Consider the following 56683-nt stretch of genomic DNA (forward strand, 5'->3'; position numbering starts at 1 on the left):
GCATGAAGAAGCCTTCGCCCTGTAACTCCACTGTGTCGAGGCCCAGGTGGAGCAACAGTTCTGCGCCATTGTCGGCGCGCAGGGTCACGGCATGGCCGGTACGGGCCACATGCACCACCACGCCGGCGCAGGGCGCATGAAGGGTGTCGTTCAACGGATCGATGGCAATCCCGTCGCCCATGGCGCCGCTGGCGAACACCGCGTCCGGGACTTTGGCGAGCGTGAGCACCGGGCCGCTGAGCGGGGCGCTGAGGGTCAGCTCTTTATTGTTGTTGTGCATGGCTCGGTCTCATCAATAAAAACTACGGTTCGGATCATCGACTCGCCCCTTTCGGACCAACTCGCTCCCTTGTAGGGGGGGATTCGCTTGCCATTCGAATTAGTGGGTGCGGGTGACTTTGCTCAGGTGCCGCGGCTGGTCCGGGTCCATGCCTCGGGCGAGCGCCAGACCGGCGGCCATGACATAGAAGCTCTGGATTGCCAGTATCGGGTCGAGGGCTGGATGTTCGGCGCGGGTCAGGGTGAGGTCGCGTTCGGTGACATCCTCCGGGGCCGCCAGCAAGACCCGGGCGCCGCGCTGGCGCATGTCGGCAGCGAAACTCAATAACCCGGCCTGCTCGGCACCGCGTGGGGCGAATACCAGTAGCGGATAGTGCTCATCGATCAAGGCCATCGGGCCGTGACGGACTTCGGCGCTGCTGAAGGCTTCGGCCTGGATCGCCGAGGTTTCCTTGAATTTCAGTGCCGCTTCCTGGGCGATGGCGAAACCGGCGCCACGGCCGATCACCATCAGGCGCTGGCAATCGCGCAAGGCTTCGATAGCCAGGCTCCAGTCCTGTTGTGCCGCATCGCGCAGGCCTTCCGGCAGGGCCAGGCCGGCTTTCAGCAGTTCCACGTCTTGTTTCCAGTGCGCGACCAGTCGGGCGCTGGCGCTGAGGGTGGCAATGAAGCTCTTGGTCGCGGCGACGCTGCTTTCGGTACCGGCGCACAGTGGCAGGTTGAATTCGCAGGCCGCTTCCAGTGGCGAACTCTCGGCGTTGACCATCGAAATGCTCAGGGCACCGCGCTTGCGCAGCAGGCGCAGGCTGTTCACCAGATCCGGACTTTGCCCGGACTGCGAGAAAGCAAAGGCTACCTGGCCGCTGACCTTCAACGGTGCCTGCTGCATGGTCACCACCGACATCGGCAATGACGCTACCGGAATGCCCAGTTGCTGCATGGTCAGGTAGGCGAAGTAGCTGGCGGCGTGGTCGGAACTGCCGCGGGCGACCGTCATCGCCACTTGCGGTGGCTGACGACGCAGGCGTCCGGCGATCTCGATCATCTGCGGGTCGAGTTGCTGCAATTGGGCTTGCACGGCCTTGAACGAGGACAGCGCCTCTTCAAGCATTTTTGAAGTCAATGTCTTCTCCTTCGACCATGACGGCGGTCAGTGTGAGTGAGCGATCGAGCCGCACGCAGTCGGCCCAGCTGCCAGGTGCCAGGCGGCCGCGCTCTTGAAGGCCGAGGTAGTCGGCGGGAAATTGCGAAAGACGTTGCGAGGCTTCGGCGATCGGCAGGCCGATCTTCACCAGGTTGCGCAGGGCCTGATCCATGGTCAGGGTGCTGCCGGCCAGGGTCCCGTCAGGCAGACGCACACCGCCCAGGCATTTGGTGACGGTGTGGCTGCCGAGCTTGTATTCACCGTCGGGCATGCCGGCGGCGGCGGTGGAATCGGTGACGCAATACAGGCACGGGATCGAACGCAGGGCCACGCGGATGGCGCCGGGGTGAACGTGCAGCAAGTCGGGAATCAGCTCGGCATATTTCGCATGAGCCAGCGCCGCACCGACGATGCCCGGCTCGCGGTGATGCAGCGGGCTCATGGCGTTGTACAGGTGGGTGAAACTGGTCGCGCCGGCTTCCAGCGCGGCCACGCCTTCCTCGTAACTGCCGAGGGTGTGGCCGATTTGCATGCGCACACCGCGACTGCTGAGGGTGCGGATCAAGGCGTCGTGACCGGCAATTTCCGGGGCGATGGTGATGACGCGGATCGGTGCCAGCGCCAGGTATTCTTCGACTTCGGCCATCAACGCAGTGTGGGCAAAATTCGGTTGGGCACCGAGTTTACCGGGGTTGATGTACGGACCTTCCAGGTGCACGCCGAGGACTCGGGCGCTGCCTTTGGGCCGCTGCTCGCAAAACTCGCCGACTTCCTTGAGTACACGGGAAATCTCTTCACTCGGTGCCGTCATGGTGGTGGCCAGCAGCGACGTGGTGCCGAAACGCACATGGGTCTTGGTGATGGTCTCGAAGGCGGTTGCACCTTCCATGATGTCTTTGCCGCCGCCGCCGTGAACGTGCAGGTCGATGAAGCCCGGCAGCAGGTAAGGCAAGTCATTGTCCGCCGGATCGCAGGGCTGGCCTTCGATGGACACGACCTTGCCGTGTTGATGAATCAGCCGGCCGCGAACCCAGCCGTGGGCGGTGAGGATGTTGTCTTCGGACATGATCGGTTCCCGGTTGCTTGTCTTGCGGCGAAGCTCTTTGTCGACGGAGCTCTTTTGCGGAGCTCTTTATCTGCGAAGCTCTGCGACAAAATCGTAGTAGTCGTTGCGGCAGTAGGTGTCGGTGACTTCGATCGGCGTGTTGTCTTCCAGGTAGCCGACCCGGGTCATCAGCAGCATCGCGGTGCCGGGGGCGATACCCACCAGCGCGGCAAATTCGTCCGAGGCGTTGATCGCCTGGATGTGCTGCAAGGCGCGGACCACCGGTTTGCCGATGCCGTCGAGGTATTCGTAGAGGGAATCGCCCACCGCTTGCGGCTTGGGAATGACCGTGGCGGGCAGGGTGCTCATTTCGATCGCCATCACCGTGTCATCGGCTTTGCGCAGGCGTTTGAGCCGCGCGACCTTATCGTTGGGCGAGAGTCCCAGACGGATCAGTTCTTCGTGGGTCGGCGGCGTGATTTCCCGCTCCAGCCATTGCGAGCCGGGGACAAAGCCCTTGAGCCGCAACATCTCGCTGAAGCCTGAAAGGCGCGACAGCGGCTGCTCCAGACGCGGGGTGATGAACGTGCCGGAACCTTGGTTGCGCCGGATCAGCCCTTGTTCGAACAGCACCTCCAGCGCCTTGCGTGCCGTGACGCGGGAAATGCCCAGCGTTTCGCTGAGATTGCGCTCCGACGGCATGGCCTGTTCGGCTTTCCACTGGCCGGCATGGATCGCCGCTTCCAGATTGCGCGCCAGTTGCAGGTACAACGGCGTGGGCTGGGTATCGTCAGGGCGTAGGGCCTGGAGATCATTCATGTAGGTTTGGTCCGATGCGGATGTAGGATTGTTGTCGCCCGGTAATGCAGCGAAAACTAATACCACTTGAATACCATGTCAATGAGACCACTTTGCTTAAGGCGCAGGAAAACCTGGCTTGTCGAGAGTGATCATCAGGCGCTGGCTTTAAGTGGTATTAGTGATGGGGGTTTTACAAGCAAAGATCGCAGCGTGCGGCAGCTCCTACGGGTGCGAGTGGTATCAAGCCGGTAGGAGCTGCCGCAGGTTGCGATCTTTTGATTTTATTTTTCGAAGGCGACCGAAGGTAGCCCTATCGATCGTTCCCACGCTCTGCGTGGGAATGCCTCAACGGACGCTCTGCGTTCGGCTCCGGATGGGACGCGGAGCGTCCCGGGCTGCATTCCCACGCAGAGCGTGGGAACGATCAGACAGAGCGGGGGAACGATCATCGAAGGGGAGTTACGGACGAATCTCGATCATCGTGCCATCCGGCACCAGTCCCCAGACCTCGCGCATGTCCATGTTGCGCATGGCGATGCAACCGTCGGTCCAGTCCAGGGTGTGGAACAGATCTTCGGGATTGTCCTCTGTGTCCGGGGTGCCGTGGATCATGATCATGCCGCCGGGCTCGACGCCTTCGCGCCGGGCGCGGGCGGAGTCGCTGATGTTCGGGTAGGAAATGTGCATCGACAGGTTGAAACGGTCGCTGGTCTTGCGCCAGTCCAGCCAGTAAAAGCCTTCAGGCGTGCGTTTGTCGCCTTCCATGAGTTTCGGGCCGACAGGTCTTTTTCCCAATGAAATGCGATAGGTCCTGAGCGGCTTGCCGTCGTTGATCAATTGCAGTTGATGGGCAGACTTGAGCACCAGGACTTTTTCGATGACTTTGCCATCCAGGGTTTCCGCCGTGGAGGCCTGGGAAATAGCGACGAACGACATGCAAAACACGGCAAGCAACCAGCGCATTGAAACGATATCCCTGAATGGTGTCGCGACTATTTTATTTATAGAAGGTTTTTTAACGGATGGCAGGTTGAACCAGCGGCGGGATCGATTCGGACCGCACGGGGTAGATCTCGGTCTGCCGGTCTGCGAAGTAGCATTCTAGGGTACGGCCTACCGTACGGAAAGCCAGCTCGGACCAAGGGATGTCGGCCTCTTCGAACAGTGCCACTTCCAGGCTTTCGGGGCCGGCGGAAAAATCCAGGTCCACCAGCTCCGCACGAAAGAACACATGCACCTGACTGATGTGCGGCACGTCAATCAAGGTATAGATGCAGAGGTCTCGCACCCGGGCGCAGGCTTCCTCGGCGGTCTCGCGAATCGCCGCCTGCTCGATGGTTTCGCCGTTCTCCATGAAGCCTGCGGGCAGGGTCCAGTAACCGAGCCGAGGCTCGATGGCGCGTCGGCACAGCAACACCTTCGAGCCCCAGACCGGCACGCAACCGGCGACGATATTGGGGTTCTGGTAATGAATCGCGTGACAGCTATCGCAGACATAACGCAGGCGCGAATCGCCTTCTGGAATGCGCTGGGTCACCGGGTTGCCGCACTGACTGCAAAATTTCATGCTTGGGTTCCTGAATGCTGTGCCTATCTTGGCGTGCGGCGGTGTCAGTCGGCAAGTTGTCGTTTAGCGACATGCTGTGGTTATGGGGTTGGGCGGCCGGTTCGATTGGTGCATGATGCAAGGTAGAGAATAAGTCGAGAAGTCTCATGCTGGACGAGCTACTGCATCGAGTAAGCAACCACATCCCACGCACACTGGAAACCGATAAGCGTTTTCCCGAGGCCGCGGTCCTGGTGCCCATCACTCGCAATGATGAACCGGAACTGGTTCTGACCCTGCGCGCCAGCGGGCTCTCGACCCATGGCGGTGAAGTCGCTTTCCCCGGCGGTCGCCGCGACCCCGAAGATCCGGACCTTGTTTTCACCGCCCTGCGCGAAGCCGAAGAAGAAATCGGCCTGCCACCGGGGCTGGTCGAAGTGATCGGCCCGCTGAGTCCGCTGATCTCTCTGCATGGCATCAAGGTCACGCCCTATGTCGGCGTGATTCCGGACTTCGTCGACTATCAGGCCAACGATGCCGAGATTGCCGCGGTGTTCAGCGTACCCCTGGAGTTCTTCCGCAAGGATCCTCGGGAACATACCCATCGCATTGATTACCAGGGCCGCAGTTGGTACGTGCCGAGTTATCGTTATGGCGAATACAAGATCTGGGGCCTGACCGCGATCATGATCGTCGAGTTGATCAACCTGCTTTATGACGCCAAAATCAGTCTGCACCAACCGCCCAAGCGTTTTACCAACACCTGAAGCCATCGTTCGAAATGGCCGAACCTTTTTTGCAAGTGAGCCTGCCTGAGTCTCGAGGGAACAAAGATGAAATATCGCTTGGGCGACGCCCGCGTCGAAACCCATCCACAGAGCTGGGTCGCCCCTAACGCCGTGCTGGTCGGCAAGGTCAGGCTGGAAGAGGGCGCCAACGTCTGGTTCAACGCCGTGCTGCGTGGCGACAACGAATTGATCCTGATCGGCAAGAACAGCAACGTGCAGGACGGCACAGTGATGCACACCGACATGGGCTACCCGCTGACCCTTGGCACCGGTGTGACCATTGGCCACAACGCCATGCTCCACGGTTGCACAGTCGGTGACTACAGCCTGATCGGGATTAACGCAGTGATTCTCAACGGCGCGAAAATCGGCAAGCACTGCATCATCGGCGCCAACTCGCTGATCGGCGAAGGCAAGGAAATTCCGGACGGCTCGCTGGTCATGGGGTCGCCCGGCAAGGTGGTGCGCGAGTTGACCGAAGCGCAGAAGCAGATGCTGGAGGCCAGTGCCGCCCACTATGTGCATAACGCCCAGCGTTATGCCCGCGATCTGGCTGAGCAGGAACAATGAACACCCCTGAACGCCCGGTCCAATCGCCCTGTGTGAATATATGTGCGCTGGACGAGGACGATGTTTGCACCGGGTGCCAGCGCACGGTGGAAGAGATCACGCGCTGGAGCCGGATGGACAACGAGGAGCGGCGCAGGGTGCTGGGGTTGTGTCATGAGCGGGCTAAATCCAGCGGGTTGCTCTGGATGCTGGGTAAAACCCCCGGTCAGTAGCCGAAGGTGCTGATCAACTACGCGGGGCCATGTGGTTGATCACGGCCTGGCGCTTGCGCAAACAGGCCATCGCCAGCTGAAGCCAAACCCTCTGGTTCATGTAAAATGCCGCGCTTTCTCCCCATGGGAAGCGCGCAGGCTCTTATAGGTCAATCACGCCGCAACCCTCGATGATCCGCTCCATAGAGGACCTGAGATGACCCGTATCGGAACTCCATTGTCGCCAACCGCGACCCGCGTCTTGCTGTGTGGCTGTGGTGAGTTGGGCAAGGAAGTGGTGATCGAGCTGCAACGCCTGGGCGTTGAAGTGATTGCCGTGGATCGCTATGCCAACGCGCCGGCCATGCAGGTTGCGCATCGCAGCCACGTGATCAACATGCTCGACGGCGCCGCCCTGCGTGCCGTGATCGAGGCCGAGAAGCCGCACTTCATCGTGCCGGAAATCGAAGCCATCGCCACCGCGACCCTGGTCGAGCTTGAAGCGCAAGGTTTCACCGTGATCCCGACCGCGCGCGCCACGCAGTTGACCATGAACCGCGAAGGCATCCGTCGCCTGGCCGCCGAAGAGCTGGACCTGCCGACCTCGCCGTACCACTTCGCCGACACCTTCGAAGATTACAGCAAGGCCATCGAAGACTTGGGTTTCCCCTGTGTGGTCAAGCCGGTCATGAGTTCCTCGGGCAAGGGCCAGAGCCTGCTGCGCAGCACCGATGACGTGAAAACCGCGTGGGATTACGCTCAAGAAGGCGGCCGCGCCGGTAAAGGTCGGGTGATCATCGAAGGCTTCATCGACTTCGACTACGAAATCACCCTGTTGACCGTGCGTCACGTCGGCGGCACGACGTTCTGCGCGCCCGTCGGCCATCGCCAGGAGAAGGGCGACTATCAGGAATCCTGGCAACCACAGGCCATGAGCCCGGTTGCCCTGGCGGAATCCGAGCGCGTGGCCAAGGCGGTTACTGAAGCCTTGGGTGGCCGTGGTCTGTTTGGCGTCGAGCTGTTCATCAAGGGTGATCAGGTGTGGTTCAGCGAAGTGTCGCCGCGTCCGCATGACACCGGTCTGGTGACCCTGATTTCCCAGGACCTGTCGCAGTTCGCCCTGCATGCGCGGGCGATCCTGGGCCTGCCGATTCCGTTGATCCGTCAGTTCGGGCCTTCGGCTTCGGCGGTGATTCTGGTGGAAGGGCAATCGACCCAGACCGCTTTCGCCAACCTGGGTGCTGCGTTGAGCGAGCCGGATACGGCGTTGCGCCTGTTCGGCAAGCCTGAGGTTAATGGTCAGCGTCGGATGGGGGTGGCGTTGGCGCGGGATGAGTCGATTGAAGCGGCTCGTGCTAAAGCGACCCGCGCTTCTCAAGCTGTTGTAGTAGAGCTCTAAACCGAGGCGCGGCTATCGCGAGCAAGCTCGCTCCCACAGGGTTCTTGGTTGGCCACAGATTGTGTGTACACCCCAATTCCCCTGTGGGAGCGAGCTTGCTCCGGGCGGCGATCCGACGATGGCGGCCTATCAGGCCACCCGATTCAGATCGTTGTGACGCGTCTCCTTCAGGCACAGCACCGCAATCAAGCTCAACACCGCCGCCCCCGACACATACCCGCCGACATAACTCAACCCCCCCATCGCCACCAGTTTCTGCGCGAAGAACGGCGCCGCCGAGGCCCCGACGATCCCGCCGAGGTTGTAGGCTGCCGACGCCCCGGTATAACGCACGTGAGTCGGAAACAGCTCCGGCAGCATCGCCCCCATCGGCGCGAAGGTCACGCCCATCAGAAACAACTCGATGCACAGGAACAGCGCCACGCTCCAGGTTGATCCTTGGGTCAGCAACGGCTCCATCAGGAATCCGGACAGAATCGCCAGCACCCCACCGATGATCAGCACCGGTTTGCGCCCGTAACGGTCGCTGGCCCAGGCCGACAATGGCGTAGCTGCGGCCATGAACAGGACAGCGAAGCACAACAGCGCGAGGAAGGTTTCGCGGGTGTAGCCGAGTGTCGACACGCCATAGCTCAACGAAAACACCGTCGAGATGTAGAACAGCGCGTAGCACACCACCATCGACCCGGCACCCAACAGCATGGGCGCCCAGTATTGGCTGAACAGCTCCACCAGCGGAATCTTCACCCGTTCCTGGCGAGCCATGGCATTGGCAAACACCGGCGTTTCGTGGAGCTTGAGGCGTACATACAGGCCGACCATCACCAGCGCGGCACTGAGCAGGAACGGAATCCGCCAGCCCCACGAGCGAAACTGTTCGTCGTCCAGGGTCATGGCGAGGGTCAGGAACAGTCCGTTGGCCGCGAGAAAGCCGATCGAAGGGCCGAGCTGCGGGAACATGCCGAACCAGGCGCGCTTGCCTTTGGGCGCGTTCTCCGTCGCCAGCAGCGCTGCGCCGCCCCATTCACCGCCCAGCCCCAGGCCTTGGCCGAAGCGCAACACGCAAAGCAGGATCGGCGCCCAGGCCCCGATGCTGTCATAACCTGGCAGTACGCCGATCAGCGTGGTGCATACGCCCATCAGCAGCAGGGAGGCCACCAGGGTCGATTTGCGCCCGATGCGGTCACCGAAGTGGCCGAACAGCGCCGAACCCAGCGGTCGGGCAAGGAAGGCGATACCGAAGGTCAGGAACGCCGACAGCATCTGCGCGGTGCCGGAGGTCTGCGGAAAGAACACCGGGCCGATCACCAGCGCTGCCGCAGTGGCATAGACGTAGAAATCGTAGAATTCGATGGCGGTGCCGATGAAGCTCGCGGTGGCCACCCGGGTGGCGGAGTTCGTCGGTTGTGCGGGCGTGCTGTCGTTATAAGTCGTGCTGGTTGTCATGCGGTAATCCCTGACAGTCATGTGCTCCAGTGGAGCGAATTATTATGGTCGAACACCCAGGGATGTGGGTTTAACGCAGAGTGCGGGTAGCACAGGGGTAGGGCGGGGCTTGGGTAAGCGGCTCGATTATAGGAAGGCTGCTAATGGTTCAACAAGAGCAAAAAAATCGCAGCCTCGGCAGCTCCTACAGGGGAACTCATTCCAAATGTAGAAGCCGCCGAAGGCTGCGATCTTTTTGGATCTAGCGGATGGGCAAAACCGCCGGTGTCGAACTGGTATGCCAGATCAACACGCGAGTGACACGGTTGTCTTCGGTTTCCAGGATTTCCAGCCGATACCGTCCGATCTTCAGGCACACCGCGCTCTCGGGAATCGTCTCCAGCGCTTCGGTGACCAACCCGTTCAGGGTTTTCGGCCCGTCACTGGGCAGGTGCCATCCCAGGCTCTTGTTCAGGTCGCGAATCGATGCCGCGCCATCGATCACCAGTCGCCCGTCGGCCTGGGGATGGATATGCGGGTTATCCAGGCTGTGCTGGCTTTCGAACTCGCCGACGATTTCTTCGAGAATGTCTTCCAGGGTCACGATGCCGAGCACTTCGCCGTACTCGTCGACCACCATGCCCAGGCGCCGCTGCTGTTTGTGGAAATTGAGCAGTTGCAGTTGCAGCGGTGTGCTTTCAGGCACGAAGTACGGCTCGTGACTGGCCGCCAACAGCAATTCCAGGGTCAGGCTGCCGTCGGACAGCAAGTGGCGGATCTGCCGGGTATTGAGCACCGCTTCGACCTGGTTGATATCGCTGTGGAATACCGGCAGGCGCGTGCGTTTGTTGTGGCGCAGTTGTTCGATGATGTCCGAGAGGGGGTCGTCGAGGTTGATCCCGTCGACGTCACTGCGCGGAACCAGAATGTCGTTGACCGTGATGTTGTCCAGCGCGTGGATACCCGAGAGCGGATGTGGGCGGCAAACGGCGTGTTCGTGATCGTCGTGTCTATCGTTCGGCGCTTCATCTTCGCTCTGTTGCACCACTTTGGCTTTGCGGGCGAACGGCCGCATCAGCAACTGGCTGATGCCATTGAGCAGCCAGGCGGCCGGGTAGATGATTTTCAGCGGTGCGCGCAGCAAGGTGTTGCCCAAAGCCAGGACCACGTCCGGATAGCGGACGGCGAGGGTGCGCGGCAGGTAGTCGGCGAACACCAGCAGGAGGGCGCCGGCCCCGACGCAAGCGGCCCATGGACCATTTTCACCCCAGGTGAAAATCGCCAGCAACGTGCTAATGACCACCACCAGCGCGCGGCACAGGGTGTTGCAGAGGATCAGGCTGTTCAGCGGAAAACTCAGTTTCGCCACGGGTTTGTCACCGGAGCGGGAGGCGGTGCGCTGGGCCAGCAAGTGTTGTTGTGCCGCTTCGATGGCGGTAAACAGCCCCGACCATAAAATCAGCAGGGCCATTACGGCAAGCATCGGCCCTAGGGGCAATTCGTCCATTAATGCGGCCCGTCAGATGTGCAGGATGTATTCGCGGACCAGTTTGCTGCCGAAGTACGCCAGCATCAGCAGGCAGAAACCGGCGAGGGTCCAGCGAATGGCCTTGTGTCCGCGCCAGCCCAGGCGGTTGCGCCCCCAGAGCAGCACGCTGAAGACGATCCAGGCCAGGCACGCGAGCAAGGTCTTGTGCACCAGGTGCTGGGCGAACAGGTTGTCGACGAACAGCCAGCCGGAGATCAGCGACAACGACAACAGGGTCCAGCCAGCCCAGAGGAAGCCGAACAGCAGGCTTTCCATGGTTTGTAGCGGTGGGAAGTTCTTGATCAGCCCGGACGGGTGTTTGTGCTTGAGTTGATGGTCCTGAACCAACAACAGCAACGCCTGGAACACTGCAATGGTAAACATGCCGTAGGCGAGGATCGACAGCAGGATGTGGGCAAGGATGCCTGGCTCCTCGTCGATGATCTGCACCGTGCCGGCGGGGGCGAACTGCGCGAGCAACACGGTCGCCAGGCCCAACGGGAACAGCAATATCAACAGGTTCTCCACCGGAATCCGCGAGCAGGCCAGCAGGGTCAGGGCAATGACTGCCGCGGCGATCAGGCTGGCGGCGCTGAAAAAATCCAGGCCCAGGCCGATCGGCGTCAACAGATGGGTGAACAGGCTGGCGCCATGGGCCAGCACGGCCAGCACGCCGAGCGTGACCAGCAGGCGCTTGTTGGCCTTGGCGCCGGTGGCCAGACGAGTGCCCTGATAGAGGGTCGCAGCGGCATACAAGCAGGCGGCGGCGAGGGTGATAAGCAAGCTGGGTGACAAGGGGAGCATAAATCCTGTTAGGCAAGCCCGAAAGGCGCTGAGTTTGGCATAGAACCCACACGGCACGAAAGTGCGAGGTGTCCGCCAGACGCAGTCTTCGCTATAATCCGCGACCTGCCCACGCCGCAGGCTCGCCGAGCACATGTTTATTCCGGTCTGGGCCGCCATTATCCCGGTCTACACAGGGCCTGAAAGGATCGCGCAATGTTTGAAAACTTAACCGACCGTCTCTCGCAGACGCTGCGCCATGTCACCGGCAAGGCTAAGCTGACCGAGGACAACATCAAAGACACCCTGCGTGAAGTGCGCATGGCGTTGCTCGAAGCCGACGTCGCCTTGCCGGTGGTCAAAGACTTCGTCAACTCGGTCAAGGAACGCGCTGTCGGCACCGAGGTGTCGCGCAGCCTGACGCCGGGCCAGGCCTTCGTGAAGATTGTCCAGGCCGAACTCGAAAGCCTGATGGGCGCGGCCAACGAAGATTTGAACCTGAGCGCCGTGCCGCCTGCCGTCGTGCTGATGGCCGGTTTGCAGGGGGCGGGTAAAACCACTACCGCCGGCAAGCTCGCGCGCTTCCTTAAAGAGCGCAAGAAGAAGTCGGTCATGGTCGTGTCCGCGGACGTTTACCGTCCGGCGGCGATCAAGCAGCTGGAAATGCTCGCCGGTGAAGTCGGCGTGACCTTCTTCCCGTCCGACCTGAGCCAGAAGCCGGTCGAGATCGCGCAAGCGGCTATTAAAGAAGCCAAACTGAAGTTCATCGACGTGGTCATCGTCGATACCGCCGGTCGCCTGCACATCGACGAAGAGATGATGGGCGAGATCAAGGCACTGCACGCCGCGATCAACCCGGTCGAAACGCTGTTCGTGGTCGACGCCATGACCGGCCAGGATGCCGCCAACACGGCCAAGGCCTTTGGCGACGCGCTGCCGCTGACCGGTGTGATCCTTACCAAGGTCGACGGCGACGCCCGTGGCGGTGCCGCCCTGTCGGTGCGTGCCATCACCGGCAAGCCGATCAAGTTCATCGGTATGGGCGAGAAGAGCGAAGCGCTCGAACCGTTCCACCCTGAGCGTATCGCGTCGCGCATCCTCGGCATGGGCGACGTGCTCAGCCTGATCGAGCAGGCCGAACAGACCCTCGACAAGGACAAGGCCGACAAGCTGGCCAAGAAGCTGAAGAAGGGCAAGGGCTTCGACCTCGAAGACTTCCGCGATCAGCTGCAACAGATGAAAAACATGGGCGGCCTCGGCGGCCTCATGGACAAGCTGCCGAACATCGGCGGCGTGAACCTGGCGCAGATGGGCAACGCCCAGGGCGCGGCAGAGAAGCAGTTCAAGCAGATGGAAGCCATCATCAACTCCATGACCCCGGCCGAGCGCCGCGACCCTGAACTGATCAGCGGTTCGCGCAAACGCCGGATCGCCATGGGTTCCGGCACCCAGGTGCAGGACATCGGTCGCTTGATCAAGCAGCACAAGCAGATGCAGAAGATGATGAAGAAGTTCTCCGCGAAAGGCGGAATGGCCAAAATGATGCGCGGCATGGGCGGTATGTTGCCCGGCGGCGGCATGCCCAAAATATAGTGTCCAGTCACGCCAATACTGCTCAATTTTGGCGGCGCCTGTTGACCTCATGCTACGTTGCCGCTCCTCGCCATAGCCAGCTATGACTCGTCGCGGCGCCTTGCCTGAGATCAACAGTCACTCGCCAAAATATGAGCATTATTGGCGAGACTGGACACAAAGAATCCGCGCAAGGGCTTGCTCTTGCGCAGCCCACACGGAAGTGGGATCTCCAGCAAACCCGCACTTGGCGGGAGCTGACTGGCCGTTTTCAACGACGGCTCTATAGCAAATCTGGATGGCGACCGGAAGGCCGCCGGAAAAAGACATTTGCAAAAGTCCGGATATTCCTTAGAATATGCGGCCTTTCGGGCACCTATGCCCGCTGTGCCTTTAGATTTGCAGCACCGACTACAGGAACGATGTTCACATGCTAACAATCCGTCTTGCCCTTGGCGGCTCCAAAAAGCGCCCGTTTTACCACTTGACCGTAACCGACAGCCGCAACCCGCGCGACGGTTCGCACAAGGAACAGGTTGGTTTCTTCAACCCTGTTGCCCGTGGTCAGGAAGTTCGTCTGTCTGTGAACCAAGAGCGCGTAGCCTACTGGCTGAGCGTTGGTGCACAACCTTCTGAGCGCGTTGCTCAGTTGTTGAAGGAATCTGCTAAGGCTGCGGCCTGAGCAATATGAACGCGACGCCAGCTGTTGCCGATGATTTGATCGTTATTGGCAAAATTTATTCGGTTCATGGCGTTCGCGGCGAAGTGAAGGTGTATTCCTTTACTGATCCGACTGAAAACCTGTTGCAGTACAAAACCTGGACGCTCAAGCGCGAAGGCAATGTGAAACAGGTCGAGCTGGTCAGCGGACGTGGGAACGACAAGTTCCTGGTCGCGAAGCTCAAGGGTCTCGATGATCGTGAAGAAGCACGTCTTCTGGCCGGTTATGAGATCTGTGTGCCGCGCAACCTGTTCCCTGAATTGACCGACGGCGAGTACTACTGGTACCAGCTGGAAGGTCTGAAGGTTATTGATCAACTCGGGCAATTGCTCGGGAAAATCGATCATCTTCTGGAAACCGGCGCCAATGATGTAATGGTGGTCAAGCCTTGCGCTGGCAGCCTGGATGATCGCGAACGCCTGTTGCCCTATACGGAGCAATGCGTGTTGGCTGTCGACCTGGCCGCGGGCGAGATGAAGGTGGATTGGGACGCGGATTTCTAAGCGTGGCTAACTTGCGCGTAGAAGTGATCAGTTTGTTTCCCGAAATGTTCTCCGCCATCAGCGAGTACGGCATCACCAGTCGTGCGGTGAAACAGGGGCTGTTGCAGCTCACCTGTTGGAATCCGCGAGACTACACGACGGATCGACATCACACTGTGGACGATCGCCCATTTGGCGGTGGCCCGGGCATGGTGATGAAGATCAAGCCCCTGGAAGATGCTCTGGTTCAGGCCAAGGCAGCAGCCGGGGAGGCGGCGAAGGTGATTTACCTGTCCCCCCAAGGCCGTCAGCTGACTCAGTCGGCGGTACGCGAGTTGGCGAATCTGGATGCATTGATCCTGATTGCCGGCCGCTATGAAGGCATTGACGAGCGTTTTATTGAAGCTCATGTCGATGAAGAGTGGTCGATTGGCGACTATGTACTGTCTGGCGGCGAGCTGCCGGCGATGGTCCTGATCGATGCGGTTACACGACTGCTGCCTGGAGCTTTAGGGCATGCGGACTCCGCCGAGGAAGATTCCTTTACGGATGGTTTGCTGGATTGCCCGCACTACACCCGACCGGAGGTGTATGCGGATCAGCGTGTTCCCGACGTATTGCTAAGTGGCAATCACGCGCACATCCGGCGTTGGCGTTTACAGCAGTCCCTTGGTCGGACCTTTGAACGACGCGCCGATCTTCTGGAAAGCCGCTCGCTTTCTGGAGAAGAGAAGAAGCTGCTCGAGGAATACATCCGCGAGCGGGACGATAGTTAACAACGTATCGATGGTAGATCCGACGATTTACCTTAGGAGCACAGCATGACTAACAAAATCATCCTTGCACTCGAAGCAGAGCAGATGACCAAAGAGATCCCTACCTTTGCCCCGGGCGACACCATTGTCGTTCAGGTGAAAGTGAAGGAAGGCGACCGTTCGCGTCTGCAAGCGTTCGAAGGTGTTGTTATCGCCAAGCGTAACCGCGGCGTAAACAGTGCTTTCACCGTGCGTAAAATCTCCAACGGTGTTGGCGTAGAGCGTACTTTCCAGACCTACAGCCCGCAAATCGACAGCATGGCCGTCAAGCGTCGCGGTGACGTACGTAAAGCCAAGCTGTACTACCTGCGTGACCTGTCCGGTAAAGCAGCTCGCATCAAGGAAAAACTGTCTTAAGTACAGCTTCCGATGCAGAAAAAAGCAGCCTACGGGCTGCTTTTTTGTTGCCCGCGATTTATCCCGCATAAACCTGTGGGAGCGAGCCTGCTCGCGAATCGATCTATCAGGCACCACAATGACAACGGGTCCTATAAAGCCACAGCAGGCTATGAAAGACTTGCCGTCAGTTTTCCTGTTATCTGAGCCTTTATGCCCGCCATCGATCACCCACTGATAGACCAGTTCCTCGACGCCCTGTGGCTGGAGAAGGGTCTTTCCGATAACACCCGCGACGCCTATCGCAGTGACTTGGCCTTATTCAATGGCTGGCTGCAGGAGAGAGGTCTGGAGCTGATCAACGCCGGACGCGAGCTGATCCTCGATCACCTTGCCTGGCGCCTGGAGCACAACTATAAACCCCGTTCCACCGCACGATTTCTCTCCGGTGTGCGTGGTTTCTATCGTTATCTGCTGCGAGAAAAGCTGATCGCCGTCGATCCGACCCTGCGCATCGATATGCCTCAGCTCGGCAGGCCGTTGCCCAAATCCTTGTCGGAAGCGGACGTGGAAGCCTTGTTAAAGGCACCGGACCTGAGCGAAGCCATCGGCCAGCGCGACCGCGCCATGCTCGAAGTGCTTTACGCCTGCGGCTTGCGGGTGACGGAGCTGATCAGCCTGACCCTGGAGCAGGTCAACCTGCGCCAGGGCGTGCTGCGGGTGATGGGCAAGGGCAGCAAGGAGCGACTGGTGCCGATGGGCGAGGAGGCGATCGTCTGGGTCGAGCGCTATATGCGCGATGCCCGCCATGAACTGCTGGGGGGGCGCCCCAGTGATGTGCTGTTCCCGAGTCAGCGCGGCGAGCAGATGACCCGCCAAACCTTCTGGCACCGCATCAAGCACCAGGCCAAGGTCGCCGGGATCGGCAAGTCGCTGTCGCCACATACGCTGCGTCACGCCTTCGCCACGCACCTGCTCAACCACGGCGCTGACCTGCGAGTGGTGCAAATGCTGCTCGGCCACAGCGATCTGTCGACCACGCAGATTTACACCCACGTCGCCCGGGCGCGCCTGCAGGACCTGCACGCCAAACACCACCCGCGCGGCTGAGCTGCCTGCGATCTGCTTTTTGTGGGAGCGAGCTTGCTCGCGATTGCGATCTGACCTTCACCTTGTATTGGCAGGACCGCTGCCATCGCGAGCAAGCTCGCTCCCACAGGAAAGCGGTCTTCGGTGCCTTGCATCACCGGGAGTCGGCCACAGGGGCCTTATGTGGTAGGCTTTGCCGGTTTGCACGATGGGCGATTATGACCCGGTGTTTCGGCACGGGCGTTCTGATCGTCCCATTTGTCCGCCTTCAGGAGTTCTCATGCGTCTGACCCAGATTTTCGCTGCCGCAGCCATTGCGTTGGTCAGCACCTTTGCCGTCGCCGATGACGCGGCCGACAAAGCCATTCGTAAAAGCCTGGAAAACCTCCAGCTCGAAGTTCCAGTTGAAACCATCACCGCCAGTCCTTTGCCCGGCCTCTACGAAGTCAGGCTCAAAGGCAGCCGCGTACTCTACGCCAGTGCCGACGGCCAATACGTGGTTCAGGGCTACATGTTCCAGCTCAAGGACGGCAAGCCGGTCAACCTGACCGAGAAGACCGAACGCCTGGGCGTTTCCAAGCTGGTCAACGCGATTCCGGTAGCGGAAACCGTGGTTTACCCGGCGATCGGCGAAACCAAATCGCACATCACCGTGTTCACCGACACCACTTGCCCGTACTGCCACAAGCTGCACGCCGAAGTGCCTGAGCTGAACAAACGCGGCATCGAAGTGCGCTACGTGGCGTTCCCGCGCCAGGGCCTGGGCTCGCCGGGTGACGAACAGCTGCAAGCGGTCTGGTGCTCGAAAGACAAGAAGGCCGCCATGGACAAAATGGTCGATGGCTCGGAAATCAAGGCCGCCAAGTGCGATAACCCGGTTTCCAGACAGTTCGCCCTCGGTCAGTCGATCGGCGTGAACGGCACACCGGCCATCGTTTTGGCTGATGGTCAGGTCATTCCGGGCTACCAGCCAGCGCCACAAGTCGCCAAACTGGCGCTGGGTGCGAAATAAAGTTCGTATCGTCACGGTCAGCCTTTGACGATCATGGTCGGGCGGTTACCCGCCTGACCATTAATAGAGAACCGCCAGTATGCGGTTGTTTTCACGGCCGGCCTCGAGTCGGCCGTTTTATGGGGAGTTCACAGTGAAACCGGTCAAAGTAGGCATCTGTGGGTTAGGGACCGTCGGTGGCGGTACCTTCAACGTACTTCAGCGCAACGCCGAGGAAATTGCTCGTCGTGCCGGGCGTGGAATCGAAGTGGCACAAATTGCCATGCGCACGCCAAAGCCTCAGTTCCAGACGACCGGTATTGCGATTACCAACGATGTCTTCGAAGTGGCCACGAACCCTGAGATCGACATCGTCATAGAGCTGATGGGCGGCTATACCGTTGCCCGCGAGCTGGTACTCAAAGCGATCGAGAACGGAAAACACGTGGTGACCGCGAACAAGGCGCTGATTGCCGTTCACGGTAATGAAATTTTCGCCAAGGCCCGCGAGAAGGGCGTGATCGTGGCGTTCGAAGCGGCGGTGGCCGGTGGCATTCCGGTGATCAAGGCGATCCGCGAAGGCCTGTCCGCCAACCGCATCAACTGGGTTGCCGGGATCATCAACGGCACCGGTAACTTCATCCTCACTGAAATGCGCGAAAAGGGCCGCAACTTCGAAGACGTTCTTGCCGAGGCGCAAGCCCTGGGTTATGCCGAAGCCGATCCGACCTTCGACGTTGAAGGCATCGATGCCGCCCACAAGCTGACGATCCTGGCCTCCATCGCATTCGGCATTCCGCTGCAATTCGACAAGGCCTACACCGAAGGCATTACCAAGCTGACCACCGCCGACGTGAACTACGCCGAAGCGCTGGGCTATCGCATCAAGCACCTGGGCGTGGCGCGCAGCACGGCCGCCGGTATCGAATTGCGTGTACACCCGACACTGATCCCTGCCGATCGCCTGATCGCCAACGTCAATGGCGTGATGAATGCGGTAATGGTCAACGGCGACGCCGCCGGTTCGACCCTGTTCTACGGCGCGGGCGCCGGTATGGAGCCGACCGCTTCGTCGGTGATCGCCGACCTGGTGGACGTGGTTCGCGCCATGACCTCCGACCCGGAAAACCGCGTGCCGCACCTGGCCTTCCAGCCGGATTCGCTGTCGGCCCACCCGATCCTGCCGATCGAATCCTGCGAAAGTGCCTACTACCTGCGCATCCAGGCCAAGGATCATCCGGGTGTGTTGGCCCAGGTGGCGAGTATCCTGTCGGAGCGCGGCATCAACATCGAATCGATCATGCAGAAGGAAGTCGAAGAACACGACGGCCTGGTGCCGATGATCCTGCTGACGCACCGTGTGCTGGAGCGGAACATGAACGACGCGATTGCCGCCCTGGAAGCCCTGGCGGGCGTGGTGGGTCCGGTCGTACGGATCCGCGTCGAACACCTGAATTAACACAGCGGCAAGCGGCAAGTTCCAAGCGGCAAGTCAAAAGCAGTCCGGCTTTTACTTGCAGCTTGCAGCTTGAAGCTTGCAGCCCAAACCAAAGGTTTGCCCTTATGCGTTATATCAGTACCCGCGGCCAGGCACCGGCCCTGAATTTCGAAGACGTCCTGCTGGCCGGCCTTGCCACCGACGGCGGCCTGTACGTGCCGGAAAACCTGCCACGTTTCACCCAGGAAGAAATCGCTTCCTGGGCCGGCCTGCCGTATCACGAGCTGGCTTTCCGGGTGATGCGCCCGTTTGTGACCGGCAGCATCCCCGATGCCGATTTCAAAAAGATTCTTGAAGAGACTTACGGCGTGTTCTCGCACAACGCCGTCGCGCCGCTGCGTCAGTTGAACGGCAACGAATGGGTGCTGGAGCTGTTCCACGGCCCGACCCTGGCGTTCAAGGACTTCGCCCTGCAACTGCTCGGTCGTCTGCTCGACTACGTGCTGGAAAAGCGCGGCGAGCGTGTGGTGATCGTCGGCGCCACCTCCGGTGATACCGGTTCGGCTGCCATCGAAGGCTGCAAGCACTGCGAAAACGTCGACATCTTCATCCTGCACCCGCACAACCGCGTGTCCGAAGTGCAGCGTCGGCAGATGACCACCATTTTTGGCGAGAACATCCACAACATCGCCATCGAAGGCAACTTCGATGACTGCCAGGAAATGGTCAAGGCCAGCTTCGCCGACCAGAGTTTCCTCAAGGGCACGCGCCTGGTAGCGGTGAACTCGATCAACTGGGCGCGGATCATGGCCCAGATCGTTTACTACTTCCACGCGGCCCTGCAGTTGGGCGGCCCGGCGCGCTCGGTATCGTTCTCGGTGCCGACCGGCAACTTCGGCGACATCTTCGCCGGTTACCTGGCACGCAACATGGGCCTGCCAATCAACCAGTTGATCGTCGCCACCAACCGCAACGACATCCTGCACCGCTTCATGAGTGGTAACCAGTACGTCAAGGACACCCTGCACGCCACGCTATCGCCGTCCATGGACATCATGGTGTCGTCGAACTTCGAGCGTCTGTTGTTCGACCTGCACGGTCGCAACGGCGAGGCGATTGCCGGCCTGATGGACACCTTCAAGCAAGGGGGCGGTTTCAGCGTCGAGCAGGAACGCTGGACCGAGGCCCGCAAGCTGTTCGACTCCCTGGCCGTGGATGACGCGCAAACCTGCGAAACCATCGCCGAAGTCTACGAGCAGACCGGTGAGCTGCTGGATCCGCACACGGCCATTGGCGTCAAGGCCGCGCGCGAATGCCGTCGCAGCCTGGATATTCCGATGGTGATCCTGGGCACGGCCCACCCGGTCAAATTCCCGGACGCCGTGGAAAAAGCCGGTGTAGGAAAAGCGCTTGAACTGCCTGTACATCTTTCTGATTTGTTTGAGCGAGATGAGCGCTGCACCGTTTTGCCGAATGACCTGAAAGCCGTGCAAGCCTTTGTCAGTCAGCATGGCAACCGCGGCAAGCCCCTGTAACCGGCATAAGCTGTCACATATTGAAGCCCGTCTCCTGACGGGCTTTCTCGTTTTCGGGTGTCACACTTGTCGTGTTTCTACATGAAGAATCGCCCATCAAGGACAGGCGATTCGACGACCAAGGAAGGGGCAATGCTATTTTTCAGAGGATTGAAACCAGTCGTGTGCTGGATGTTTTTGCTCAGCGCCATCGGCGTTGCTCATTGGGTGATGGCGATGCATCTGGCGACACCTGATCCCAAGGGCGCAGTCGCAGGCGCGACGATCGGACTGAATGCTCAGGAGCGGCAATGGGTCGCCGAGCACCCGCGAATCATTGTCGCGTCGAAGCACTTCCCGCTGTATCTGTTCAAGGACGAGTACGGTCAGTGGAGCGGGTTGTACAACGATGTGCTCAATCGCATCAGCGCCATGACCGGGCTGCAATTTGTGTATGAAGAGACGTTTTCCACCGAGCAGATGCTGGAGCAACTGGAAAGCGGCGCGGCGAATATGAGTGCGACGCTGTCGATGAATGACGAGCGCAAGGCGTTTCTGGATTTCAGCCACGCGTTCGGTGGCGCAGGTTGGGTATTGGTCGGGCGGGCAGGGGGTGCACCAGTAGAGTCTCTGCAGCAACTGTCAAAGCAAGTGTTGGTGCTGCCGGCCAGGCATGCGCTCGAATCCATGATTCGCCGTGACTATCCGGCCATCGAATTGCGTTCGGTCAAGACCTACGCCGAGGCTCGGGCGTTGGTCGTAAGTGGTGAGGCTTATGCCACCATTGAAAATGAAATCGCGGCGCAGTTTTACCCGTCGGGACAGCTCGAGGTCGGGCAAGCGGTGGAGGGACTCTGGACCGGCGATTATCTGTCGGTAGGCAAAGGCCAGCCGCAGTTGTTGAGTATCCTCAACAAGGCGCTTGCAGCGTTTCCGCCTGCGGAGTTACGTGCCATTCGCCTGAAATGGTCCAGTGGAAGTGCTCCGGTACAAGCGCCCACTACCTGGCAGCGGCTCACGAAGTGGGGCTGGTGGGGCGTGTTGGCGGTCGGCGTATTCGCACTGTCGATACTTTGGAGTCGTCGGCGCAGGACCTTGATCCAGCAGCGTCTGGGGGCCGAGACAGACCTTCGTGATCAGTTGGCTTTTCAGCGTGCGTTGATGGACGCCATGCCCGATCCGATGTTCGTTCGTGATCTGGAAGGACGGTTGATCATGTGCAACAAAAGTTATGAAGAAAGCTTGTCGACTCGTTTCGACCAGGTCAAGGGACGGCAATTGATCGAACTCGATACCTTGCCCAGGGAGACTGCCGAACGGCTGCATGCCGAGTTGATGGCGCAACTGGTGACTCGCAAGACGAGCTTCAGTCTGTGTCAGTTGTTGTTCAAGAGTGGGCCGAGGGATATTTACCAGTGGACGGTGCCGTTTTACGGTGCAGACGGAAAGTTGCGCGGTCTGTTGGGTGGATGGAGCGATATCGGCAAATGCAAGAAGCAGGCGTGAGGCGGCTCCCTGTAGGAGCTGTCGAGCGAAGCGAGGCTGCGATCTTTTGATCTTGCCGTTGTTTTGCTTTGGTTATGGATCTGCCACCTCTGTTTTGTCTTTGTCATCTTCGCCGTGCATGCTCCATCAACCAGAGACGCCGATGCATCTGCAATCGGCATCCAGAACTTTCCTCCAGGGCCAGCGGTCATTTACAGTGGACACGCCCCAGGCACTTTGTTTTCGGACTATTGAGTGGTGATCGAGATGGAAAGTATCAGTCTATTGCTCAGTGAGGCTCTGAGCCCGTATCAGGTGACGTTGACCCCATCGGGACCCCAGGGCAAATGCCTGGTGACCCTGAAAAATTCGACTGGCGCCATTGTGGTCGAACGGGAATTCAACCAGGCACAGTTGACCGATAAGCGTCTGCTGACGGATGTGGTCGACGGATTGCATCGCGATGTGCTGATTGCCGAAGGGCGTCTGGAACCCTGCGTTATCGCAGCGTTACGCAACGCTGCCCAGGGCAAGCCCCTGGCCAGCCGAAAATGAATTGTCTTTGTGTGGGAACCTTCCTGCTCCAAGGTCGGTCAGATCATGTAACAGCAGGATCAAGCATTGTGCTCCGGTGCTTGTAGCTTGCTGTTACTGGTCTTTATGTAGGCCACGTTTAACCCCGAGTCGTCTCCCCACTTCTCGGGGTTTCTTTTTGTCCGCGATTTGTCATTGCCCGGCCTGCTCCTTGAAAAATGCCTTGCTGGCTTCCAGGTAGTCGCTGCGACTGTCCGGGTCCAACCAGGCTGCATAGGCCTCGCTCAAGCGCTCGTGGGGCAGGTCGCGCAACAGTTGGTTGATCTCGATGATGGCCTGCCGGCCCTGAGGGGTGTCAGTACAGCCGATGTAACCGGACAGGTATTGGCCTGTGCCGCGGATCGGGTAGAACTGCAATTCATCTTCCGCAATCCCTTGCTGCCGGGCCTGGTAGCGGATCTCCGAGCGGTACCCCAACAGCAGCCGCAAGCGTCCCAGGCGTTGCATCTGCAACAGGCTGCCCAACGCATCGTTGCCGTAGTGGAGCGCCAGTGCATGGGCGGGTGCTTGTTTGAGCAGTGCATCGAGATACTCGCCGTAGTTGCGCTCGGCGATGATTCCCAGCTTTTCGCTGCCGCTGGCCAGAAGGGCCGCCAGGTCCACTTCGCCATCCTTGATAAAGGGCGTCAGCAGCTCCCGATCAACGCGCCGCACTGCCAGGCCATTGCTTATGGCCCGAAAGACCGGGATGGAAAACGCCATCCAGCTGGCGCGTTCCCTGCTCCAGTTCAGCGCCGCATCGCACGTGAGGGTGGGCTCGTGGAGCATTTGCAAGCCGCGAGCGCGATTGACCCGCATCAGGGTGTGTTCGTATTGCGGCATGCGAGCGATCAGCAACGGCAGCAGTTGATCGATGACGCCCTGGCCCTTTTCCGGTCCTTCGAAAATCATCAGCGGTGGAAGATCGCGCAACAGCCAGACCAGGGTTTCCTTGGGCTGCGCCCACGTCGACTGAGCCTGACTGGCGAGCAAGATGAAAACCGCCCCTGCGCGCAACGCTCGTGCGCCGCACGCCAGGCAGTGGTTGATGAGCCGCGCAGACAGGCGTTGCAGCTTAGATGGCGCCGTCTTCACGCAGCTTTGCGATCTGTTCCTTGTCGTAACCAAGGTCGTCCAGTACCTGCGCATTGTGTTCACCCAACTGCGGGCCGACCCATTCCGATGTGCCAGGTGTCTCTGAGAGTTTCGGCACGATCCCCGGCATCTTGAAATCCTTGCCATCCGGCAGCTTGGCCTTGAGAAACATTTCCCTGGCCAGGTACTGCGGATCGCTGAACATGTCTTCGGCACTGAAGATCCGACTGGCCGGTACGTCAGCCTGATTCAACTGTTCGATGATGGCGTCCAGTGGCAGCGAGTTGACCCAGCGATCAATCACCCCATAAATCTCGTCGCGACGGCTATCGCGCCCATCGTTGCTGGCCAATAGCGGGTCGTTGGCCAGGTCTTCCCGGCCAATGATCAGCATGAAGCGTTTGAAAATGGCATCGCCATTGGCACCGATCTGCACATGTTTGCCGTCGGCGCTGGTGTGGATCGAAGAGGGCGTGATGCCGGGCATGATGTTACCGGTGCGTTCGCGGATGAAACCGAACACGTCGAACTCCGGGACCATGCTTTCCATCATGGCGAAGATCGCTTCATACAGCGCCACATCGACCACTTGGCCCAGGCCACCGTTGACTTCGCGATGACGCAGGGCCATCAGCGCACCAATCACACCCCAAAGTGCGGCAATCGAATCGCCGATGGAGATTCCGGTGCGCACCGGTGGTCGGTCTTCGAAACCGGTGATGTAGCGCAGGCCGCCCATGGATTCACCGACGGCGCCAAACCCTGGTTGATCCTTCATCGGTCCGGTCTGACCGAATCCCGATAGACGCACCATCACCAGTTTCGGGTTCAGTGCGTGCAGTACTTCCCAGCCCAGGCCGAGTTTTTCCAGGACTCCCGGGCGAAAATTCTCGATCAGAATGTCCGCTTCGCCGAGCAGCTTTTTCAGAATCGCCAGGCCTTCCGGATGCTTGAGGTTCAGCGTCAGGGACTTCTTGTTGCGTGCCTGAACGAACCACCACAGCGAGGTGCCTTCGTATAACTTGCGCCATTTGCGCAAGGGGTCACCGCCGTCCGGGGATTCAATCTTGATCACTTCGGCACCGAATTCACCACAAATGCGCGAGGCAAACGGCCCGGCGATCAATGTGCCCAATTCGATGACTTTCAGGCCTGAGAGCGGTTTGGCGGTGAACGGCATGCTGGATCCTGTAGGACAGAGGCTTAACGGGTAGAGCGTTTTAGCATAGCCCGGCGTCAGCCGCCCAAGGTTGATTCGCCTTCAATTCGTTGATTGCCTGTTGCATCGGTTAGACTTGCCGCCTTTCCACGTATCAAGAAGCCCGTTCATGGCCCAGCCGTCCACGACCTACAAGTTTGAACTGAACCTCACCGACCTCGACCGCAGCATCTACGAGAGCGTGAAGCAGACCATCGCCCGTCACCCTTCGGAAACCGAAGAGCGCATGACCGTGCGGCTGCTGGCCTACGCCTTCTGGTACAACGAGCAGCTGTCGTTTGGTCGCGGTCTGTCAGACGTCGATGAACCAGCCCTGTGGGAAAAGAGCCTGGACGACCGTGTCCTGCACTGGATCGAAGTCGGCCAGCCGGACGCCGATCGCCTGACCTGGTGCTCGCGCCGCACCGAGCGCACCAGCCTGCTGGCCTACGGCAGCCTGCGCGTCTGGGAAAGCAAAGTGATCCCCGCGATCAAGAACCTGAAAAACGTGCACATCGCCGCGGTACCTCAGGACGTCCTGGAGACCCTGGCCAAAGACATGCCACGCGTGATCAAGTGGGATGTGATGATCAGCGAAGGGACGATTTTCGTCACCGACGACCGTGGTCAGCACGAAGTGCAGCTGCAGTGGCTGAGTGGCGAACGCGGCTGATAAATCTGCGCGGTACCGCATCACCCGGTTTTGTCCCCCTATCCAAGAGAAGCACCTGTCACCCCATGCGCATCGAACCTCGCCTGTTGCCCGACACCCTGCCATTCCTCGGTGATTTGCCGCCGCTGCTGACCCGTCTGTACGCGGCGCGGGGCGTGCAGTGCGAAGCCGAGCTGGACAAAAGCCTGGCGCGGCTGATTCCGTTCCAGCGGCTGAAGGGCATCGAGGGCGCGGTGGATTTGCTGGTGGTGGCGCTGGAGCAGCGTCAGCGGATTCTGATCGTCGGTGACTTCGACGCCGATGGTGCGACGGCCAGTACGGTGGGCATGTTGGGGTTGCAGCTGTTGGGCGCGGCGCACGTCGACTACCTGGTGCCGAACCGATTCGAATACGGTTATGGCCTGACCCCGGAAATCGTCGAAGTCGCACTGACCCGCGACCCTCAACTGCTGATTACCGTGGATAACGGCATCTCCAGCGTCGAAGGCGTGGCGGCGGCAAAAAAGGCCGGGCTCAAGGTCCTGGTCACCGATCACCACTTGCCTGGCGACGAGCTGCCGCTGGCCGATGCCATCGTCAATCCCAACCAGCCGGGCTGTGAATTCCCGAGCAAGGCGCTGGCCGGTGTCGGGGTGATTTTCTATGTGTTGATGGCCTTGCGCGCGCGTTTACGTAGCCTCGGCTGGTACGAGAGCACGCCGCAGCCGAATATCGGCGAGTTACTGGATCTGGTGGCCCTCGGCAGCGTCGCCGACGTGGTGCCGCTGGATGCCAACAACCGGATTCTGGTGCACCAGGGCCTGGAGCGTATTCGCGCCGGACGTGCTCGGCCGGGGATCAAGGCGATCCTCGAAGTGGCCAAGCGTGACCCGGCGCGCATTACCTCCACCGATCTGGGGTTCATTGTCGGGCCACGCCTGAACGCGGCCGGTCGGCTGGATGACATGAGCCTGGGCATCGAATGCCTGCTCACCGAAGACGCCGGGCTTGCGCGTGAAATGGCCGCACAGCTCGACGGCATGAACCAGGATCGCAAATCCATCGAGCAGGGCATGCAGCGTGAGGCGCTGGCCCAGCTCAAGGACTTGCCGGTGGAATCGATGCCGTTCGGTTTGTGCCTGTTCGATCCCGAGTGGCACCAGGGCGTCATCGGCATCCTCGCCTCGCGAATGAAAGAACGCTATTTCCGTCCGACCATCGCCTTTGCCGATGCAGGCGATGGCCTGCTCAAGGGCTCGGGGCGTTCGGTCCAGGGGTTTCATATTCGCGACGCCTTGAGTGTCGTGGCGGCGCAGCATCCAAATCTGATCAGCAAATACGGCGGCCATGCCATGGCGGCAGGCCTGACGCTGCCGGAAGCGAATTTTCCGTTGTTCGCCGAAGCCTTCGATGCCGAAGTCCGTCGGCAATTGCGCGAAGAGGACCTGACCGGTCGGCTGCTGTCGGACGGCACCCTGGCAGTCGAGGAATTTCACCTGGAACTGGCCCGCGCCCTGCGTCATGCCGGCCCTTGGGGGCAGCACTTTCCGGAGCCACTGTTTCATGGGGTGTTCCAGTTGGTCGAGCAGCGCGTCGTCGGCGAGCGGCACCTCAAGGTGGTGCTCAGAAGCGAATGTGGTTCGGTGAAACTCGATGGCATTGCCTTTGGCATCGACCGCGACATCTGGCCGAATCCGACCATCAAATGGGTGGAATTGGCCTACAAGCTCGACCTGAACGAGTTTCGTGGGAATGAGACGGTGCAATTGATGATTGTCCACATCGAACCGCGTTGACTCCATCGCGAGCAAGCTCTCTGACACCGAATTCATCTGAACCCTCCCTCATCCCCCGATGTCGACTAGGCTCTAAGCACTGCTTGATAATCCTTGTGACGTCTTGTCGAATTTTTTGCCCGCGGGGGCGGGTGCTGCAGCTTTTTGTCCTGTCACTCGTCGACTTTCAAACAGAACCCTGGAGCCTGCCCACTGATTCGAGAGGTGCCCCATGAGTCTGCTGCTTGAACCCTATACCCTTCGCCAATTGACCCTGCTCAACCGCATTGCGGTCTCGCCGATGTGCCAGTACTCGAGCGTGGATGGCCTGGCCAATGACTGGCACCTGGTCCACCTTGGCAGCCGCGCTGTCGGCGGCGCCGGTCTAGTGTTTACCGAAGCCACGGCGGTCACTGCCGACGGACGGATCACCGCCGATGACCTCGGCCTGTGGAACGACGAACAGATCGAACCCCTGCAACGTATCACCCGCTTCATCACCGCTCAGGGCGCCGTGGCCGGCATTCAGTTGGCCCACGCCGGGCGCAAGGCCAGCACTTGGCGGCCGTGGCTGGGCAAGCATGGCAGCGTCAAACCCGATGCAGGTGGCTGGACTCCGGTCGGTCCTTCGCCGATCGCTTTCGATCCCCAGCACACCCAACCCAAACAGCTTGATGAAGGCCAGATCGCCGATGTCATTCAGGCCTTTGTCGATTCGGCCAAAAGGGCGCTGACCGCCGGTTTCAAAGTGGTGGAAATACACGCCGCCCACGGTTATCTGTTGCACCAGTTCCTGTCGCCCTTGAGTAATCAGCGACGCGATCAATATGGCGGTTCGTTCGAGAATAGAATTCGGCTGGTGCTGCAAGTCACCGAGGCGGTGCGTGCGGTATGGCCCGAGGAGCTGCCGCTGTTTGTGCGGGTGTCGGCCACCGATTGGGTGGAAGACGGCTGGAACCCCGATGAAACCGTCGAACTGGCGCGGCGTCTTCAGGCGTTGGGCGTGGACCTGATCGACGTGTCGTCGGGTGGTACGGCGGTCAATGCCGAGATTCCCACAGGGCCTGGATATCAGACCCGCTTCGCTGAACGTGTGCGCAAGGAGTCAGGCATTGCCACCGGCACTGTAGGCATGATTACCGAACCCGCTCAGGCCGAGCACATATTGCGCACCTGCCAGGCTGACATCATCTTCCTGGCTCGGGAACTGTTGCGCGATCCGTACTGGCCGCTGCATGCCGATGACGACCTGGGTGGGCGCAAGGCCATCTGGCCGGCGCAGTATCAGCGGGCAACCCATCGGGAACAGCCGATTCATGAGTCGGATTTGCGTGATTGAGTGAGGCTGTAAAACCAAAAAGCCCCGGTCTACATGACCAGGGCTTTTTAACGTCAAAAGATCGCAGCCTGCGGCAGCTCCTACATTAGATCGCATTCCCCCCTGTAGGAGCTGCCGCAGGCTGCGATCTTTTGATTTTGCTGTCAGGTGTACTTACGCTTCTCCGGCGCCGGCGGGAAGTACTGGTACAACCAGGTTTCGCTCAAGGTCCGGTCATTGGTGCGAATGAACAACCGCAGCTCCACCGGCGCCACGCTGTCATTGGTCGGATACCAGTCAAACGTGATCCGATAGCCCTTGATGGCATCCAGGACCAGCACGTTGAAGTCTTTCACCTCGCCGTTCGAGCAAGTGACCACAGGCTCGATCCCCGCACCCTCCGGCAAGCGATCAAGACCGCCGCCCGTGAAGTCCACGGCAAACCGTCGCGCCCAGACTGGCGGGTAATGCTCGCCAGGCGCCCAGCCTTCTATGAAGCCGCCCATGCCCGAACGGGTCGCGTTCACCCGCGCCAGCGGCGTACTCACCGGTGGCAGCGCGCTCCAGTAGAGCTTGTAGCCGTAGTTCAGCGAGTCGCCGGCCGCCACCGGTTTTTTCGGGGTCCAGAAGGCGACGATGTTATCGAGGGTTTCGCCGGTCGTAGGAATTTCCAACAGATCGATCGAGCCTTCGCCCCATGCCGTCGTAGGTTCTACCCACAGGCTTGGGCGCTTGCTGTACCAGTCGACGGTATCCTGATAATTGGCGAATTCGTGATCGGTCTGTACCAGGCCGAAACCTTTTGGATCGGTGTCGGCGAAGGCGTTGAATTGCAAGGTGGCCGGGTTGTTCAGGGGACGGCAGATCCACTCGCCATTACCACGCCACATCGCCAGGCGATCGGAGTCGTGGATTTGCGGATGAATGGTGTCGCACATACGGCGCTCATGGGTGCCGCAGCTGAACATGCTGGTCATCGGCGCGATACCCAGCTGTTCGATGGCGGTGCGCGCATTGATGTGAGCATCGATGCCCATCACCACGCGTTCGGCCTGGCAATCGATGTCGAAGCGGTAGGCACCGGTGGCGCTTGGCGAGTCCAGCAGCGCGTAGACCACGAAGCGGGTGCCGTCCTTGTCCGGCGTCTCGAACCAGAACTTGGTGAAGTCCGGGAATTCCTCACGCTTTTTTGCATAGGTGTCGATCGCCAGGCCGCGGGCCGACAGACCGTACTGGCCAGAGGCGTCTACCGCGCGGAAATAACTGGCGCCGAGGAAGGACAGCACGTCATGCCGGTCCAGCTCCGGGGCCTTGAACAGCTTGAACCCGGAAAAGCCCAGGTCGCCGGTGAGTTGCTTGGTGTCGACCGTGGTTTTTTCATAGTTGAACAGGGACGGGCGGAAATGCACCTCGCGCGCCTGACGCGTCTTGGGATCGACGCTGTACATGCGCACCGGTTGCTTGAAACCCATGCCGACGTGGAAAAACTGCACGTCGAGTTGACCGTTCAGGTCTTTCCACAGGGAGTGGTTACCGTCGTAGCGAATCGCGTTGAAATTCTGCGGGGTCATGGTCGCCAAGGTCGGCGGCAGCACCTGTTTGGTGTCCTGGTAGCGGTTACCGGCGAGTTGCTTGGCCTGGATCTTCAGGGCTTCGAAATCGAACGCCTGAGCTTCTCCATCTGCCGCTCCGTTACCGGCCCAGGCTCGAGCGGCCAGCAGGCCGGTGGCCGATAGACCGGTGTAAGCCGCGATGGCCATAGACGCTTTGAGCAAATTCCTGCGGTGCATAAGTACAACCTGTCGTGAACAATCCCGCACCGTTCCTGGCACATTGGATCAAAAATGGAGGTTCGGACATGCCTTCGGCCAAACGCAACGGTCTTTAAACAGATGCCAAATAGCTTAAACCGTTCGGTCGCAGAGAAAAAATGATTGATGGCCTGACGATAGCGCGGCAATGAAACAAGACATGTCAGTAACAATTTCCGACAGAGCTTTCTGATTTATAGGGCATTCCTGCTTTTTTCGACTAATTACTCTAAAAATCGCTTTTCAGCCGGAATAACTTCCTATTCTATGGACATGACCGGTTTCTGCCCTCAGGCCGGTGGGATTCAGTTGGCACAAGGTGACCGCTGAAAAAAGGGTAGGGCGATGCGGCTTTTCAAGTTTTCTCTGGCATATATAAGGACATCGTCCATGTCGAAAGTACAAGGCATCACCGAAATGTTGGGGATCTTTCCGTGCCTGATGACCGGGCGGAGGAGGCGTCGGCTCAATTCCGAGGAGATGAAACTGGTGGAGCGCTATCGCGAGTTGTCGGAGAGCGACCGGATTGCCATGCGCTATCTGGTGGACGCGATGAGGAGTGTTTCGCGGTTTTGAGGAGGTACTGGATACGGCCGTGGCTCCGGTGCCACGGTTGGATCCTTCAGATTGAGGCGAAAATGCCTACGATGAGCGGCGGTTGCGCACTTATCTGTTAGGTATTACTTTTGTCTGAAGAGTAATACTTGAGGTGAGGATCATGACAACAACCATGACCAGCAAAGGGCAAGTCACTATTCCCAAGCCTATTCGTGATGCACTGCACCTGTTACCGGGTTCGGCCATCGAGTTCAGCGTCAACGCGCAAGGCGAGGTAGTGTTGCATGGCCGAAAGGCAAAAGACGACACCAGCAAGGCAGTCACCCCTGATCGATTCGAGGCGGTGCGTGGTAAGGCTGATATCAAATGGCGTACTGACGATTTGATGGCCTTACTGCGAGGTGAGGACTGATGATATTGGTCGACACGAATGTGTTGATTGATGTTCTGGAAGATGACCCTGTTTGGGCTGATTGGTCCATACAACAGCTACGTGCTCAGTCCCAGATTCATGAGTTAGCCATCAATCCATTTATTTATGCCGAACTCTCTCAGACGTTTTCCACTTATGAAGCATTGGATGATGTGGTGACCCAGCTCGGGCTGGCCATGCAGGAAGTCCCGCGGCCGGCTTTATTTCTGGCGGGGAAGGCCTTCGTTCGTTATCGGAAAGTGGGTGGTGGGAAAAGCAATGTTTTGGCCGACTTCTTCATCGGCGCTCATGCCGCTGTAAAAAAGTTTCCATTGCTGACGCGGGATGCAAAGCGCTATCGCAACTATTTTCCTTCGGTCGAGTTAATAGTGCCTGCCTGAGATTTTTTGTGATTCAGAGGGTATGCCTTTCAAGATGGCTACTCATGGAGATTTTGAGCGTGAGGCTGGCAAAAAGGGGCGGACGGTGAAGTCTGCCCCTTTTTTATTTATTCACCCCTCCTTCAACTGCAAGTACCCACGATCGTGAACGGCCGCTGTGCCTGCATCAGATCAGGCATGTCTCTCCACTTGATCCACGCCTGATGCTGCCAGTGTAGAAGCGGCACCGAGATGCCGGCCCATTGCAAGGAACTCAGGCTTGGCATGTTTTCCACTGATGCGGTTTTCGAATCATGCAGTATTGGTATGACTTCGTTGCTCAGCCATTGGCGCAGGTTTCTGTTTTCCGGGACGAAATGGTGAACAAGAAGGGCATACATTCCTGACTCGCTGACCATCAGCGACTCGACGGTTTGACCGTTCTTGAGCAACCAGACGTAACGGCGCTGATCCGGATCCAGTTTCAGGGTGAGGCGTTGGTCCATCGGGCGTCCCATCAGTCGACCGAGATCGTGGACGCAGAACCAGGCTTGGTTGTCTTGCATGAAAGTGTGGAGGAAGCGGTTGTGGCGGGTGAAGATGATTGGGGTGAAGCAGGGAAGGGGCGAGTTTTGAGCGTGCGTTGGCATGAAGTGACTTCCGTTTTGAGTAGGAAAGTCGCCACCAACCCTTCGATAGGTTGGGTGGCGAACCGAGTGGCGTTCGAAGTCGGGACACTTCCAGTCAAAACGGAAGCCGAAAGGCCCGCGCCACACGGCCCGCCATAAAGCAGAACTGAAGGCATAAACCAGCCACAGTCCTATAGGGGGCGCATAAGCGCCGTTTTGACTTGCTCCGGCTTCGACCCCGGGTCGCTGATTTTGCAGCGACGAGGTAAAGCCTATCGTTCAGGCGCTCGCGACGCCAAGTCTACTCTGGCGACGCTTGTTGTAGGAATTGGAGTCTTTATCGGAAGGCTGGATCTGTAGGAATTTGTATTATCTTGGCTTCTTTGGGGGTGAACCTGGTGGTGCATATGGCCGGGGTCTTCCTTCAATCGGCGTTGACACCATCGCGGGCAAGTCAGATCGCCGCACCGCCGCTCCCACATGAACTGCGGCGATCCGACTTGCCCGCGAAGCTTTTAATGCTTGAACATCACATGCCGCACCACCGTGTAGTCCTCCAACCCATACAAGGACATGTCCTTGCCATACCCGGACAGTTTCTGCCCGCCATGGGGCATTTCGCTGACCAGCATGAAGTGCGTGTTCACCCAGGTGCAGCCGTACTGCAAGCGGGCCGAAAGGCGATGCGCACGACCGACGTCCGAGGTCCAGACCGACGACGCCAGGCCGTAGTCCGAATCGTTGGCCCAGCCCAGCACCTGCGCCTCATCGCTGAATCGGGTCACCGACACCACCGGCCCGAACACTTCGCGGCGGACGATTTCGTCATCCTGTTGCGCGTCGGCCAGCACCGTCGGCTTGAAGAAGTAGCCATCGCCTTCCACCGCCTTGCCGCCCGTGATCAAGCGGATATGCGGCTGCGCCACGGCGCGCTCGACGAACCCGGCCACACGGTCGCGATGTTGTGCGGTGATCAGCGGACCCAGCTCGGTCGATGGGTCATCCTGCACGCCGTACTTGATGCTGCTGACCGCCGCGCCGAGCTTCTCGACGAACTGGTCGTAAATGCCTTCCTGCGCATAGATGCGGCACGCGGCGGTGCAGTCCTGGCCGGCGTTGTAGAAGCCGAAGGTGCGAATGCCTTCCACGGCGGCGTCGATGTCGGCGTCGTCGAAGATGATCACCGGGGCCTTGCCGCCCAGTTCCATGTGCAGACGTTTGACGCTGTCGGCGGTGCTGGAAATGATGTTCGAGCCCGTAGCGATCGAGCCGGTCAGCGACACCATGCGCACTTTCGGGTGCGTGACCAACGGGCTGCCAACCGTCGGGCCACGGCCGAACACCAGATTAAGCACGCCGGCCGGTAAAATTTCCGACGCCAGTTGCGCCAGACGCATCGCGGTCAGCGGGGTTTGTTCCGACGGCTTGAGCACCACGGTATTACCGGCGCCCAGGGCCGGGGCGATTTTCCAGGCGACCATCATCAGTGGGTAGTTCCACGGCGCGATGGAGGCGATCACGCCCACCGGGTCGCGGCGGACCATCGACGTGTGGCCGGGCAGGTATTCACCGCCCGCCGAACCGCTCATGCAACGGCTGGCGCCGGCGAAGAAACGGAACACGTCCGCAATCGCCGGGATCTCGTCGTTCAGCGCGGCACTGTAGGGTTTGCCGCAGTTGTCCGATTCCAGTTTGGCCAGTTCTTCGCCATGGGCTTCAATGGCGTCGGCGAGTTTGAGCAGCAGCAGCGAACGCTCTTTCGGCGTGGTCTGAGACCAGCTTTCGAAGGCGTTGTCGGCGGCGTGCACGGCGGCATCGACCTGGGCTTCGCTGGCTTCGTTGATTTCTACCAGTACACGCCCCAGCGCCGGGTTGAACACCGGTTGGGCCGGACCTTCGCCGTCGATCAGCTGGCCGTTGATCAAGAGTTGGGTTTGCATGGCTTTGTCCTCTTCGAATCCATTATTTTTCTGCGTGGAAACCGGGCCCCTGTAGGAGCTGGCTTGCCAGCGAAGGGGCCATCACTTTCGACAATGATGTCGGCTGATCCACCGCCTTCGCTGGCAAGCCAGCTCCTACATTGTTCAGCGTCTACATGAGAAATGGGGTCAGTTATTTCCCGCCACTCCCCGCAACACTCTCACCACCACGGGTCAGGTAATACGCGCCGAGGATCGGCAGCATGGTCACCATCATCACCAGCATCGCGACGACGTTGGTCACCGGCACGTCCCGCGGGCGGCTGAGCTGGTTGAGCAGCCACAGCGGCAGGGTGCGCTCATGGCCGGCGGTAAACGTAGTGACGATGATCTCGTCGAACGACAGCGCAAAAGCGAGCATGCCGCCGGCCAGCAATGCCGAGCCGAGGTTCGGCAGGATGATGTAGCGGAAGGTCTGCCAACCATCGGCGCCGAGGTCCATCGAGGCTTCGATCAAACTGTGTGAGGTGCGACGCAACCGGGCGATGACGTTGTTGTAGACGATCACCACGCAGAAGGTCGCGTGGCCGACGATGATGGTGAACATCCCCGGCTCGATGCCCAGCGTTTTGAACGTCGCCAACAGCGCGATACCGGTAATGATCCCCGGCAACGCGATCGGCAGGATCAACATCAGCGAGATGCCCTGCTTGCCGAAAAAATCCCGCCGGTACAACGCCGCCGACGCCAGCGTGCCAAGGACCAGTGCAATAAGTGTAGCAACGGCCGCAATCTGCAAAGACAGCTTGATCGCTTCCAGCACGTCGGGCCGCGAGAACGTCACGCCGATCCATTTGAGGGTGAACCCCTTGGGCGGAAAACTGAACGCCGCGTCTTCGGTGTTGAAGGCGTACAGGAAGATGATCAGGATCGGGAAGTGCAGGAATACCAACCCGCCCCAGGCGGCGATGCGCAAGCCCAGTGACGCTTGATCGCCCTGTGTTACAGATTTAGAGCGCATCGAAAGCCCCCAGTCGTTTGACGATTGACAGGTAAATGGCGATCAGCACGATCGGCACCAACGTGAACGCCGCGGCCATCGGCATGTTGCCGATCGCGCCTTGCTGGGCGTAAACCATGCTCCCGACGAAGTAACCCGGCGGGCCCACCAATTGCGGCACGATGAAATCGCCCAGGGTCAGGGAAAACGTGAAGATGGAACCGGCGGCAATGCCCGGAATCGACAGGGGCAGCGTCACTTGCATGAAGGTCTGGCGCGGCGTCGCCCCGAGGTCGGCCGAGGCTTGCAGCAGCGACGGCGGCAGACGTTCAAGTGAGGCCTGGATGGGCAGGATCATGAACGGCAGCCAGATATAGACGAAGACCATGAAGCGCCCCAGGTGCGAGGTCGACAAGGTGCTGCCGCCCACGCCGGGAATGCCCAGCACCCACTGCAACACCGGCTCCAGTCCCAGGTGTTGAACGAACCACTGCGCGACGCCGCCCTTGGCCAGCAGCAAGGTCCAGGCATACGCCTTGACGATGTAGCTGGCCCACATTGGCATCATCACCGCGATGTAGAAAAACGCCTTGGTCTTGCCGCTGGTGTAGCGCGCCATGTAGTAGGCAATCGGGAAGGCCACGACGGCGCTGGCGATCGACACGACGACGGCCATGCCCAGGGTGCGCACAATGATGTCGAAGTTCGACGGCTGGAACAGCGCTGCGAAGTTCGCCAGGGTCAGGTCGGGCGTGACCGCCATGGTGAAGTCGTCGAAGGTGTAGAAACCTTGCCACAGCAGCACCAGCAGCGAACCGAGGTAGATCGCGCCGAACCACAGCAGTGGCGGTATCAGCAGCATCGACAGATACAGGTTGGGCCGGCGATACAGCAGGTTGGAAAACCTGCGCAACGGCGAACCGTTGGCCGGGGGGTGCGGGGTCATCACGGTGTTCATTTCACACCCCGCCGACAACATTGTCGTGTAGCGCCACCATGGCTTCTCGCGCCCAGCGGGCACTGACGCGTTGCCCGGTCTGATGTCGGGCGCTGACGTCCAGCCATTGGTTGTTGGCCTGGCTGATGTTCAGGGTCTGGCCGTTTTCCAGCTTCAGTTCATAGCGCGTGGCGCTGCCCTGGTACTGGATATCGTGCAGCAAACCACTGACTTCGATCTCGTGGCTGGCCAGCGGGCCCTCGGCGAAACGCACGTGTTCCGGACGGATCGAAAACGGCTGTGGATTGCCGCTCAACTGTCGCGCCAGGTCACCGCGAATCACATTGGAGGTGCCAACGAATTCGGCCACAAAAGTGGTCGCCGGTTTCATGTACAGGTTGCGTGGCGTGTCGACCTGCTCGATGCGACCCTTGTTGAACACGGCCACGCGGTCTGACATCGACAGTGCTTCGGTCTGATCATGGGTGACGAAAATGAAGGTAATGCCGAGCTGGCGTTGCAGCTTCTTCAACTCGCCCTGCATTTGCTCGCGCAGCTTGAGGTCGAGTGCACCCAGGGGTTCGTCAAGCAGCAGCACCCGAGGGCGATTGACCAGCGCGCGGGCCAGGGCCACACGCTGGCGTTGTCCGCCGGACAGTTGCACCGGTTTGCGCTCGCCGTAGCCACTGAGGGCGACCATGTCGAGGGCTTCTTCGGCACGTTTGCGCCGTTCGGCCTTGCCCACCCCTTTGACTTTCAAACCGTAAGCGACGTTGTCGAGGACGTTCATGTGCGGGAACAGCGCGTAATCCTGGAATACGGTGTTGACGTCACGCTGATAGGGCGGCAGCCCGGCGGCCTCGACACCATGGATACGAATGGAGCCTGCGCTCGGCTGTTCGAAACCGGCGATCAGCCGCAGACAGGTGGTTTTGCCCGAGCCGGAAGGGCCCAGCATGGAGAAGAACTCGCCGTCCTGGATATCGATGGAAACCCGGTCTACGGCCTTAACTTCGCCGAACTGCCGGGAAACGTTGGTAAACTGGACTGCAAGCGTCATGGTACGGTGCTCCGAAAAGGCGCGCTTTGCAAAACTGAATCGGCTGTGCGTCGAAAAGATCGCAGCCTGCGGCAGCTCCTACAGGATTTGCGTAGGGCGCCACATTTGCGGTGCATGCAATCGGCGTAGGAGCTGCCGAAGGCTGCGATCTTTTGATCTTAAAAGGGCCTAGCGACCGCCCATGATCGCGATGTAATCCTGGGTCCAGCGGCTATATGGCACGAACTTGCCGCCTTCGGCCTGCGGGGTTTTCCAGAAGGCAATCTTCTCGAACTGGTCAAAACCATTGGTCTTGCAACCTTCGGCGCCGAGCAATTCGCTCTCATTGCACGCTGCAGGAACCGCCGGCAGTGAACCGAACCACGCCGCGAGGTCGCCCTGGACTTTCGGTTGCAGCGACCAGTCCATCCACTTGTAGGCACAATTGGGATGCTTGGCCTCGGCGTGCAGCATGGTGGTGTCGGCCCAGCCCGTTGCACCTTCCTTGGGAATAACCGAGGCCACCGGCTGCTTGTCCGCCACCAGCCCATTGACCATGTAGCCCCAGGTGCTCGACGCCACGACGCCTTCGTTCTTGACGTCGCTCATCTGGACGGTCGCGTCATGCCAGTAGCGGTGGATCAGGGGCTGTTGCTTGCGCAGCAGGTCAAGTGCCGCCTTGTATTGCGCTTCGTTGAGCTGGTACGGGTCCTTGATGCCCAGTTCCGGCCGTTTCGTCTTGAGGTAGAGCGCCGCATCGGCGATATAGATCGGACCATCGTAAGCCTGAACCCGGCCCTTGTTGGACTTGCCGTCCGGCAACGTCTGTTCCTCGAACACCACACTCCAGCTGTCAGGGGCTGTCTTGAACACGTTGGTGTTGTACATCAACACGTTCGGACCCCATTGGTACGGGGTGCCGTAGGTCTGTTTGTCGACGACGTACCACGGGCCATCCTTGAGACGAGGGTCAATGTTCTTCCAGTTCGTAATCAATGCTGTGTTGATCGGCTGCACACGTTTTCCGGCGACCAGTCGCAGGGAAGCATCACCCGACGCGGTGACCAGGTCGTAACCGCCCTTGGTCATCAAGCTGACCATCTCGTCGGAAGTGGCGGCCGTCTTGACGTTGACCTTGCACCCGGTTTCCTTCTCGAAACCGGTCACCCAGTCGTAGGCCTTGTCGCTCTCGCCACGTTCGATGTAGCCAGGCCAGGCCACGATATCCAGCTGACCTTCGCCGGCACCGACGGCCTTCAGCGGTTCGGCGGCCTGGATGCTGGCACTGGTCAGCAGCGCGGTGGTGATTGCACTGAGCAGTGCGGTCTTGTGCACGAACATGGTGTTTCCCTCTTCTTTAATTATGGTCGGGGCAGTTTCTGAACGTGGTGAAGCCAATGCCGGTACGGCTAATTGTTAGCGTAGTGCGCTTTTATAAATGCTGTCCGTGGCGAACCGGATTACCGCGCAGCACTTTGGCCCTGCGACGATTCACTGGATGTGTCCTTGCCGTAGCCGGTGCGCTTGAGGCCGCTATGGGTCAAGCAACATCTCGAAGCACTCTCGCGGACGGATCTCGGGCACTTTCGATCTAGTCTGGTGGCCTTATTGATCCGGATAACCCCTTTTTTGGAGGCGGAACATGAACACCCGTGGATTGCTCGATCAGCTACTCAAGTCCGGCCAGGATCTGTTGCAGAACAAGAACGGCGGGTCGCAGAACAAATCGTCTGCCGGTGGACTGGGCGGTCTGCTCGGCGGTGCCGGTGGCTCGGGCGGCTTGGGAGGGATGCTCTCCGGCGCTGGCGGTGGTGCCCTGGCAGCCGGGGCCATGGGCCTGCTGCTGGGTAACAAAAAGGTGCGCAAAGTCGGCGGCAAGGTCGCGATCTACGGCGGCTTGGCGGCGCTGGGCGTGATTGCCTACAAGGCGTATGGCAATTGGCAAGCCCAGCAGGGCACGGCACCGAAAACCGAACCACAAACCATCGACCGCTTGCCGGCCGCCCAGGTCGAGCAGCACAGCCAGGCGATCCTCAAGGCACTGGTGGCGGCGGCCAAGGCTGACGGCCACGTCGATGCACGGGAGCGCGAATTGATCGAAGGCGAGTTCAGCAAGCTCGACAACGATCAGGAACTGCAGCATTGGCTGCACGCCGAACTCAACAAGCCCCTGGACCCCGCCGACGTCGCACGTGCCGCCGGCACCCCGGAAATGGCCGCCGAAATGTACATCGCCAGTGTGATGCTGGTGGACGAGGAGAACTTCATGGAGAAGTCCTATCTCGATGAACTGGCGCGTCAGCTGAAGCTCGATCCGGGGTTGAAGGCCGAGCTGGAGAAGCAGGTGCGCCAGGCTTCGGCTTCGGTGTAAGGCTTCAAACCGCCTTCGCGGGCAAGCCCGCTCCCACATTGGATCTCCATGAGACACAGGTTTTGTGTACGACAAAGATCAACTGTGGGAGCGGGCTTGCCCGCGATGGCGGTTTGCGCTACACCACGCCCCTCACTGACCCATCTACGGTCCCTTTCTTGCAGATCGTCCTCGATAGAACACAAAACTCCCCTCTCAGACTCAATCCCGGCATTTACCCACCGCATTAGCAGAGCGACGTATCTGTTTTAATAATGAAACACCACCCTCGGCTATACTCCGCAGCATTTGGAAATACCTCGAGGACTGACTGTGAAGAACTGGACGTTGCGCCAACGGATCTTGGCGAGCTTTGCGGTAATTATCGCCATCATGTTGCTGATGGTCGTCGTCTCCTATTCACGGCTGTTGAAGATCGAGGCCAGCGAAGCCAGCGTTCGGGAAGATGCACTTCCCGGGGTGTATTACAGCTCGATGATTCGCGGTGCCTGGTCCGACAGCTACCTGCGGATCCAGGAAATGCTTGGCTTGAAGGAGGGGCAGGGCTTCAGTGCTGAGGATGCCGCCAGCTTCAAATCCTTCGAGTCTCGTCTGCAAGAGCAAATTGGTAACTACCGCAATACCGTCACCACGGAAGAAGACAAGGTCGAATTCGCCGCCTTCGAAAAACACAGTGAGAATTACCACAAGGTTCTGGCGGCGGTGCTCGACTTGCATCAGCGCAATGATGAAGTGCAAGCCATCAAGGTGTTCAACGAACAGCTAACCCCGACCTGGACCGCAGGTCGCATGAAACTCAATGACATCCTGCGCGAAAACAAAGCGGTGGCCGACCAGGACGTTGCGATCATCGATGACGCCGTCGTCACCGCAAAAGTCATCATGGGCATCTCCCTGCTGGTCGCGGTATTGGCCGCCGGAATCTGCGGTCTGCTGTTGATGCGCGCCATCATGGCGCCGATGAACCGGATCGTTGAAATACTCGAAATCATGCGTACCGGCGACCTCAGCCGTCGCCTGGACCTCGCCCGCAAGGACGAATTCGGCGCGGTGGAAACCGGCTTCAACGACATGATGGCCGAGCTGACATCCCTGGTGTCTCAGGCTCAGCGCTCGTCGGTGCAGGTCACCACCTCGGTGACCGAGATCGCCGCCACCTCCAAGCAACAGCAAGCCACCGCCACCGAAACCGCCGCCACCACCACGGAGATCGGTGCGACGTCCCGCGAGATCGCCGCCACGTCCCGCGACCTGGTGCGCACCATGACCGAAGTCTCCACCGCCGCCGATCAGGCCTCGGTGCTGGCCGGTTCCGGGCAACAAGGCCTGGCGCGGATGGAAGAGACCATGCACTCGGTCATGGGCGCAGCGGATCTGGTCAACGCCAAGCTGGCGATCCTCAATGAGAAGGCCGGCAACATCAATCAGGTGGTGGTGACCATCGTCAAAGTGGCCGACCAGACCAACCTGTTGTCGCTGAACGCCGCCATCGAAGCGGAAAAGGCCGGTGAATATGGCCGCGGGTTTGCCGTGGTGGCGACCGAAGTGCGCCGTCTGGCGGACCAGACCGCCGTCGCCACGTACGACATCGAACAGATGGTGCGCGAGATCCAGTCGGCCGTGTCGGCCGGGGTCATGGGCATGGACAAGTTTTCCGAAGAAGTACGCCGCGGCATGTCCGAGGTGCAGCAGGTCGGCGAACAGCTGTCGCAGATCATCCATCAGGTCCAGGCGCTGGCGCCGCGGGTGTTGATGGTCAACGAAGGCATGCAGGCCCAGGCCACGGGCGCGGAACAAATCAACCACGCGCTGGTGCAGCTGGGCGATGCCAGCAGCCAGACCGTCGAGTCCCTGCGCCAGGCCAGTTTTGCCATCGACGAACTGAGCCAGGTGGCCGTAGGGCTGCGTAGCGGCGTTTCGCGATTCAAAGTCTGATGAGCGAACCCACGGCCAAACGCACCGCCGTGAAGCCGGCGCTGCAATCATTGTTTCTGGTGTTCCGCATCGGCAACGAGCGCTATGCCTTGCAGGCCATCGAGGTAGCGGAAGTGCTGCCGCGCCTGCCGTTGAAACCGATTGCCAAGGCACCGGCCTGGGTGGCGGGGGTGTTCGCCTATCGCGGTTCGGTCGTGCCGGTGATCGACCTCAGCGCGCTGACGTTCGGTACACCTGCCCAGGCTCGCACCAGCACCCGATTGGTCCTGGTCAATTACCGTCCGGGGGAAACGATCCAGGCGCAATTGCTCGGGCTGATCCTGGAGCAGGCCACCGACACCTTGCGCTGCAACCCGGCAGATTTTCAGCCCTATGGCCTGGATAATCCCCAGGCGCCCTACCTCGGGCCTGTTCGCGAAGACGCGCAAGGGCTGCTGCAATGGGTCCGGGTCGCCGACCTGTTGAGCGAGCCGGTTCGCGCGCTGTTGTTTCCGTCACCGCCGCTGGATCTGGCGCTGCTTGAGGAGCGCCCATGAGCAGTGATCAACGGTTCTTCGATTTCCTCAAGGAACGCATCGGCCTCGACGTGACCTCGGTGGGCCCGGCGATCATCGAGCGTGCGGTGCGCCAGCGCAGCGCGGCCTGTCGAGCGCAGACGGCCGATGAGTACTGGCACACCCTGCAAGGCTCGCGGGATGAGCAGCAGGCGCTGATCGAAGCGGTGATCGTTCCCGAAACCTGGTTTTTCCGGTATCCGGAATCTTTCGTCACACTGGCGAAACTGGCCGCCAAGCGCCTGGGCGACATCAACAACATGCGCGCCCTGCGGATCCTCAGCCTGCCGTGCTCCACCGGTGAAGAACCGTATTCCATCGCCATGGCGCTGCTCGATGCCGGGTTCAAGCCGCACCAGTTCAAGGTCGAGGGCATGGACGTCAGTCCGCTGTCGGTGGAAAAAGCCAGGCGTGCGCGGTACGGCAAAAACTCATTTCGGGGTCAGGACCTCGAGTTTCGCGACCGGCATTTCACTGCCGAAAACGATGGCTATCGCCTCGGCGAGCGAGTGCTTGAACAAGTGCGCCTGCAGGTCGGCAATCTGCTGGATCCGGCCCTGGCCAATGAGCCGCCCTATGACTTCGTGTTCTGCCGCAACCTGTTGATCTATTTTGACCTGCCGACTCAACAGCAAGTGTTTGAAGTGCTCAAGCGTCTGACTCATGTTGACGGCGTGCTGTTCATCGGCCCCGCGGAGGGCAGTCTGTTGGGGCGTTTCGGCATGCGCTCGATCGGCATCCCGCAGTCCTTTGCGTTCAGTCGTCAGCGCGCACCGGAACCGGCGTCATTGGCGACTTTCGCGCCAACGCCGCTGCCCGTGCGTCAACCGGTGCGCAGCGTCACACCGCTGCCTGTTCGCAGCCGGCCGTTCGCGACGGTGGTGCCGCTGCCTGTCATGACCAAAACGGCCAACCCGGATGCCGCCGCACTGCTGGCGAACATCGCCGCACTGGCTAACGAAGGCAAAAGTGCCGAGGCCCGTGCTGCGTGCGAAAGCTATTTGCGCAGCCACGAACCGGTGGCCCAGGTCTTCTACTGGCTGGGGCTGCTCAGCGATGTCGCCGGCAATACCCTCCAGGCCCAGGGTTATTACCGCAAGGCGTTGTACCTCGAACCGCAACATCCCGACGCGTTGATGCACCTGGCGGCCTTGCTGCAATCCCAGGGCGACACCGCGGGTGCCAGGCGATTGCAGGCCCGCGCCGCCCGCAGCGAGCGCGCCGCTGACAGTGAGCGTAAACGATGATCGCTAGCCTTACCCATGAAGATGCCCAGGCCATCGACGACTGCTGGAACCGCATCGGTGTCCACGGCGACAAGTCCTGTCCGCTGCTGAGCGAGCACATTCACTGCCGCAACTGTGCGGTGTATTCGGCTGCCGCGACGCGCCTGCTCGACCGCTATGCATTGCAGCAGGATGATCGCGGGCAAGTGTCGACAGCGGTCGAGAGCGACGTGCAAACCCGTTCGCTGTTGATGTTCCGTCTTGGCGAAGAATGGTTGGGCCTGGCCACCCGCAGTCTGGTGGAAGTGGCGCCGCTGCAAGCGATCCACTCCTTGCCGCACCAGCGTTCCCGGGCCTTGCTCGGCGTGGCCAACGTGCGCGGAGCCCTGGTGGCATGCCTGTCCCTGGTCGAAATGCTGGGCCTCGATGGGACGGCTGGCGTGGCGTCCGGCGCGCGGGTCATGCCGCGGATGCTGATCATCGCCGCCCACGGCGGGCCGGTGGTGGTGCCGGTGGACGAGGTGGACGGGATCCATGCCATCGACGAGCGCATCCTCGAGGCGGCATCCCGATCCGGCACCCAGGCCAGCGCGAGGTACACCCGTGGTGTATTGCCATTCAAAGGTCGCAGCCTGCGTTGGCTGGATGAAGAACAGCTGCTGTCCGCCGTGACCCGGAGCCTTACATGACCCCAGAGCAATTGCGCGACTCCTCTTTGCTGGAGCTGTTCAGCCTGGAAGCCGAAGCCCAGACCCAAGTGCTGAGCGCCGGTCTGCTGGCGCTGGAGCGCGATCCGACCCAGGCCGATCATCTCGAGTCGTGCATGCGCGCGGCGCACTCGCTCAAGGGCGCCGCGCGGATCGTCGGTGTCGATGCAGGCGTCAGTGTTGCTCATGTGATGGAAGATTGTCTGGTCAGTGCGCAGGAAGGGCACTTGTATCTGCGCCCCGAGCACATCGATGCGTTATTGCAAGGCACCGATTTGCTGATGCGTATCGCAACGCCCGACAACAATCCGGGTCCTGCGGATATCGAGGCCTATGTTGCCTTGATGGCTCGATTGCTGGACCCGCTGGCGCTTGCCATGCCGATCAGCACCCCCATAGCGCCGTTCATGGCTGAGGATCTGCTGCCGGCCCCCAAGGTTGAACTGCCGATGCCGATGCCGGTGCCGGAAGTCGAACCACAACTCGCCGCATCCTTCGAGCAGGCACCCAAGGCCAGACGCGCCACCGAAAGCGGTGAGCGAGTCCTGCGGGTCACGGCCGAACGCTTGAACAGCCTGCTCGACTTGTCGAGCAAGTCGCTGGTGGAAACGCTGCGGCTCAAGCCGCACCTGGCGACCATGCAGCGCCTCAAGCGCATGCAGAACAATGGCCTGCGGGCCCTGGAAAACCTCAACGTGCATCTCAAGGAACATGCCTTGAGCCTGGAGGCCCGGGAAGCCCTCGACGATGCCCGCCGACTGTTGGCCGAATCCCAGCAATTGCTGGTGGAAAAAAACGCCGAGCTGGATGAGTTCGCCTGGCAGGCCAGTCAACGGGCGCAAGTGTTGTACGACACGGCGCTGGCGTGTCGCATGCGCCCGTTTGCCGATGTGTTGGCCGGGCAAGTGCGGATGGTCCGCGACCTTGGCCGTAGCCTGGGCAAGCAGGTGCGACTGGAGATCGAGGGCGAGAAAACCCAGGTTGATCGCGACGTCCTGGAAAAACTCGAAGCGCCGCTGACGCACCTGCTGCGCAATGCCGTGGACCACGGCATCGAATCCCCGGAACAGCGCCTGCTGGCCGGCAAACCGGCGGAAGGCCTGATCCGTCTGCGCGTCTCGCATCAGGCCGGACTGCTGGTGCTGGAGTTGAGCGATGACGGCAATGGCGTCGATCTGGAAAAGGTCCGGCGCAGCATTATCGAGCGACAATTATCCCCCGTTGAAACGGCTGCGCAGTTGAGCGAAGAGGAACTGCTGACGTTTTTGTTCCTGCCGGGTTTCAGCTTGCGGGACACGGTCACCGAAGTGTCCGGGCGCGGGGTCGGGCTGGACGCGGTGCAACACATGGTCCGGCAGTTGCGCGGCGCGGTGGTGCTGGAGCAAGCGGCGGGCGAGGGCAGCCATTTCCACCTCGAAGTGCCGCTGACCCTGTCGGTGGTGCGCAGCCTGGTGGTGGAAGTCGGTGACGAGGCTTATGCGTTTCCACTGGCTCACATCGAGCGCATGTGCGACCTGGAGCCGGCGGACATCGTGCAGGTCGAGGGCCGTCAGCACTTCTGGCACGAAGGCCGGCACGTCGGGCTGGTCGCCGCCAGCCAGCTATTGCAGCGCCCGGCGAGCCAGAACAGTCAGCAGACCCTCAAGGTGGTGGTGATTCGTGAACGCGAGGCGATCTACGGTGTGGCCGTCGAGCGTTTTATCGGCGAGCGGACATTGGTGGTCTTGCCGCTGGACGAACGACTGGGCAAGGTGCAGGACATTTCTGCCGGGGCCTTGCTCGACGACGGTTCGGTGGTGCTGATCGTCGACGTCGAAGACATGCTGCGTTCGGTCGACAAGCTGCTCAACACCGGGCGTCTGGAGCGTATCTCGCGACAGGGCAACCAGGTCGTCGAAGCCGCTCACAAACGGATCCTGGTGGTCGACGACTCGCTGACCGTTCGCGAGCTGCAACGCAAGTTGTTGCTCAATCGCGGGTATGACGTCGCCGTGGCGGTGGACGGCATGGATGGCTGGAACGCCCTGCGTTCGGAGGATTTCGATCTGCTGATCACCGATATCGATATGCCGCGCATGGACGGCATCGAACTGGTGTCTTTATTGCGCCGGGACAATCGCCTGCAATCCCTGCCGGTCATGGTGGTGTCCTATAAGGATCGCGAAGAAGACCGCCGTCGTGGACTGGACGCCGGAGCCGACTATTATCTAGCCAAAGCCAGTTTTCATGACGACGCCCTGCTTGATGCAGTGGTGGAGCTCATCGGAGGAGCGCGGGCATGAAGATAGCCATCGTCAACGACATGCCCATGGCGGTGGAGGCCCTGCGCCGCGCCCTGGCGTTCGAGCCGGCACACGAGGTGGTCTGGGTCGCCGGCAACGGGGCCGAGGCGGTGCAACGTTGCGCCGAATACACCCCGGATCTGATTCTGATGGACCTGATCATGCCGGTGATGGACGGCGTGGAAGCGACCCGGCGAATCATGGCCGAGACCCCTTGCGCGATCGTCATCGTCACGGTCGACCGCCAGCAGAATGTGCATCGGGTGTTCGAAGCCATGGGCTACGGCGCACTGGATGTCGTCGACACGCCGGCACTGGGTGCGGGTAACGCGCAGGACGCGGCCGCACCGCTGCTGCGCAAGATCATCAACATCGGTTGGCTGATCGGTGACCGGGGCCATCGAGAGCGAGCGGCCCCGAGCCTCTTGCGCAGCTCGGCTTCGCGTCAGCGCCTGATCGCCATCGGTTCGTCCGCGGGCGGGCCGGCGGCGCTGGAAGTATTGCTCAAGGGCCTGCCGCGCAATTTTTCGGCGGCTATCGTGCTGGTGCAGCATGTCGACCAGGTATTCGCCGCCGGCATGGCCGAATGGCTGAGCAGCGCCAGCGGCCTGAACGTGCGCCTGGCCCAGCAGGGCGAGCCGCCGCAGCCCGGTACGGTGTTGCTGGCCGGCACCAACCACCATATCCGCTTGTTGAAAAACGGCACGCTGGCCTACACCGCCGAACCGGTCAATGAAATCTATCGGCCCTCGATCGATGTGTTTTTCGAGAGCGTTGCCCATTACTGGAGCGGCGATGCCGTGGGTATTTTGTTGACCGGCATGGGGCGCGATGGCGCGCAGGGGCTTAAACTCATGCGCCAACAGGGCTACCTGACCATCGCCCAAGACCAATCCAGCAGCGCGGTGTACGGCATGCCGAAGGCAGCTGCCGCCATCGACGCTGCCGTAGAAATTCGTCCACTGGACAAGATCGCGCCACGATTGCTGGAAATTTTCGGCAAATGACTCTCTTTAACAGCAATCCCGGCCCAGGCAGTACTCAGGTGACCGCACATGAATGACTTACAGCTCGACGGTTCCAAAACCGACGAAAACGCCGCCATGGTGTTGTTGGTAGACGATCAGGCGATGATCGGCGAGGCGGTGCGCCGCGGCTTGTCGAATGAAGACAATATCGACTTCCACTTTTGCGCCGACCCGCACCAGGCCATCGCCCAGGCGATTCGCATCAAGCCGACGGTGATCCTGCAGGACCTGGTCATGCCCGGGCTCGATGGCCTGAGCCTGGTGCGCGAATACCGCAATCATCCGGCGACCAAGGATATTCCGATCATCGTCCTGTCGACCAAGGAAGAACCGCTGATCAAGAGCGCGGCGTTTGCGGCCGGGGCCAATGATTACCTGGTCAAGCTGCCGGACAACATCGAACTGGTGGCGCGCATTCGCTATCACTCGCGTTCCTACATGACCCTGCTGCAGCGTGACGCGGCGTACCGGGCGCTACGGGTCAGCCAGCAGCAATTGCTCGACACCAACCTGGTGCTGCAGCGCTTGATGAACTCCGACGGCCTGACCGGGCTGTCGAACCGCCGGCATTTCGATGAATACCTGGAGCTGGAGTGGCGCCGCTCGCTGCGTGACCAGAGTCAGCTGTCGTTGCTGATGATCGATGTCGACTATTTCAAGTCTTTCAACGACAGCTTCGGCCACCTGGACGGCGATGAAGCCCTGCGCAAGGTGGCCACGGCAATCCGTGACGCCAGCGCCCGGCCCTCGGACCTGCCAGCCCGTTACGGCGGCGAAGAATTCGCCCTGGTCCTGCCCAACACTTCGCCGGGCGGCGCGCGGCTGGTGGCGGAAAAACTCCGCCAGTCCGTGGCCGCACTGAAGATTGCGCACATTTCCCCGGTCGAAGGGTCGAGCCTGACCATCAGCATCGGCCTGTCGACGATCACGCCGCAGCAGGGCGGCGATTGCCGGCAGTTGATCCTGGCGGCGGACAAGGGGCTGTACCTGGCGAAGCACAATGGGCGTAATCAGGTGGGGATTGAATGAATCATAGGGTTCATTCGCCGCTAAAGCCGCCAGGCGGGCTGCCGTGACAGCCTGATTACGGTATACTCGCCGGCTTTCAAAAGTTCGCCAACGAGTGCTGCCCGCCATGGAAATCAACCCGATCCTTAACAGCATCAAGGACCTGTCCGAGCGCTCCGAAACTATTCGGGGGTATCTTTGACTACGATCAAAAGCATGAGCGTCTGACTGAAGTCAATCGCGAGCTTGAAGATCCGTCTGTCTGGAACAACCCGTCGTACGCTCAGGAACTGGGCCGCGAGCGGTCCCTGCTGGCTCAGATCGTCGAAACCCTCGACGAAATGCACAGTGGCCTGGCCGATGCCAAGGACCTGCTGCTGATGTCCGCCGAAGAAGAAGACCAGGCCGCCGTCGATGACGTCGCTGCCGAAGTCGAGCGTCTGCGCGAGTCCCTGGAAAAACTCGAATTCCGTCGTATGTTCAGCGGCGAGATGGATGCCAATAACGCCTACCTGGATATCCAGGCGGGCTCCGGCGGCACCGAGGCCCAGGACTGGGCCAACATCCTGCTGCGCATGTACCTGCGCTGGGCCGACAAGCGCGGCTTCGATGCGACCATCATGGAGCTGTCCGCCGGTGAAGTCGCCGGGATCAAGGGTGCTACCGTGCACATCAAGGGCGAATACGCCTTTGGCTGGCTGCGGACCGAAATCGGCGTGCACCGTCTGGTGCGCAAGAGCCCGTTCGATTCCGGCAACCGTCGTCACACCTCGTTCTCGGCCGTGTTCGTGTCGCCGGAAATCGATGACAACATCGAAATCGACATCAACCCGTCGGACCTGCGCATCGATACCTACCGCTCCTCCGGTGCCGGTGGTCAACACGTAAACACCACCGACTCGGCCGTACGTATCACCCACGTACCGTCCAACACTGTGGTCAGCTGCCAGAACGAACGCTCCCAGCACGCCAACAAAGACACCGCGATGAAAATGCTGCGGGCGCGCTTGTACGAGCAGGAAGTGCAGAAGCGCAACGCTGCCTCGCAAGCCCTGGAAGACACCAAGTCGGACATCGGCTGGGGTCACCAGATTCGCTCCTACGTGCTCGATGCGTCGCGAATCAAGGATTTGCGCACCAACATCGAACGCAGCGACTGCGACAAGGTGCTTGACGGCGACATCGACGACTACCTGATAGCGAGCCTGAAACAAGGCCTGTAAGACATGCGATACAGGATCGGCTGACACAGCGCGATCCCTGTAGGAGCCGGCTTGCCGGCGATCCCCGGGCCGCAGGCCTGGGGGCAACGAACCTGTGATGGAATATTTAAAGACATGAGCGACCTACAACTCGACCCGCAAGCCCTGCAACAGGAAGAAAACTCCCTGATCGCCCTGCGCAAGGAAAAGCTGGCTGCCGAGCGCGCCAAGGGCAATGCCTTCCCGAATGACTTCCGCCGTGACAACTACTGCGAAGATTTGCAGAAGCAATACGCGGACAAGACCAAGGAAGAGCTGGCAGAGGCTGCAATCCCGGTCAAGGTTGCCGGTCGCATCATGCTCAACCGTGGTTCGTTCATGGTGATCCAGGACATGTCCGGGCGGATTCAGGTTTACGTCAACCGTAAAACCCTGTCCGAAGAAACCCTGGCGGCGGTGAAAACCTGGGACATGGGCGACATCATCGCCGCTGAAGGTACCCTGGCCCGTTCCGGCAAAGGCGACCTGTACGTCGAAATGACCCACGTGCGCCTGCTGACCAAATCCCTGCGTCCGCTGCCGGACAAGCACCACGGCCTGACCGACACCGAGCAGCGCTATCGCCAGCGCTACGTTGACCTGATCGTCAACGAAGACGTGCGCCAGACGTTCCGCGTGCGTTCGCAAGTGATTGCGCACATCCGCAGCTTCCTGATGCAGCGTGACTTCCTCGAAGTCGAAACGCCAATGTTGCAAACCATCCCGGGTGGCGCGGCGGCCAAGCCGTTCGAGACTCACCACAATGCGCTGGACATGGAAATGTTCCTGCGTATCGCACCGGAGCTGTACCTCAAGCGCCTCGTTGTCGGCGGCTTCGAGAAAGTGTTCGAGATCAACCGCAACTTCCGTAACGAAGGCGTTTCGACTCGGCACAACCCTGAGTTCACCATGTTGGAGTTCTACCAGGCTTACGCCGACTACGAAGACAACATGGACCTGACCGAAGAACTGTTCCGCGAACTGGCGCAGCTGGTCCTGGGCAGCACCGACGTGCCTTACGGCGACAAAGTGTTCCACTTCGGCGAACCGTTCGTGCGTCTGTCGGTGTTCGACTCGATCCTCAAATACAACCCTGAGTTGACCGCTGACGACCTGAACGACATCGACAAGGCCCGCGCCATCGCCAAGAAGGCCGGGGCCAAGGTGCTGGGCTTCGAAGGTCTGGGCAAGCTGCAGGTGATGATTTTCGAAGAGCTGGTCGAGCACAAGCTGGAGCAGCCGCACTTCATCACTCAGTACCCGTTCGAAGTGTCGCCGCTGGCCCGTCGCAACGACGAGAACCCGAACGTCACCGACCGTTTCGAGCTGTTCATCGGCGGCCGTGAAATCGCCAACGCCTATTCCGAGTTGAACGACGCGGAAGACCAGGCCGAGCGCTTCATGGCGCAGGTGGCCGACAAGGACGCCGGCGACGACGAAGCCATGCACTACGACGCCGACTTCGTTCGCGCGCTGGAGTACGGCATGCCGCCAACGGCCGGTGAAGGGATCGGCATCGACCGCCTGGTGATGCTGCTGACCAACTCCCCGTCGATCCGCGACGTGATCCTGTTCCCGCACATGCGGCCGCAAGCGTAAGTGTTTCAATTAAAAAGCCGCCCGAAATGGGCGGCTTTTTATTGCCTGTCTGGTACAAACGTATCAATTGGTTACTTTTGAATTAAGAGAGGAATACCTGTCGTGAACCGTGCAATGGCTCAAGAGGGAGCAGCGGGTATCGCCACTGCGGTCGCTGAAAGTGTTCAGTACCAGGGTCGCAAGGCCAGCCGGCAGGGCAGCGAGCAGCGTCGACAGGACATTCTCGATGCGGCGATGCGCATTGTCGTGCGCGATGGCGTGCGGGCCGTACGGCATCGTGCGGTGGCCGCCGAGGCCGGAGTGCCGCTGTCGGCCACCACTTACTACTTCAAGGATATCGATGACCTGCTCACCGATACCTTCGCCCAATACGTGGAGCGCAGCGCGGCATTCATGGCCAAGTTGTGGGCCAGCAATGAAGGCCTGCTGCGTGAGATGGTCGCCTATGGCGATGGCAGTCCCGAGTCCCGTTCACAACTGGCAGACGACATTGCGCGGCTGACGTCCGACTATGTTCATCGTCAACTGCAGAACCGTCGCGAACACTTGATGGCCGAGCAGGCATTCCGCCAGGAGGCGTTGTTGAACCCGCGCCTGGCGAAGCTGGTGCGCTCGCACCAGCAAATTCTGCTGCAGGGCACCTGCCACTTTTTCGAGGTATTGGGTTCCCGCGAGCCACAACAGGATGCCAAAGTGTTGACGGCGATTATCGGACGGATGGAATATCAGGGCCTGCTCAACGACGCCGAGCCTGCCGCCGAAGCCGAAATGCTCGGTATCCTCACGCGGTATATGCACCTGGTACTGGCGTCGGTGTAATCCCCTTTGGGAATCCACACCCCTGTGGGAGCGAGCTTGCTCGCGATGACGGTTTATCATTCGACATCCATGTCGCCTGACACACCGCTATCGCGAGCAAGCTCGCTCCCACAGGGTAAGTGGCCACTTGAGGTCCGCGTGTTCATAGGGAGTGTTGAATGAAAGCCTGGCGTGTCGTTGTGATCGCCTTGTCGTTCCTGCTGCTCAGTGGCTGTCTGGTGACTTTCAAGGAGCCGCTGCCTGCCAGCGACCCCGCGCCCAAAGGGTTGCTCGGCAAATGGACCAGCACCAACGCCTGGGGCGAACCGATGAACCTGGAATTGACACGCATCAGTGCCAATCGCTATCAGGCGGTCAGCTATTTCAAGGCCAAACCCCGGGAGCGCGAAGCCTATCCCTTCACGGTATCGCGCCATGGCAGCCGCTGGTATCTGTCAGCGAAGGTACCGGCGCAGTTCGGCGGACATTTCATCATCGCCGGATTCGAACTCACCGATAAGCAGGAACTGGTGGTCTACAGCCTCGACCTCGAGCAGATCAACCAGGCCCTGGGGCAGAAAGTCCTCAGCGGCGAAGGCTTCCAGACTGACGATGGCGATGGCGTGCTGATCAACACCGGCATGAACCAGGTGTTCGCCTACCTCGATGATCCGGCCAATTCCGATGTGTTCGTCGAGGCGGTGCGCTATCAGCGCCTGGCCAAAGCCAAATAACCCAGCACGTAACGGTTTTTCTACAGGAGTTTCGGGTGGACGATTACCAGCAGTCGATACGCATTTTATCCGATCGCATTGTGCTGGCACAGACGCCGATTCGCGTCCTCGATGCGGTCAAGTGGGACGACACCATTCGCAAGGGTTTCCTCAAGGCCAAGGGCAAGGAAATGCCGGCAGTGGACCGCGATTATTACTTGAACCGGCCGCTGTCCTTCGACTCCAGCAAAGTGAAGCTGGAATTCCAGAACATCGAACGCGACATCACCCGTCAGCTCGGCCAGTTCAACCCGGTTGGCCAGATCATGCGCCGCATGTGCAAGGAATACCGCATGGTGGTGCGCATGCTCGAAGCGCGTGGCACCGAGGATTTCGGCCTGATTTCCCAGGAACTGTATGGCGCCGCGTCCGACGCATTCCATGCGGGCGACCCGACCCTGTCCGACCTGGGCCTGATGCTCTCCGATTACCTGAACAACATCGACGGCCGCGGAGACCTCAAAGACGAACCGAAGACCCTCACCGCCAAGGACGCCGTGGATTTATTGCAAACCCGGTTAAGCAAGGTGTTTGGCGAGGCCGAGGACACCATTCGGGTGTTCGAGTCCGACGGCATCGTGGCCGATGCGGCGGCCGGCGCCGACTACATCAAGATCCGCACCGACGCGATGTTCAACGAGCGTGACGTGCGCGCCCTGGAAGTCCACGAAGGGCTGGTGCATGTGGGCACCACGCTCAATGGTCTGAACCAGCCAATCTGCACCTTCCTGTCCAAGGGCCCACCGTCGTCGACGGTGACCCAGGAAGGCCTGGCGATCCTGATGGAAATCATCGCCTTCGCCTCTTACCCGAGTCGCCTGCGCAAACTCACCAACCGCACCCGTGCCATTCATATGGTGGAGGAGGGCGCCGACTTCCTGCAGATCTTCGAGTTCTTCCGCGAGCAGGGCTTCGAAATGGCCGAAAGCTATGGCAACGCCAGTCGCGTGTTCCGCGGTTCGGTGCCGACAGGCCTGCCATTTACCAAAGACTTGTCCTACCTCAAGGGCTTTATCATGGTCTACAACTACATTCAGTTGGCCGTGCGTAAGGGCAAGCTGGAGCAGATACCGCTGTTGTTTTGCGGCAAGACCACGCTGGAAGACATGCGCACCTTGCGTCAGCTGGTGGATGAAGGATTGGTCGTGCCGCCCAAATACTTGCCGGAGCAGTTCCGTGACATGAACGCGCTGTCGGCGTGGATGTGCTTCTCCAACTTCCTCAATCACCTGAGCCTGGACCGGATCGAGGCGGATTACTCCAATATCCTCTAAGGCTGACGACATTCCCTGTGGGAGCGAGCTTGCTCCGGGCGGCGTTCCGACGATAGCGGTGTGCCAGGCGACATCAATGCTGAATGTCTAACCGCCATCGCGAGCAAGCTCGCTCCCACAGGTCGCTCATTTTCCACAAGATCGTATTCCAACCCCATTTCTGCGAGGTTTCATCGGATGAGAATCCTCGGCATCGTCTGCCTTCTCCTGACCTTGGGCGGTTGCAGCTCTTTGCTGTTCTACCCCGAGCCAGGCCAACTGTTCACCCCGGAAAAAGCCCGACTCGAATTCCGCGACGTCACCCTCACCACCGCCGACGGCATCAGGCTGCACGGTTGGTGGCTGCCGGCAAAAAAAGGCGTCGAGCTCAAAGGCACAGTGCTGCACCTGCACGGCAATGGCGGCAATCTGCCCATGCATCTTGGGGGAAGTTGGTGGCTGCCGAAGCAGGGCTATCAAGTGCTGCTGGTGGACTATCGCGGTTATGGCCTGTCCGAAGGCGAGCCGAGCCTGCCAGCGATCTATCAGGACATCGACGCCGCATTCAAATGGCTCGACCGGGCCCCCGAGGTCCAGGGCAAGCCGCTGATCCTGCTGGGCCAGAGCCTTGGCGGTTCGATGGCCGTGCATTACCTGGTTCAGCACCCCGAACGCCAGAAACAACTCAAGGCTGTTGTCCTCGACGGCGTGCCCGCCAGTTACCGCAGCGTCGGCCGGTTTGCCCTGAGCAATTCATGGCTGTTCTGGGCGTTCCAGGTGCCACTGTCGTGGCTGGTACCGGACGGCGACAGCGCCATCCACTCGATGGCACAACTCAATGGCGTGCCGAAACTGATCTATCACAGCATCGACGATCCGATCGTGCCTCTTTCCAACGGCATCCGTCTGTATCAAGCTGCGCCGCCGCCGCGGGTGCTGCAACTGACCCGTGGTGGTCACGTGCAGACATTCGCCGACCCGGTCTGGCGCCAAGTCATGCTGCGCTATCTCGACGATCCGCAGCATTTCAACGGCCTGCGCCGCCTGGGCGAGATACCGAATTACCCGGCAGCCCCGAATTCCGAAGATGAACCACCAGAGAGTCCGCAATGAGTGAAGAACGTAACGCCATCCCGCTGATCATCACCGGTATCTGCAGCATCCTCGGCACCGTCGGCGCCCTGTGGTGGTATGGCTACCTGCACTTTGCCAAACCGGAAGATGCGCTGCTGCTCAGCGACTTCACCCTGCTCAAGACCGTGCCCGGCGAAGACTACAAGGTCTCCCTGGAACCGGCCGCGCAAGTGGCCCAATGCATCGATGGCGTGCTGGTGATGTTCGACACCGAACAGAAAGGCCTGAGCGGTGTGCTGGTCAACAACAAGAAAAAAGCCGTGCGGTGCATCGGACAGGAAACGCCGCAGAAACTCGAGCAATAACCCCGGTCTGGAGTCACAGAAGATCCAGTGTGGGAGCGAGCTTGCTCGCGATGGCGGTGTAACAGCCAGCACTGATGTTGAATGTTATGCCCTCATCGTCGGAACGCCGCCCGGAGCAAGCTCGCTCCCACAGGGGGATGAGTGATAGCCAAATAAAAGCCCCGCCTGATCAGATCAAGCGGGGCTTTTTTGCTACAGCAAGTCCAGCTTAGTTCGAACTGACCGCCGAACGCGGGATCACCGGCTGGTTGTCGTTGGAAATGGTCACTTCCACCCGACGGTTCATTGCACGACCCGAAGCGTTGCCGTTTTCAGCAACCGGATATTCCTTGCCATAACCCTGGGCAACGATGCGCGCTGGATCAACGCCCATTTTTACCAAGGCCATGCGCACGGAACCGGCGCGGCGCTCGGACAGCGACTGGTTGTGCGAAGCCGTACCGGTGCTGTCGGTATAACCTTCGACAATCGCCTTGCGGTCCGGGTTTTCCTGGAGGAACTGTGCCAGTTTGTTGATGTTGACCAGACCGCTGGATTTCAGGTCAGCCCGGTCGGTGGCGAACAGCACATCACCGAAGGTCACCAGGGTGCCGCGGTCGGTCTGCTTGGCGTTCAGGCTGTCCTGCAGCTGTTTGATCTGCTGGTCGCGGGCATCCAGGCGGGCCTGGGCACGTTGCGCAGACGCGTTCTTCAGGTTGGCTTCAGCGGTGCGCAGGGCGATAGTCTGATTCGCCACTTCAACACGCTGGTTGGTCAAATAGGCAAGCTGGTCGACCTTGGCCTGGTTTTCCTTGTCCATGTAGGCCTTGTCGGCCTTGTCCAGGTAATCGCTGGCGTCCTTGGTTTCCAGTGCCGCGACTTTGCTGGCTTGTGGGTTGGCTTGCAGGCCGCTGTAGTTGGTGCGGGCCTGTTCCAGGTTCGCGTTAGGCGGCGTGGAGCAGGCAGCCAGTGCAACACTTGCAGCCAGCAGGGCAGGGATCATCAATTGTTTACGCATAATGGTTTCGTCCTTTTAGTCGAGTAAGAAAATACGTCGTGCCGCGCCGCTTATTGCACGGTGCGCTGGCTTTCCTGACGCAGTTCCTGAACCCCTTTCTGAGAGTCCTTCACAGCCTGTTCGGCTTTCATCGCCTGGGCTTTGCGCTCTGCTACGCGAGCGTCCCACTCGGCCTGTTCGGCGAGAATTTTCGCCTCCTCATACTTCTTGTCGTGCATAGCGATTTCGGCTTGC

Annotated in this window: 56 protein-coding genes (2 of these 56 only partly in view); 36 read left to right on the plus strand and 20 right to left on the minus strand. The window is 60.2% G+C overall.

The genetic code is table 11. The features are described 5' to 3' along the window. From ptsP to ACA067_RS04775, 6 genes are all read right to left on the minus strand, one after another. Positions 1–280 carry the 5' end (the start) of a phosphoenolpyruvate--protein phosphotransferase gene (gene ptsP / locus ACA067_RS04750; RefSeq protein WP_497460804.1) on the minus strand. Its footprint begins 2237 nt before the window's first position, so 280 of the gene's 2517 nt are visible here — the first part of the coding sequence; it begins with the start codon at positions 278–280; the stop codon falls past the left edge of the window. A 99-nt stretch (positions 281–379) separates the two neighbouring features. Further along, on the minus strand, positions 380–1402 hold the full coding sequence (locus ACA067_RS04755; protein ID WP_497460805.1) for an SIS domain-containing protein: 1023 nt from the start codon (positions 1400–1402) through the stop codon (positions 380–382). Next, on the minus strand, positions 1383–2489 hold the full coding sequence (gene nagA, locus ACA067_RS04760; RefSeq protein WP_497460806.1) for an N-acetylglucosamine-6-phosphate deacetylase: 1107 nt from the start codon (positions 2487–2489) through the stop codon (positions 1383–1385). Before nagA ends, ACA067_RS04755 begins: the two co-directional genes overlap by 20 nt. 66 nt (positions 2490–2555) lie before the next feature. Beyond that, positions 2556–3287 carry a GntR family transcriptional regulator gene (locus tag ACA067_RS04765; protein ID WP_497460807.1) on the minus strand — a complete coding sequence of 244 codons (732 nt, stop codon included), beginning with the start codon at positions 3285–3287 and terminating at the stop codon, positions 2556–2558. Positions 3288–3728: 441 nt separating this feature from the next. Continuing rightward, entirely contained in the window at positions 3729–4232 is a 504-nt protein-coding gene (locus tag ACA067_RS04770) for a L,D-transpeptidase family protein (protein WP_497460808.1), read from the minus strand. A 52-nt stretch (positions 4233–4284) separates the two neighbouring features. Then, positions 4285–4836: an NUDIX hydrolase gene (locus tag ACA067_RS04775; protein WP_497460809.1), complete on the minus strand. Its 552-nt coding sequence runs from the start codon at positions 4834–4836 to the stop codon at positions 4285–4287. Between the two features lie 146 nt (positions 4837–4982). Here ACA067_RS04775 and ACA067_RS04780 point away from each other — a divergent pair, with 146 nt between their 5' ends. The 4 genes from ACA067_RS04780 (at position 4983) to purT (ending at position 7763) form a co-directional block, all read left to right on the plus strand. Beyond that, positions 4983–5582, plus strand: a complete 600-nt coding sequence (locus ACA067_RS04780) for a CoA pyrophosphatase (protein WP_497460810.1) — start codon at positions 4983–4985, stop codon at positions 5580–5582. Positions 5583–5648: 66 nt separating this feature from the next. After that, a complete protein-coding gene (locus ACA067_RS04785; protein WP_497460811.1) occupies positions 5649–6173 on the plus strand; it encodes a gamma carbonic anhydrase family protein in 525 nt (174 codons plus the stop codon). Continuing rightward, the gene (locus tag ACA067_RS04790; RefSeq protein WP_497460812.1) at positions 6170–6385 is read left to right on the plus strand and encodes a DUF1289 domain-containing protein; all 216 of its coding nucleotides are present in this window, start codon (positions 6170–6172) and stop codon (positions 6383–6385) included. Before ACA067_RS04785 ends, ACA067_RS04790 begins: the two co-directional genes overlap by 4 nt. Before the next feature lie 196 nt (positions 6386–6581). Next, positions 6582–7763: a formate-dependent phosphoribosylglycinamide formyltransferase gene (purT, locus tag ACA067_RS04795; RefSeq protein ID WP_497460813.1), complete on the plus strand. Its 1182-nt coding sequence runs from the start codon at positions 6582–6584 to the stop codon at positions 7761–7763. Between the two features lie 129 nt (positions 7764–7892). Here the strand turns inward: purT and ACA067_RS04800 are convergent, their stop codons facing one another. The 3 genes from ACA067_RS04800 to ACA067_RS04810 form a co-directional block, all read right to left on the minus strand. Then, positions 7893–9209, minus strand: coding sequence for an MFS transporter (locus ACA067_RS04800; protein ID WP_497460814.1), 1317 nt, complete (start codon positions 9207–9209; stop codon positions 7893–7895). A gap of 241 nt (positions 9210–9450) precedes the next feature. Further along, positions 9451–10695, minus strand: a complete 1245-nt coding sequence (locus tag ACA067_RS04805; protein ID WP_497460815.1) for an HlyC/CorC family transporter — start codon at positions 10693–10695, stop codon at positions 9451–9453. Positions 10696–10707: 12 nt separating this feature from the next. Further along, positions 10708–11520, minus strand: a complete 813-nt coding sequence (locus ACA067_RS04810; protein WP_497460816.1) for a cytochrome C assembly family protein — start codon at positions 11518–11520, stop codon at positions 10708–10710. A gap of 195 nt (positions 11521–11715) precedes the next feature. Between ACA067_RS04810 and ffh the strand changes: the two genes are divergently transcribed. The 11 genes from ffh to ACA067_RS04865 all read left to right on the plus strand — a co-directional run bounded on the left by ffh (position 11716) and on the right by ACA067_RS04865 (position 22497). Beyond that, on the plus strand, positions 11716–13092 hold the full coding sequence (ffh, locus tag ACA067_RS04815) for a signal recognition particle protein (RefSeq protein ID WP_266010291.1): 1377 nt from the start codon (positions 11716–11718) through the stop codon (positions 13090–13092). Positions 13093–13501: 409 nt separating this feature from the next. Beyond that, the gene (gene rpsP / locus ACA067_RS04820; protein ID WP_003198088.1) at positions 13502–13753 is read left to right on the plus strand and encodes a 30S ribosomal protein S16; all 252 of its coding nucleotides are present in this window, start codon (positions 13502–13504) and stop codon (positions 13751–13753) included. 5 nt (positions 13754–13758) lie between these two features. After that, the gene (gene rimM, locus ACA067_RS04825; RefSeq protein WP_007944873.1) at positions 13759–14295 is read left to right on the plus strand and encodes a ribosome maturation factor RimM; all 537 of its coding nucleotides are present in this window, start codon (positions 13759–13761) and stop codon (positions 14293–14295) included. 2 nt (positions 14296–14297) lie between these two features. After that, positions 14298–15050 (plus strand): tRNA (guanosine(37)-N1)-methyltransferase TrmD, encoded by a 753-nt coding sequence (gene trmD / locus ACA067_RS04830; protein WP_010463006.1) that lies wholly within the window; start codon positions 14298–14300, stop codon positions 15048–15050. Positions 15051–15095: 45 nt separating this feature from the next. Then, positions 15096–15446 (plus strand): 50S ribosomal protein L19, encoded by a 351-nt coding sequence (gene rplS, locus ACA067_RS04835; protein WP_055103485.1) that lies wholly within the window; start codon positions 15096–15098, stop codon positions 15444–15446. Between the two features lie 192 nt (positions 15447–15638). Continuing rightward, positions 15639–16535, plus strand: a complete 897-nt coding sequence (xerD, locus tag ACA067_RS04840; RefSeq protein WP_497460817.1) for a site-specific tyrosine recombinase XerD — start codon at positions 15639–15641, stop codon at positions 16533–16535. Positions 16536–16794: 259 nt separating this feature from the next. Continuing rightward, complete coding sequence (locus ACA067_RS04845; protein ID WP_497460818.1) at positions 16795–17526, plus strand: DsbC family protein; 732 nt, start codon at positions 16795–16797, stop codon at positions 17524–17526. Between the two features lie 133 nt (positions 17527–17659). Continuing rightward, positions 17660–18964, plus strand: coding sequence for a homoserine dehydrogenase (locus ACA067_RS04850; protein ID WP_497460819.1), 1305 nt, complete (start codon positions 17660–17662; stop codon positions 18962–18964). Between the two features lie 104 nt (positions 18965–19068). Next, positions 19069–20478 carry a threonine synthase gene (thrC, locus tag ACA067_RS04855; protein WP_497460820.1) on the plus strand — a complete coding sequence of 470 codons (1410 nt, stop codon included), beginning with the start codon at positions 19069–19071 and terminating at the stop codon, positions 20476–20478. Between the two features lie 132 nt (positions 20479–20610). Next, on the plus strand, positions 20611–21963 hold the full coding sequence (locus tag ACA067_RS04860; protein WP_497460821.1) for a transporter substrate-binding domain-containing protein: 1353 nt from the start codon (positions 20611–20613) through the stop codon (positions 21961–21963). Between the two features lie 246 nt (positions 21964–22209). After that, entirely contained in the window at positions 22210–22497 is a 288-nt protein-coding gene (locus ACA067_RS04865; protein ID WP_497460822.1) for a DUF3509 domain-containing protein, read from the plus strand. Positions 22498–22668: 171 nt separating this feature from the next. On the opposite strand, the gene ACA067_RS04870 is transcribed toward ACA067_RS04865, so the two are convergent. Next, positions 22669–23610 carry a TIGR02285 family protein gene (locus ACA067_RS04870; protein WP_497460823.1) on the minus strand — a complete coding sequence of 314 codons (942 nt, stop codon included), beginning with the start codon at positions 23608–23610 and terminating at the stop codon, positions 22669–22671. After that, positions 23591–24790 carry a CaiB/BaiF CoA transferase family protein gene (locus tag ACA067_RS04875; RefSeq protein ID WP_497460824.1) on the minus strand — a complete coding sequence of 400 codons (1200 nt, stop codon included), beginning with the start codon at positions 24788–24790 and terminating at the stop codon, positions 23591–23593. The genes ACA067_RS04870 and ACA067_RS04875 overlap by 20 nt, the downstream gene beginning before the upstream one ends. A 148-nt stretch (positions 24791–24938) precedes the next feature. On the opposite strand from ACA067_RS04875, the gene ACA067_RS04880 reads away from it, so the two are divergent. The 3 genes from ACA067_RS04880 (at position 24939) to ACA067_RS04890 (ending at position 28574) form a co-directional block, all read left to right on the plus strand. Then, positions 24939–25481 (plus strand): YaeQ family protein, encoded by a 543-nt coding sequence (locus ACA067_RS04880; RefSeq protein WP_307338705.1) that lies wholly within the window; start codon positions 24939–24941, stop codon positions 25479–25481. Between the two features lie 65 nt (positions 25482–25546). Next, positions 25547–27256: a single-stranded-DNA-specific exonuclease RecJ gene (recJ, locus tag ACA067_RS04885; protein WP_497460825.1), complete on the plus strand. Its 1710-nt coding sequence runs from the start codon at positions 25547–25549 to the stop codon at positions 27254–27256. A gap of 211 nt (positions 27257–27467) precedes the next feature. Further along, positions 27468–28574, plus strand: a complete 1107-nt coding sequence (locus tag ACA067_RS04890) for an NADH:flavin oxidoreductase/NADH oxidase (RefSeq protein ID WP_497460826.1) — start codon at positions 27468–27470, stop codon at positions 28572–28574. Positions 28575–28717: 143 nt separating this feature from the next. Here the strand turns inward: ACA067_RS04890 and ACA067_RS04895 are convergent, their stop codons facing one another. Continuing rightward, the gene (locus ACA067_RS04895; protein WP_497460827.1) at positions 28718–30343 is read right to left on the minus strand and encodes a glucan biosynthesis protein D; all 1626 of its coding nucleotides are present in this window, start codon (positions 30341–30343) and stop codon (positions 28718–28720) included. Positions 30344–30754: 411 nt separating this feature from the next. Between ACA067_RS04895 and ACA067_RS04900 the strand changes: the two genes are divergently transcribed. The 3 genes from ACA067_RS04900 to ACA067_RS04910 all read left to right on the plus strand — a co-directional run bounded on the left by ACA067_RS04900 (position 30755) and on the right by ACA067_RS04910 (position 31735). Beyond that, positions 30755–30940 carry a hypothetical protein gene (locus tag ACA067_RS04900; protein WP_497455450.1) on the plus strand — a complete coding sequence of 62 codons (186 nt, stop codon included), beginning with the start codon at positions 30755–30757 and terminating at the stop codon, positions 30938–30940. A gap of 142 nt (positions 30941–31082) precedes the next feature. Continuing rightward, a complete protein-coding gene (locus tag ACA067_RS04905; protein WP_150748246.1) occupies positions 31083–31334 on the plus strand; it encodes an AbrB/MazE/SpoVT family DNA-binding domain-containing protein in 252 nt (83 codons plus the stop codon). Beyond that, entirely contained in the window at positions 31334–31735 is a 402-nt protein-coding gene (locus tag ACA067_RS04910) for a type II toxin-antitoxin system VapC family toxin (protein WP_497460828.1), read from the plus strand. Before ACA067_RS04905 ends, ACA067_RS04910 begins: the two co-directional genes overlap by 1 nt. A 122-nt stretch (positions 31736–31857) precedes the next feature. On the opposite strand, the gene ACA067_RS04915 is transcribed toward ACA067_RS04910, so the two are convergent. The 6 genes from ACA067_RS04915 to ydcS all read right to left on the minus strand — a co-directional run bounded on the left by ACA067_RS04915 (position 31858) and on the right by ydcS (position 38579). Next, positions 31858–32364: a BRO-N domain-containing protein gene (locus tag ACA067_RS04915; RefSeq protein WP_497460829.1), complete on the minus strand. Its 507-nt coding sequence runs from the start codon at positions 32362–32364 to the stop codon at positions 31858–31860. Positions 32365–32858: 494 nt separating this feature from the next. Beyond that, on the minus strand, positions 32859–34283 hold the full coding sequence (locus ACA067_RS04920) for a gamma-aminobutyraldehyde dehydrogenase (protein WP_497460830.1): 1425 nt from the start codon (positions 34281–34283) through the stop codon (positions 32859–32861). Between the two features lie 172 nt (positions 34284–34455). Beyond that, entirely contained in the window at positions 34456–35283 is an 828-nt protein-coding gene (locus tag ACA067_RS04925) for an ABC transporter permease (RefSeq protein ID WP_497460831.1), read from the minus strand. Then, positions 35273–36208: an ABC transporter permease gene (locus ACA067_RS04930; protein WP_497460832.1), complete on the minus strand. Its 936-nt coding sequence runs from the start codon at positions 36206–36208 to the stop codon at positions 35273–35275. Before ACA067_RS04930 ends, ACA067_RS04925 begins: the two co-directional genes overlap by 11 nt. A 13-nt stretch (positions 36209–36221) precedes the next feature. After that, positions 36222–37259, minus strand: coding sequence for an ABC transporter ATP-binding protein (locus tag ACA067_RS04935; RefSeq protein ID WP_497460833.1), 1038 nt, complete (start codon positions 37257–37259; stop codon positions 36222–36224). Between the two features lie 168 nt (positions 37260–37427). Beyond that, positions 37428–38579: a putative ABC transporter substrate-binding protein YdcS gene (gene ydcS, locus ACA067_RS04940; RefSeq protein ID WP_497460834.1), complete on the minus strand. Its 1152-nt coding sequence runs from the start codon at positions 38577–38579 to the stop codon at positions 37428–37430. A 301-nt stretch (positions 38580–38880) separates the two neighbouring features. Between ydcS and ACA067_RS04945 the strand changes: the two genes are divergently transcribed. The 15 genes from ACA067_RS04945 (at position 38881) to ACA067_RS05015 (ending at position 55452) form a co-directional block, all read left to right on the plus strand. After that, positions 38881–39609, plus strand: coding sequence for a tellurite resistance TerB family protein (locus ACA067_RS04945; RefSeq protein ID WP_497460835.1), 729 nt, complete (start codon positions 38881–38883; stop codon positions 39607–39609). 312 nt (positions 39610–39921) lie between these two features. Then, entirely contained in the window at positions 39922–41544 is a 1623-nt protein-coding gene (locus ACA067_RS04950) for a methyl-accepting chemotaxis protein (protein ID WP_497460836.1), read from the plus strand. Continuing rightward, complete coding sequence (locus ACA067_RS04955; protein WP_497460837.1) at positions 41544–42080, plus strand: chemotaxis protein CheW; 537 nt, start codon at positions 41544–41546, stop codon at positions 42078–42080. The genes ACA067_RS04950 and ACA067_RS04955 overlap by 1 nt, the downstream gene beginning before the upstream one ends. Next, on the plus strand, positions 42077–43345 hold the full coding sequence (locus ACA067_RS04960) for a CheR family methyltransferase (RefSeq protein WP_497460838.1): 1269 nt from the start codon (positions 42077–42079) through the stop codon (positions 43343–43345). The genes ACA067_RS04955 and ACA067_RS04960 overlap by 4 nt, the downstream gene beginning before the upstream one ends. After that, complete coding sequence (locus tag ACA067_RS04965; RefSeq protein WP_497460839.1) at positions 43342–44013, plus strand: chemotaxis protein CheW; 672 nt, start codon at positions 43342–43344, stop codon at positions 44011–44013. The genes ACA067_RS04960 and ACA067_RS04965 overlap by 4 nt, the downstream gene beginning before the upstream one ends. Further along, entirely contained in the window at positions 44010–46313 is a 2304-nt protein-coding gene (locus ACA067_RS04970; RefSeq protein ID WP_497460840.1) for a hybrid sensor histidine kinase/response regulator, read from the plus strand. Before ACA067_RS04965 ends, ACA067_RS04970 begins: the two co-directional genes overlap by 4 nt. Continuing rightward, positions 46310–47320, plus strand: coding sequence for a chemotaxis response regulator protein-glutamate methylesterase (locus ACA067_RS04975; protein WP_497460841.1), 1011 nt, complete (start codon positions 46310–46312; stop codon positions 47318–47320). Before ACA067_RS04970 ends, ACA067_RS04975 begins: the two co-directional genes overlap by 4 nt. A gap of 48 nt (positions 47321–47368) precedes the next feature. After that, positions 47369–48370, plus strand: a complete 1002-nt coding sequence (locus ACA067_RS04980; RefSeq protein WP_497460842.1) for a diguanylate cyclase — start codon at positions 47369–47371, stop codon at positions 48368–48370. Between the two features lie 106 nt (positions 48371–48476). Further along, positions 48477–49572 (plus strand): peptide chain release factor 2 gene (gene prfB, locus ACA067_RS04985; protein ID WP_102136387.1). Its coding sequence is split into 2 segments (ribosomal slippage): positions 48477–48548 and positions 48550–49572, totalling 1095 coding nucleotides; the frame shifts between segments, so codons are not numbered across the junction. Positions 49573–49686: 114 nt separating this feature from the next. Further along, entirely contained in the window at positions 49687–51189 is a 1503-nt protein-coding gene (gene lysS / locus ACA067_RS04990) for a lysine--tRNA ligase (RefSeq protein ID WP_497460843.1), read from the plus strand. Positions 51190–51291: 102 nt separating this feature from the next. Beyond that, the gene (locus ACA067_RS04995) at positions 51292–52008 is read left to right on the plus strand and encodes a TetR/AcrR family transcriptional regulator (RefSeq protein WP_497460844.1); all 717 of its coding nucleotides are present in this window, start codon (positions 51292–51294) and stop codon (positions 52006–52008) included. A gap of 158 nt (positions 52009–52166) precedes the next feature. After that, on the plus strand, positions 52167–52721 hold the full coding sequence (locus ACA067_RS05000) for a hypothetical protein (RefSeq protein WP_497460845.1): 555 nt from the start codon (positions 52167–52169) through the stop codon (positions 52719–52721). A 35-nt stretch (positions 52722–52756) separates the two neighbouring features. Then, positions 52757–54034, plus strand: a complete 1278-nt coding sequence (locus ACA067_RS05005; RefSeq protein ID WP_497460846.1) for a flavohemoglobin expression-modulating QEGLA motif protein — start codon at positions 52757–52759, stop codon at positions 54032–54034. 177 nt (positions 54035–54211) lie between these two features. Further along, the gene (locus ACA067_RS05010) at positions 54212–55126 is read left to right on the plus strand and encodes an alpha/beta hydrolase (RefSeq protein ID WP_497460847.1); all 915 of its coding nucleotides are present in this window, start codon (positions 54212–54214) and stop codon (positions 55124–55126) included. Further along, a complete protein-coding gene (locus tag ACA067_RS05015; RefSeq protein ID WP_497455470.1) occupies positions 55123–55452 on the plus strand; it encodes a PA3694 family proteiin in 330 nt (109 codons plus the stop codon). Before ACA067_RS05010 ends, ACA067_RS05015 begins: the two co-directional genes overlap by 4 nt. 208 nt (positions 55453–55660) lie before the next feature. Here ACA067_RS05015 and lptF read toward each other — a convergent pair whose 3' ends face one another. Both lptF and ACA067_RS05025 read right to left on the minus strand, forming a co-directional pair. Continuing rightward, the gene (lptF, locus tag ACA067_RS05020; protein ID WP_497460848.1) at positions 55661–56449 is read right to left on the minus strand and encodes a lipotoxin F family OmpA-related lipoprotein LptF; all 789 of its coding nucleotides are present in this window, start codon (positions 56447–56449) and stop codon (positions 55661–55663) included. 50 nt (positions 56450–56499) lie between these two features. Continuing rightward, positions 56500–56683, minus strand: the 3' portion of a protein-coding gene (locus tag ACA067_RS05025; protein WP_497460849.1) for a DUF4398 domain-containing protein. It continues 230 nt past the right edge of the window; 184 of the gene's 414 nt are visible here — the last part of the coding sequence; its start codon lies beyond the right edge, outside the window — the gene reads right to left on this strand; it ends in the stop codon at positions 56500–56502.

It is taken from the genome of Pseudomonas sp. LBUM1674 (assembly GCF_059695635.1).

Bases quoted from the DNA above. Each gene is read 5' to 3' on its own strand.
- nagA (WP_497460806.1), bottom strand. From the start codon at position 2,489: ATGTCCGAAGACAACATCCTCACCGCCCACGGCTGGGTTCGCGGCCGG.
- ACA067_RS04765 (WP_497460807.1), bottom strand. From the start codon at position 3,287: ATGAATGATCTCCAGGCCCTACGCCCTGACGATACCCAGCCCACGCCG.
- ACA067_RS04770 (WP_497460808.1), bottom strand. From the start codon at position 4,232: ATGCGCTGGTTGCTTGCCGTGTTTTGCATGTCGTTCGTCGCTATTTCC.
- ACA067_RS04775 (WP_497460809.1), bottom strand. From the start codon at position 4,836: ATGAAATTTTGCAGTCAGTGCGGCAACCCGGTGACCCAGCGCATTCCA.
- ACA067_RS04780 (WP_497460810.1), top strand. From the start codon at position 4,983: ATGCTGGACGAGCTACTGCATCGAGTAAGCAACCACATCCCACGCACA.
- ACA067_RS04785 (WP_497460811.1), top strand. From the start codon at position 5,649: ATGAAATATCGCTTGGGCGACGCCCGCGTCGAAACCCATCCACAGAGC.
- ACA067_RS04790 (WP_497460812.1), top strand. From the start codon at position 6,170: ATGAACACCCCTGAACGCCCGGTCCAATCGCCCTGTGTGAATATATGT.
- purT (WP_497460813.1), top strand. From the start codon at position 6,582: ATGACCCGTATCGGAACTCCATTGTCGCCAACCGCGACCCGCGTCTTG.
- ACA067_RS04800 (WP_497460814.1), bottom strand. From the start codon at position 9,209: ATGACAACCAGCACGACTTATAACGACAGCACGCCCGCACAACCGACG.
- ACA067_RS04805 (WP_497460815.1), bottom strand. From the start codon at position 10,695: ATGGACGAATTGCCCCTAGGGCCGATGCTTGCCGTAATGGCCCTGCTG.
- ACA067_RS04810 (WP_497460816.1), bottom strand. From the start codon at position 11,520: ATGCTCCCCTTGTCACCCAGCTTGCTTATCACCCTCGCCGCCGCCTGC.
- ffh (WP_266010291.1), top strand. From the start codon at position 11,716: ATGTTTGAAAACTTAACCGACCGTCTCTCGCAGACGCTGCGCCATGTC.
- rpsP (WP_003198088.1), top strand. From the start codon at position 13,502: ATGCTAACAATCCGTCTTGCCCTTGGCGGCTCCAAAAAGCGCCCGTTT.
- rimM (WP_007944873.1), top strand. From the start codon at position 13,759: ATGAACGCGACGCCAGCTGTTGCCGATGATTTGATCGTTATTGGCAAA.
- rplS (WP_055103485.1), top strand. From the start codon at position 15,096: ATGACTAACAAAATCATCCTTGCACTCGAAGCAGAGCAGATGACCAAA.
- xerD (WP_497460817.1), top strand. From the start codon at position 15,639: ATGCCCGCCATCGATCACCCACTGATAGACCAGTTCCTCGACGCCCTG.
- ACA067_RS04845 (WP_497460818.1), top strand. From the start codon at position 16,795: ATGCGTCTGACCCAGATTTTCGCTGCCGCAGCCATTGCGTTGGTCAGC.
- thrC (WP_497460820.1), top strand. From the start codon at position 19,069: ATGCGTTATATCAGTACCCGCGGCCAGGCACCGGCCCTGAATTTCGAA.
- ACA067_RS04860 (WP_497460821.1), top strand. From the start codon at position 20,611: ATGCTATTTTTCAGAGGATTGAAACCAGTCGTGTGCTGGATGTTTTTG.
- ACA067_RS04865 (WP_497460822.1), top strand. From the start codon at position 22,210: ATGGAAAGTATCAGTCTATTGCTCAGTGAGGCTCTGAGCCCGTATCAG.
- ACA067_RS04875 (WP_497460824.1), bottom strand. From the start codon at position 24,790: ATGCCGTTCACCGCCAAACCGCTCTCAGGCCTGAAAGTCATCGAATTG.
- ACA067_RS04880 (WP_307338705.1), top strand. From the start codon at position 24,939: ATGGCCCAGCCGTCCACGACCTACAAGTTTGAACTGAACCTCACCGAC.
- recJ (WP_497460825.1), top strand. From the start codon at position 25,547: ATGCGCATCGAACCTCGCCTGTTGCCCGACACCCTGCCATTCCTCGGT.
- ACA067_RS04890 (WP_497460826.1), top strand. From the start codon at position 27,468: ATGAGTCTGCTGCTTGAACCCTATACCCTTCGCCAATTGACCCTGCTC.
- ACA067_RS04895 (WP_497460827.1), bottom strand. From the start codon at position 30,343: ATGCACCGCAGGAATTTGCTCAAAGCGTCTATGGCCATCGCGGCTTAC.
- ACA067_RS04900 (WP_497455450.1), top strand. From the start codon at position 30,755: ATGTCGAAAGTACAAGGCATCACCGAAATGTTGGGGATCTTTCCGTGC.
- ACA067_RS04905 (WP_150748246.1), top strand. From the start codon at position 31,083: ATGACAACAACCATGACCAGCAAAGGGCAAGTCACTATTCCCAAGCCT.
- ACA067_RS04910 (WP_497460828.1), top strand. From the start codon at position 31,334: ATGATATTGGTCGACACGAATGTGTTGATTGATGTTCTGGAAGATGAC.
- ACA067_RS04915 (WP_497460829.1), bottom strand. From the start codon at position 32,364: ATGCCAACGCACGCTCAAAACTCGCCCCTTCCCTGCTTCACCCCAATC.
- ACA067_RS04920 (WP_497460830.1), bottom strand. From the start codon at position 34,283: ATGCAAACCCAACTCTTGATCAACGGCCAGCTGATCGACGGCGAAGGT.
- ACA067_RS04925 (WP_497460831.1), bottom strand. From the start codon at position 35,283: ATGCGCTCTAAATCTGTAACACAGGGCGATCAAGCGTCACTGGGCTTG.
- ACA067_RS04930 (WP_497460832.1), bottom strand. From the start codon at position 36,208: ATGACCCCGCACCCCCCGGCCAACGGTTCGCCGTTGCGCAGGTTTTCC.
- ACA067_RS04935 (WP_497460833.1), bottom strand. From the start codon at position 37,259: ATGACGCTTGCAGTCCAGTTTACCAACGTTTCCCGGCAGTTCGGCGAA.
- ydcS (WP_497460834.1), bottom strand. From the start codon at position 38,579: ATGTTCGTGCACAAGACCGCACTGCTCAGTGCAATCACCACCGCGCTG.
- ACA067_RS04945 (WP_497460835.1), top strand. From the start codon at position 38,881: ATGAACACCCGTGGATTGCTCGATCAGCTACTCAAGTCCGGCCAGGAT.
- ACA067_RS04955 (WP_497460837.1), top strand. From the start codon at position 41,544: ATGAGCGAACCCACGGCCAAACGCACCGCCGTGAAGCCGGCGCTGCAA.
- ACA067_RS04960 (WP_497460838.1), top strand. From the start codon at position 42,077: ATGAGCAGTGATCAACGGTTCTTCGATTTCCTCAAGGAACGCATCGGC.
- ACA067_RS04965 (WP_497460839.1), top strand. From the start codon at position 43,342: ATGATCGCTAGCCTTACCCATGAAGATGCCCAGGCCATCGACGACTGC.
- ACA067_RS04970 (WP_497460840.1), top strand. From the start codon at position 44,010: ATGACCCCAGAGCAATTGCGCGACTCCTCTTTGCTGGAGCTGTTCAGC.
- ACA067_RS04975 (WP_497460841.1), top strand. From the start codon at position 46,310: ATGAAGATAGCCATCGTCAACGACATGCCCATGGCGGTGGAGGCCCTG.
- ACA067_RS04980 (WP_497460842.1), top strand. From the start codon at position 47,369: ATGAATGACTTACAGCTCGACGGTTCCAAAACCGACGAAAACGCCGCC.
- lysS (WP_497460843.1), top strand. From the start codon at position 49,687: ATGAGCGACCTACAACTCGACCCGCAAGCCCTGCAACAGGAAGAAAAC.
- ACA067_RS05000 (WP_497460845.1), top strand. From the start codon at position 52,167: ATGAAAGCCTGGCGTGTCGTTGTGATCGCCTTGTCGTTCCTGCTGCTC.
- ACA067_RS05010 (WP_497460847.1), top strand. From the start codon at position 54,212: ATGAGAATCCTCGGCATCGTCTGCCTTCTCCTGACCTTGGGCGGTTGC.
- ACA067_RS05015 (WP_497455470.1), top strand. From the start codon at position 55,123: ATGAGTGAAGAACGTAACGCCATCCCGCTGATCATCACCGGTATCTGC.
- lptF (WP_497460848.1), bottom strand. From the start codon at position 56,449: ATGCGTAAACAATTGATGATCCCTGCCCTGCTGGCTGCAAGTGTTGCA.